This is a genomic window from Vermiculatibacterium agrestimuris (genome assembly GCF_943193085.1).
GTDB classification, from domain to species: domain Bacteria; phylum Bacillota; class Clostridia; order Oscillospirales; family Oscillospiraceae; genus Vermiculatibacterium; species Vermiculatibacterium agrestimuris.
Window position 1 is genome coordinate 1 of the sequence record NZ_CALPCU010000002.1, and the last position, 56,989, is coordinate 56,989.

Consider the following 56,989-nt stretch of genomic DNA (forward strand, 5'->3'; position numbering starts at 1 on the left):
CCGATCTGCTCCAGCCTAGCTGGAGCCCCGCTTTTTTCTATCCCGTTTCTCAGCAGACCTTCACGATCCAGCCGTGCTCATCGGGGATCTTCCCCCACTGGATGCCCGTCAGGGTGTCGTAGAGCCTCTGGGTCAGCTCGCCGATCTTGCCGCCGTTGACGGTGACGCTCTTGCCCTCCCAGCCCATCTCTCCGATGGGGGAGACCACGGCGGCGGTGCCGGTGCCCCAGGCCTCGTCCAGCTTGCCGGCCCCGGCGGCGTCAAAAAGCTCCTGGGCGGTGATGAGCCGCTCCTCCACCGGGATGCCCCAGCTCTTGATGAGCTCAATGCAGCTTTTCCGGGTGATGCCGGGGAGCACGGAGCCGGTGAGCTTGGGGGTGATGACCGTGCCGTCCACCTGGAACATCACGTTCATGGAGCCCACTTCCTCAATGTACTTGCGCTCCACGCCGTCCAGCCAGAGAACCTGGGCGTAGCCCTTCTCCTCGGCCCGCTCGCCGGCCCGGATGGAGGCGGCGTAGTTGCCGCCGCACTTGGTGAAGCCGGTGCCGCCCCGGACAGCCCGGACGTCCTCATCCTCCACATAGATGCGCACCGGGTTGATGCCCTCGGCGTAATAGGCGCCCACGGGGCAGCAGATGACGGCGAAAATATAGGTGTGGGAGGCGTGGACGCCCAGGGTGGGGTCGGTGGCGATGACGAAGGGGCGGATATAGAGGCTGGTGCCCGGCTCAGAGGGCACCCAGTCCGCCTCCAGCCTCACCAGCTGCTTGATGGCGTCCACCACGGTCTGGGGATCAATGGGAGGGATGCACAGCCGCTCACAGGAGGACTGGAGGCGCAGGGCGTTCTCCATGGGGCGGAACAGCTGCACGCCGCCGTCAGGGGCGCGGTAGGCCTTCATGCCCTCAAAGACCTCCTGGGCGTAGTGGAGCACCATGGCGCTGGGATCCAGCTCAAAGGGGCCGTAGGGGACGATGCGTCCATCGTGCCAACCCTTGCCGGTGTCATAATTCATCACAAACATATGGTCGGTAAAGGTTCTTCCGAAAACCAGGGTCTTGGGATCAGGCTTGGACTTCAGCGCAGCGGCCCGGGTGATGGGAAATTCCTGCATAATAACTGCCTCCTCTTTCACGTTCCGATCCTCTTTCCGGGGATGTTATCCGCATTATACGCCCATTGGATGAGCGATGCAAGAGGCAATTTACTCAATTGCGGCGCTAAAGCGCTCCCCGTCCCAATTCCCCCCTTGCTTTTTTCCCTGGGCTATGATACAGTACCCACATTGAAATGGAGTGTGATCTTTCCTCTATGGAACCTGACAGTATTGCCATGATCTGTGTGCTGGCTCTTTTGGTGCTCTGCTCCGCCTTTTTCTCGGCCACGGAGACCGCCTTTACCTCCCTCAACCGCATCCGCCTCCGGGCCAAGGTGGAGGGAGGCGACGCCCAGGCGGAGCGAACTCTGCGTCTGGCAGAGGACTACGACAACCTCATCTCCACCGTACTGGTGGGGAACAACATCGTCAACATTGTTGCCGCCACCCTCTCCACCGTCCTCTTTGTCCAGGGGCTGAAGCTCCAGAACGGGGCGGTGATCTCCACTGTGGTGATGACGGTGGTGGTGCTCATCTTCGGCGAGGTGGCCCCCAAGACCATGGCCAAGGAGACCGCCGAGTCCTTCGCCATGTTCTCCGCCCCCCTTCTGCGCCTTTTGATGATACTCCTCAAGCCGGTCACCGCCCTGCTGGCCTTCATTCAAAAGGGCCTCAAGCGCTTCCTCCGGCCCAAGGATGAGGGCATCACCGAAGAGGAGCTGGTGACTATGGTGGAGCAGGCCGAGACCGAGGGGGGCCTGGACCGCCACGAGAGCGAGCTCATCCGTTCCGCCATTGAGTTCGGCGACATGGAGGTGCAGGAGATCCTCACTCCCCGGGTGGACATTGTGGCGGTGGAGGACACCGACACCATGGAGGACGTGGCCCGCGCCTTCGCGGAGAGTGGCTATTCCCGTCTGCCCGTCTACCACGAGGACATCGACGACATTGTAGGCGTCATCCACGAAAAGGACTTCCATGCCGCCCGCTACCGGGGCCAGAGCGACCCGGCCCCTATCACCGCCCCGGTGCTCTACACCACGGGTAACACCAAGATCTCCGATCTGCTGCGCATCCTCCAGCGGAAGAAGGCCCATATGGTGGTGGTCGTGGACGAGTATGGCGGCACCGAGGGGCTGTGCACCCTGGAGGATATTGTGGAGGAGCTGGTGGGCGAGATCTGGGACGAACATGACGAGGTCATCGAGGAGTTCAAAAAGCAGCCCGACGGCAGCTACCTCATCGCCTGTCACGCCGCCCTCACCGATCTCTACGACCTCTTTGCCCTGAAAGGGGACTGCGAGGCCAACACCGTCTCCGGCTGGGTCATGGAACAGATCGGCCGCATCCCCGCCGAGGGGGATCGCTTTCAGTCCGATGGCCTGGATGTGACAGTGACCAAGGTAGACCACCGCCGGGTGCTGGAGATCCGGGTGGTGGTGCTCCCCAAAGAGGAGAGCGACGACTGAATCAGAAAAGGGCCGCCACAGAACTGTGGCGGCCCTTCTTTTACTCCATGGGTTCGAAATCGGAGGCGGGGTGCTTGCACAGGGGACAGATATAGTCTGCCGGGAGCGCGTCCCCCTCATAGATGAAGCCGCACACCTTACATACCCAGCGCTTTTTCCCCCGCTTCTCCGCCGGAGCCTGGGGCTTGGGCTTGATGTGGGCCTGGTAGTAGGCGTAAGTGGCGCTGGGCGCGTCCGAGAGCACGTCGCCGTCCGTCACCTCCGCCAGGAAAAGCGTATGGGTGCCCAGATCGGTGGCGGAGACCACCTTGCAGGTAAGATAGGCGTTGATCCCCTGGGTGACATACAGGATCCCGTTTTCTCCCCGCTTCGCCCCGGCAAAGCCGGCAAATTTGTCCACATCCCGGCCCGACTGGAAGCCGAAGCGCTGGAACAGGTCAAATTTCGCCTCCTCCGACAGGATGGAGACAGTGAATTCCCCCGTGGTCAGCACCATATCGTGGGTCAGGTTGGATTTGTCCACCGCCACGGTCACCCGGTTAGGGGTAATGGTGACCTGCCCCACCGTGTTGATGATGCAGCCGTTGTCCTTCTCTCCCTGGCGGGCGGTGAGGATAAACAGGCCGTAACTCAGCGCGTACATGGCCTTTTCATTTTTCATGGATAGATGCCTTCCTTTCTGTTCCGCTGTTCCCTCCCAGTTTTCCCCCTTCTTGCATAAAAAAACCGCCGGGAATATTCCCGGCGGTTTTTTCTTTTTTATTTGATCTCCATGGAGTCCACTTCCGCCCGCAGCAGGGCGGCGAACTGCTCCAGGCTCATGGCCCCCAGATCCTCGCCGCTGCGGTGACGGACGGAGACGGTCTTGTTCTCCACGTCCCGGTCGCCCATGACCAGCATATAGGGGGCCTTCTGGAGGGTGGCCTCCCGGATCTTCTTGCCGATCTTCTCATTCCGGTCGTCGATCTCCACCCGGAAGCCCAGCTCGTCCAGCTTGGCGGCGGTCTCCTTTGCGTACCCGTCGGCCCGGTCGGTGACGGTGAGCAGCTTCACCTGCACGGGGGAGAGCCAGGCGGGGAAGGCCCCGGCAAAGTGCTCGGTGATGACGCCGATGAACCGCTCGATGCTTCCCAGCACCACCCGGTGGATCATAACGGGGCGGTGCTTCTGGCCGTCCTCCCCCACATACTCCAGCTCAAACCGCTCGGGGAGCTGGCTGTCCAGCTGGATGGTGCCGCACTGCCAGGTACGGCCCAGGGAGTCGGCCAGATGGAAGTCCAGCTTGGGGCCGTAGAAGGCGCCGTCGCCCTCGTTGATAACAAAGTCCTTGCCCATGGCGGTGATGGCGGCCTTCAGGATGTCCTGGTTCTTCTCCCACTCCTCCACGGTGCCGATGTGATCCTCGGGCATGGTGGACAGCTCGATGGTGTAGGAAAGGCCAAAGACGGAGTAGACCTCGTCAAACAGGCGCACCGTCTCCTGGATCACGTCCTGCATCTGATCCCGGGTCATAAAGACGTGGGCGTCGTCCTGGTTGAAGCACCGCACCCGGAACAGGCCGTGGAGGGCGCCGGAGAGCTCATGGCGGTGGACAAGGCCGATCTCCCCTACCCGCAGGGGCAGCTCCTTGTAGGAGTGGGGCTCGCTGGCGTAGACCAGCATGCCGCCGGGACAGTTCATGGGCTTCACGGCGAAGTCCACCTCGTCGATAACGGTGGTGTACATATTGTTCTTATAGTGATCCCAGTGGCCCGACCGCTCCCAGAGCTGGCGGTTGAGCATGATGGGGGTGGAGATCTCCACATAGCCGTACTTCTTGTGGATCTTCCGCCAGTAGTCCAAAAGGGTGTTCTTCAGGGTCATGCCCTTGGGCAGGAAGAAGGGGAAACCGGGGCCCTCGTCCCGGAGCATAAACAGGCCCAGCTCCTTGCCCAGCCGGCGGTGATCCCGGCGCTTGGCCTCCTCAATGCGCTCCAGATAGGCGTCCAGCTCCTCCTTTTTGGGGAAGGCGATGCCGTAGATGCGCTGGAGGGTCTCCCGGTTGGAGTCCCCCCGCCAGTAGGCGGCGTTGCAGGCGGTGAGCTTCAGGGCGTTGCCCTTGATGCGCCCGGTGGAATCCAGGTGAGGCCCGGCGCACAGGTCGGTGAACTCCCCCTGCTTGTAGAAGGAGATGGTGGCGTCAGCGGGCAGGTCGTTGATGAGCTCCACCTTGAATGGCTCGCCCTTCTCCTCCATGAACTTCAAAGCCTCCGGCCGGGGCAGCTCGAACCGCTCCAGCTTCAGCTTCTCCTTGCAGATCTTCCGCATTTCCGCCTCGATCTGCTCCAGGTGCTCCGGGGTGAAGGCGAAGGGGGCGTCCATGTCGTAGTACCAGCCCTCGTCGATGGAGGGGCCGATGGCCAGCTTCACCTCGGGCCACAGCCGCTTCACGGCCTGGGCCATCACGTGGGAGCAGGTGTGCCAATAGGTTTTGCGGTAGGTCTCGTTTTCAAAGGTATACTGGTTGTTTTCTTCGCTCATTTTGATTTCCTCCTGTATTCGGGATGAAACAAAAAACGCCTCACCCCTGATGATGTTCAGGGGTGAGGCGCAGTATACGCTCCACGGTTCCACCCTGCTTGCAAGAAGCGCGGAGCCGTCGCGAGCAGCGCGGATGAACCGGAGCGAGGGCGAGGGTCAAGCCACGAAGTGGCTTGCAGACCAGCCCGAGTCGGAGGGAAGCCGCGCGTCGCGAGCAGGCGTAGCGTGACATCTTGCCGCTCGTGTTTGCTGTAACGGGCAAACCCGGCCCGGTTCTCCCGGGCGGCTCGGGAGCGGTCTCCCCGCCGCGTAGCGCAGGATGTTCTCAGCTTCCCATCCCTCTCTGAGCGCCGCAAACGGTTTGGTCTCCGTCAGTGCCGTTTTGACAGCCCCACTATATCACCCGCCGGGAAAATTGTCAAGGGGCGTCAATACCGGTTCACCCAGCCGGAGATGAGAGGGGCGGGCACCAGCCACATGAGCAGAAAGATCGTCAGATTTGCAGCGGTCAGAGAGTTGTAGGCCGCCACAAAGGTCAGGTAAAAGGCCAGCGCCGCGCCCACCATGGAGCCCAGGCAGGCCAACGCCGCGGACAGCCGCACCGCCACCCGCAGCCGCCGGGAGCCCACCACCGCCTCGGCATAGGGGCCCAGGCCCTCCCGGCACAGCACCGCCGTCAGGACATCCGAATGGGGCTGAGACTCCTCGGAGAGCTCCCGGCGGCGCTCCACCGGCGGGAACTCCAGCTTCTCCACCGGCAGCTTGAACCGCTGGCGGAGCATGGAGGGGATCAGATTGAAGTCACGGGTAGCCAGCACCGGGGTCACCCGGGAACGGATGAGGGTATCAATGGCCAATGGGGCCGCCCCGGAGAGGGTGTAGTTCAGCGCGAAGATGCCGGCCAGCTCCCCGTTGATGGCGCAGAACACGGCATTCTTTACATTGAGCCCCTGGGGCAGTGGCACGTCCATCAGCACCATAAAGGGGGCGGAGCCCACCAGCACCAGCTCTCCCCGAATGACCTCGGAGGCGCCGCCGCCCTCATAGGCGGTGAACTGCTCCCCCCGGCGGTAGAGGGTGCCCTGGCTGCGCAGCAGGTCGTAAAAGACCTTGTTGAGGCCGCTGCCGGAATCCCGGATCACCGTGGCGGTGACGGCGATGACCTTGTCGATGGACACATCTCCGAAGATCTTCACCCCGTTGAGCTTCACGGCCCCCGGCGGGAAGAGATCCATATCGGTGAGCAGCAGGTTGGCGCTGCCTGTGGTGTGGATCAATCCCTCCCAGCCCGCCAGGGCCGCCCCCGACTTGCTCAGCCGGGTAGAGAGCTTCCGCCAGGGAAGGGCAAAGCACAGTGTGGCGGACAGCGGCGTGGCGGCGCACAGGATGGCGCCCAGGCACCACAGGAAGTCCTCCGGCCGCTCCCGGCCCACAGAGGCCATGATGGAAAACAGAACGCCGGCAATGAGGATGAGGGGGGCAAGGTAGCGGTAGATGCGCTCGGCGCCGTCCAGGCCCTGGATCTGACTGCCGAAGCCCGCCGGGGAACCCGGCCACTTGGCATAGGTGCCTCTGTTGTTCCACTTGCCCTCGTCCCTCGTCACCAGGTAGGGCTCTGCCACCGCAGCCGCCGTGCGGCAGGCCAGCCGCTGGCCCCGCCGCTTTTGCAGGTTGCCCCACAGCACGCACCACAGGCACAGCCCCGCCACGGCGCACAGCGGCTGCCGCTGGAGGACGCCCTCCGACAGGGTGGGCAGGGTCAGGGCGTCCATCAGCACCGCCAGATTGGCCAGGGCGGCCACCGTGTCCATTCCAGTACGGCTCTGGAAGGGGCGGATGAGGGCCTGTAAAAATCCGTCGAACCCCAGAAGGATGGCCACAATCTGCAAGCCTGCCAGGACGTAGCACCGCCAGACGGCGCTGCCGGCCAGCGGGGCGGGAAGGGGCAGGGGCCTCACCTCCGCCAGAGTCATGTAAAACAGGGCCGCCACCAGTATAAACACCAGCGCACAGCGTCCCCGGGCCCCCTTCAGGCCCTTGCCGTAGCGCTTGGCCAGCTCCGCCGGGGGGATATCCGGGGCGGGGGGGCGCTTCTTTCGGGGCTTCCGCTCCCGGACGGGCGGCGGAGCCTTTTGCTCCTCCACATCCACGCCGGGAATGAGCTTTTCCGCCCTGCGCACCTCAGGGGCCACGGCGGCGGAGGCCTCCTCGTACATATGTCCCGCGAACTCATCCGCCCTGCGGCGGAGGCTGTCCAACCCCGCCGCCACCAGGTTTTCCGGTTCTGCCTCCGGCTCCGGCTGGGCCGTCTGGCCCGGAAACTCCAGGATCTTGGGGGTCTCTTTGGCCTCCGGCGGCAGCGCGGGCTCCGGCTCCGGCCCGGGGGCCTCCCCCTTGGGCTGGACGGGGAAGGGCACCGTGTTCTCCCGCCAGTCGCTCCCCTTCTCGTCCTCCGGGGTCTCTCCGGAAAGGGAGGCCGTCTCCTCCTCCGGCTCCTCAGGCTCCGGAGGCGCTCCGCTGCCAAACTCCTTCAAAATGGCGTCCAGGGAGAACTCGTCCTCCTGCCGCCGGTCATCGTCCCGGTCTTTTGCCACGGGGAGCTCCCCCCTTTCTCTTGGTTTATCTTACAGAGCGTTGTCAAGCTCTGAGCAGGTCAGGATGCAAGCTCCGCTCTTCTTACATTCTCTGTCTTACCGCTTCATAGAGCAGGATGGCCGCGGCGGCAGAGGCGTTGAGGGAGTTGAGCTTCCCCTTCATGGGAATGGACAGCAGCACGTCGCAGGTCTCCCGCACCAGGCGGCTCATGCCCGTGCCCTCGCTGCCGATGACGATGGCGGCGCTCCCCTTCAGGTCGGCCTGGTAGATGGTCTGCCTGGCGTCGGCGGCGGTGCCGTAGACCCAAACCCCCTGCTCCTTCAGCTCCTTGAGGCAGGCGGTGAGGTTGGCCACCCGGGCCACGGGAACGTGGCTCACCGCCCCGGCGGAGGTCTTGGCCACCACCGCCGTCAGCCCGGCGGAGCGGCGCTTGGGGATGATGACTCCGTGGGCTCCGGCACACTCGGCGGTACGGATCACCGCCCCCAGGTTGTGGGGGTCGGAGAGCTCGTCGCAGACCACCAGCAGAGGGGGCTCCCCCCTGTCCCGGGCGATCTGGAGAATGTCCGCCACGTCCACATATTCCCGGACGGCGGCCACGGCGATGACTCCCTGGTGGGAGTGGGTGACGCTCATGGCGTCCAGCTTCCGCCGGTCGCAGTCCACCACGGCGCAGCCGGCGGCGCGTGCCTTGGCGGCGATATGACCCAGGGCGGCGTCGGTCTCCCCCCTGGCAATGTAGATCTTGTCGATGCTCGTCCCGGCCCGGAGGGCCTCGATGACCGCGTTGCGGCCCTCGATGATCCCATCGGACTGCTCTTGACGCGCTTTCCAGTTTTCCCGGCGGTCGTCAGCCATGGCCTGTCCTCTCTTTCTCCCGTGCAATTATGGCAAGTATAACATATTTTTCCGCCGAGAAAAAGGGGGAAAGTTACATCTATCCTTTTTTCTCCCCATCTGTTATAATAAGGGTATTCTTTTCTCACTCTCCCTAAGAAGGTGTTTCCTTATGAAAAAAATACTGGCCCTCCTTCTCTCCCTCTCCCTGCTGCTGCCGGCCTGTCCGGCCCTGGCCGATGAGGCGCTCTACGCCCCCATCCCCGACTGGGCGGCGCAGCATTACGAATACCTGAGGCAGTCGGACATCTATCCCCTCTCCTCCGGGAGCATCACCCGGGGCGAGTTTCTGGATCTGCTGGTCAGCGCCCTGGCCGCGGCGGTGCCGGTGGATCAGCTGGACGCCATTACGCCCAAGCGGGCCGACTACTTTGCCGACAACTACGCCAACTCCTACTGGGCCGACGTGATGTGCCGGGCCGCCGCCTACGGCATCGCCGAGGGCTGGGTGGACTTGGACGACGGCAAGCGCTACGGCAATTTCCAGGCCGTCCTCACCCGCCAGGAGGCGGCCAAAATGATCTGTACCACGCTGGATTTCTTCTCCTCTATGGGCTACGCCGTCTCCGCGGACGACGATCCCGCCGTCTACACCGACGCCGGCCTCATTCCCGACTGGGCCGCCCCCTTCGCTGAGCGCATCGCCTCCTACGCCATCATGCGGGGGGATGAGTTCCTGAACTTCAACCCCACCGTCCAGCTGGATTGGCCCTCCACCGCCGTCATGGTCAGCCGGATTCTGGCCATGATGGAGACGGCGGTGGCCTCTGCCAAGCCCGGCGTCCCCCTTCAAAGCGAGTTGGACTGGGCCGGGGCCCTGCGGGTGCCCGACCCCTCCGCGGCCAAGGCCCTCACCGGCTATGCCAAGGGCTACTACGCCATCGACAACGGCGATGGCACCCTCTCCGCCCTGGTGGTGCCCCCCAGCGCCACTACCTATGAGGAGGGCCAGTTCGTCGCCACGGAGCCCACGGAGTTTTTTGTGGAGCGCTACGATGCCACGGGCAAGGCCGTCTCCACCCGGGCCCTGCCTATGGAGCTTCCCATCTTCGGCGGCTTCCTGGCCGGGGCGGACGGCAATTTTTACCTGGCCTTCGGGGCGGAAAATCCCGAAGAAGCGGATACCGCCGAGGTCTGGCGCATCGTCAAGTACGACAAGGACTGGAACCGGATCGCGGCCGCCTCAGTCACCGGGGGAGAGAGCGGCACCGTCATCCCCTTCCGCTCCACTGTGGCCCGCCTGGCCCTGTCCGCCGACGGCAGGGAGCTCACTCTCCACGCCGCCCGGCAGATGTACACCGACGCGGAGGACGGCAAGCGCCGCCAGTCCGACGTCACCATCACCGTGGACACGGCGGACATGAAGACCGTCTCGGTCACTGGCCAGTCCTCCCTCTCCCACTCCTTCGGACAGTTCGTCCAGTATGACGGGGACAAGGCGTTCACCGTGGATCACACCGACGGCGACCCCAGGGCCTTCCTCCTGCGCAGCGACAGCCGGGACGTGACCCTTCTGGAGCTGGCGGGGCCGGCGGGGCAGAATGTGACCCACGCCGTGGGCAGCGGCTTTGAGGTATCCCAGGACGGCTTTCTCTTCCTGGGCTGCTCCGCCCCCCAGAAGGACTTCGACCGGGAGATGGATGCGGCCTGGAACGTCTTCCTTACCTATACCGACAGCACCCTGAACAAGACCACCCTCACCTGGCTCACCGCCGTGGACGGGCAAAGCGTGACCCACGCCCGGTTGGTGAAGCTCAGCGGCAACGCCTTCCTGGCTATGTGGAGCGCGGACGGCAACATCCACTACCAGCTTCTCAGCGGCAAGGGGGCCAAGCGGGGGGACGAGGGCGTTCTCCGTGCCGCCGCCATGCCCACCACCCAGCCGGTGGTGGGACAGGACGGCACGGTGCGCTGGATCGGCGTCGAAGCGCCCCAGACCTATGCCCAGCGCTCCCAGGCTTACATCTACACCCTCCAGGTGGAATTCTGAAAGGAGAGTGCGACCCATGACAAAATACACGGAACGTTTGGGCACCCCGCTTCTGTTTCACAAGTTCATGAACTACGTCTTCCTGCCCCTGAGCTTCCTCTTCGCCATGGAGCGGCTCATTGTGGAACACGCCCTGCTTTTCTCCGGCAACTGGATCACCACCATCGACGCCTGTTCCGTCTTTGCCACGCTGCTGCTCACCGCCCTCGCCTTTGTGGGCCTTCTCCAGTGGAAGTCCTTTGGGTGGTACGGCCTTATGATCCTCCAGGCGGTGCAGTTCCTCTTTTCCCTTGTCACCCTGGTCATCTACGCCCTCTATCTCCCCGACCAGATCAACGCGGTCGCCGTCCAGGCGGCGGGCATCGCCCTGCGGGGCGTTCTGGTGGGGATCTACTACCTCAAGCGTAAGCCCCTGTTCTTCCCCGTCCGGGATACCGCCGGCGCGGGTTCCGGGCTTTGAGCCTTCTCCGCACAGAAAAGGACGGCGAGAGCCGTCCTTTTTTCTATTCATAGAAAGTTTACCACCCCTTTCCTTGTATTTTTTTATCCCTTGTGCTATGATATTTGCTGATATCTTTCACTTCAATTGTAAAGGGGAACCTTCCATGCCCGATCAGAATAATAACCGCAGGCCCGACCAGTCCGGCGGGCCCAAGCGGAAAAATACCATGATGCTCCTGTCCCTGGTTCTCTGGGCCCTGGCCATCACCGTATTTGTCAACTACGCCTCCTCCATGTACCGGCAGACCAACTCCGTGGAGATCGACTACGGCACCTTCCGGCAGATGGTGGTGGACGACAAGGTGGCCCGGGTGGTCATGGCCTCGGACAAATTCGTCATCTACCCCAAGATAGACGAAAAGGGGGTCTACGCCGCCCCTGACGTGGCCCCCTCCGGCTCCCTGTCCGTCCCCTCCCAGGACAACCTGCCCCCCATCGGCACCGAGGAGGTCACCTATTACTGCGTGCCCTGGGCTGACGACGAGCTCATCCCCCTGCTGGAGGAGCACGGGGTCACCCGGTTTGGCCCGGAGTATCAGGAGCCGCTGTCCCCCATCGTCTCCTTCCTGGCCTACTATATCCTGCCCACAGTTCTGATGGTGGGTCTGATGTACCTTCTGTTCCGCTCCATGTCCTCCAAGATGGGCGGTATGGGCGGCATCGGCGGCGTGGGCAAGGCCAACGCCAAGGTCTATGTGGAAAAGAAAACCGGGGTCACCTTCCGGGACGTGGCCGGCCAGGACGAGGCCAAGGAGTCTCTCCAGGAGATCATCGACATTCTCCACAACCCACAAAAGTACACCGAGATTGGCGCCAAACTGCCCAAAGGCGCGCTCCTGGTAGGCCCGCCGGGCACGGGCAAGACCCTGCTTGCCAAGGCCATCGCCGGCGAGGCCAACGTCCCCTTCTTCTCCATCTCCGGCTCCGACTTTGTGGAGATGTTCGTGGGCGTGGGCGCCAGCCGTGTCCGCGACCTCTTTAAGGAGGCCAGCAAGATGGCCCCCTGCATCATCTTCATCGACGAGATCGACACCATCGGCAAATCCCGCGACAGCCGCCTGGGCGGCAACGATGAGCGGGAGCAGACGTTGAACCAGCTGCTGGCCGAGCTGGACGGCTTCGACCCCACCAAGGGTGTCATCGTCCTGGCCGCCACCAACCGGCCCGAGGTGCTGGACAAGGCCCTTCTCCGGCCCGGACGGTTCGACCGGCGCATCACCATCGACCGTCCCAACCTGGCCGGACGGCTGGCCACCCTGCAGGTGCACACCCGGAACATCCGCCTGGCCGAGGACGTGGATCTCCACAAGATCGCCCTGGCCACCGCCGGGTGCGTGGGCAGCGACCTTGCCAACCTGGTCAACGAGGCCGCCCTCCGGGCGGTGCGCAAGGGCCGCAAGCTGGTCACCCAGGAGGATCTGCTCTCCTCCTTCGAGTTCGTCATCGCGGGCAGCGAGAAGAAAAACAGCGTCCTCACCGAGTTTGAAAAGAAGCTCGTCGCCTACCACGAGGTGGGCCACGCCATGGTGGCCTATAAGCAGAAGAACGCCGAACCGGTGCAGAAGATCACCATCGTCCCCCACACCGAGGGAAGCCTGGGCTACACCCTCCTCATGCCCGAGGAGGACAAGACCAACCTGCGCACCAAGGAGGAGCTGATGGCCAAGATCACCGTCTCCATGGGCGGCCGGGCCGCCGAGGAGGTCATCATGCACACCATGACCAACGGCGCCAGCCAGGACATTCAGGAGGCCACCAATATCGCCCGGAACATGGTGGCCATGTTCGGCATGAGCGAGGAGTTCGGCATGATGGCCCTGGGCAGCGTGCGCAACCAGTACCTGGACGGAGGCTACGGCCTGGACTGCGCCCAGGACACCGCCGCCGTCATGGACAACGCTGTGAAGGCCATCCTGGACGTGTGCTACGCCGATGCGGTGAAACTCATCGAGGAAAACCGGGACTTGATGGACAAGGTGGCGGCCTACCTGCTGGAGAAGGAAACCATCACCGGCGGCGAGATGGTGGCCATCATCGAGGGCCGGGATCCCGCCCTGGTGGAGGGGGCCTACACCTCTACCATGACCGAGCCCAAGCCCCTGCCGGGAGATATCGAGCCCCCGGCGAAGAACATCCACATTGTCAGCCAGCCGGTGGAAACCCCGGCCGAGCTTCCCGGGGAGACACCGGAGGAGCGCGCCGGCGAGGACGAGTCCAAAGACGAATAAGCGCCGAAAATAAGCAGGGCGGGGAAGAAATTCTTCCCCGCCCTCTTTTTATGCCCGGAGGGCGCCCTCCCGCCCCAGGCGGCAGCCCTGCTCGAAAAAGTGTCTGCACTCCAGCTCCATCTCGTCCCCCATCGCCTCGGTATACTCGTCCAAAAGGCGGTGGATGGCGGGGCAGAGCAGGCGCATATTGGTGTACAGCTCTCTCTGTCTTCTGGCAATGGCGTCGTATTCCTCGCTCTGGTAGATATCGCCCTCGTCAAAGCGTTTGGCCTTCTGGTAGAGCTCTTCTAAAGAATCTTTCATAGTGCCCTCCTTAAATTGACATTTAGTGAATGTCATTTATGGGTGTAATATAACATATACTTTACCCAACTGACAAGCAGTTCGTGTCGAGCTGTGTCGAATGGGTGGAGAATATGTTTAAAAACAAGGCTTCCGGCGGAAAACTGAATATTTCAGGAAAGAAAATCAGTGAACTACGGATGGCCCTGCCCGGAAAGATCTCCCAGAAGAAACTGGCAGATATGCTGCAATTGGAAGGTTTGGGAATAGAAAAGAACGCAATCCAGAAAATCGAAAGCGGAGAGCGGTTTGTCACTGACATTGAACTCAAGGCCTTCGCCAAGGTTTTCGGCGTTACCACAGACGACCTTCTGCCCACCGACCAAGAAGATGAAAAAGACCCTGCCGGCTGACCGGCAGGGTCTTTTTCATCTTGAGGAAAGTAGCGCGACAAGTGAAATGGCCATTGCAGAAAAGCTGGTCATTGCAGACAGAATTGCTACGACATAATTACGGTCTTTTTCATATGCGATCTCATTTGCCGCGCCAAACAACGCAAGCCCAAATACGGCACACAGCATTGTGATTATCAAAAATAGTATTACTGCAAAAATAGCAACTACTATATCTATCACATTCACCGAATTTCCGTTATTCAAAGCCGCTGTAACAATATCATAAAGATAGGAAAGAAATCCAAATACGCCGAAAAGCGTCATCATTGCAAATATGCAAGAAAATACTGTTAATATTACCTGTGCAAAACTAGCAAACGTCATTGCCGTCATTTGCCCTTTTGATTTTCGGCTGTCTACCACAGCTACCTTTAACGCCTTCCAAAAACCGACTTTTTCACGTTGAGGATCATTATCCGCACCTTTTACCATTTCCTGTGCCTTAACGATTGCCTTTGCCAGTTTGTCGTAATCTATTTCCATGCTCACGTTTTCTATATGATTATTTACTGTCCGCCCTCTTCCCATTGCTCTGCCCTTCTTTCTCTATATTTGCAGCTTCAAAAAGCGCTGATTTGCAGATAGGAAGTCCCCCGGCGGAATCTCCGCCGGGGGACTATTTCCATTCAAAAACTATCGTTTAGTACATCCCGCCCATGTCGGGGGCGGCGGGAGCGGGAGCGGGAGGCTCGGGCTTGTCGGCCACCAGAGCCTCGGTGGTCAGCAGCACGGCGGCGATGGAGGCGGCGTTCTCCAGGGCGGAGCGGGTCACCTTGGTGGGATCCACAATACCGGCCTTCATCATGTCGCAGTAGGTCTCGCTGTAGGCGTCGTAGCCGTAGCCCACCTTGCCCTCCTTGACCTTCTCCAGCACCACGCTGCCGTCCACGCCGGCGTTGACGGCGATCTGGCGCACAGGCTCGGCCAGGGCGGCGGCCACGATCTGCACGCCGGTCTTCTCGTCGCCCTCGGTGGTCTTCAAAAGCTTCTCCACAGCGGGGATGGCGTTGACATAGGCGGTGCCGCCGCCGGCCACGATGCCCTCCTCCACCGCGGCGCGGGTGGCGTTGAGGGCGTCCTCGATGCGCAGCTTCTTCTCCTTCATCTCGGTCTCGGTGGCAGCGCCCACGCGGACAACGGCCACGCCGCCGGCCAGCTTGGCCAGCCGCTCCTGGAGCTTCTCCTTGTCATAGTCGGAGGTGGTCACATCGATCTGGCTGCGGATCTGGGCCACACGGGCCTTGATGTCGGCGCTCTTGCCCGCGCCGCCCACGATGATGGTGTTCTCCTTGGTCACCTTCACCTGCTTGGCCTTGCCCAGCATGGCCATGGTGGCGTCCTTCAGCTCCAGGCCCACCTCTTCGCTGACCACGGTGCCGCCGGTGAGGATGGCGATATCCTGGAGCATCTCCTTACGCCGGTCGCCGTAACCGGGGGCCTTGACGCAGCAGACGTTCAGCGTGCCCCGCAGGCGGTTGACGATGAGGGTGTTGAGGGCCTCGCCCTCCACGTCCTCAGCCACGATGAGCAGCTTCTTGCCGGACTGCACCACCTGCTCCAGCAGGGGCAGCAGATCCTGCACGGCGGAGATCTTCTTGTCGGTGATGAGGATGATGGCGTCGTCCAAAACGGCCTCCATCTTCTCCATATCGGTGGCCATGTAGGGGGTCACATAGCCCCGGTCGAACTGCATGCCCTCCACCACCTCAGAATAGGTCTCGGCGGTCTTGGACTCCTCCACGGTGATGACGCCGTCGGCGCCCACCTTCTCCATGGCCTCGGCGATGAGCTTGCCGATGGTCTCGTCCCCGGAGGAGATGGCGCCTACCCGGGCGATGTCCTCGGTGCCCTTGACCTTCTTGGAGTTCTTCTTGATCTCCTCAATGGCGGCGTCGGCGGCGGCCTTGATGCCCTTCTTCATAATCATGGGGTTGGCGCCGGCGGCCAGGTTCTTCAGGCCCTCACGGACGATGGCCTGGGTGAGCAGGGTGGCGGTGGTGGTGCCGTCGCCGGCCACATCGTTGGTCTTGGTGGCGACCTCCTTGACCAGCTGGGCGCCCATGTTCTCCATGGGGTCGGGAAGTTCGATCTCCTTGGCGATGGTCACACCGTCGTTGGTGATGAGGGGAGAGCCGTACTTCTTATCCAGCACTACGTTACGGCCCTTGGGGCCCATGGTGATCTTCACGGTGTCGGCCAGCTGATCCACGCCCTTCTGCAGGGCCTTGCGGGCCTCCTCGCCGTAAGCAATGATCTTAGACATAATCCATTACCTCCTAAAATTACTCGACTACGGCGAGAATGTCGCCCTGACGCACGATGGTGTACTCCACGCCGTCCACCTTGACCTCGGTGCCGGAATACTTGCCGGTGATGACCTTCTGGCCCTTCTTCACGGTCATCTTGACCTCCTTGCCGTCCACCAGGCCGCCGGGGCCCACGGCCACGATCTCGGCCACCTCCGGCTTCTCCTTGGCGCTGCCGGTGAGGATGAGGCCGGACTTGGTCTTCTCCTCGGCCTCCACCATCTTGATGATGACCCGGTCTCCCAAAGGCTTCAGCTTCATAACTTGGTTCCTCCTTATATTATTTTTTCTTACTTAGCTTTTTCAGAGGATTAGCACTCAAATAATCAGAGTGCTAACCGCAAGTAAGATAATACCTCTCCTGTCATAAAAAATCAACCCCCTTTTTTGAAAAAAGAGGGCTGATTTCTAAAAAATTCAATTTTTGTTCACAAAGTGGCCAAGGGAGTGCTAATCCCGCAGGAGGGGCGGCTCACCGCCAGAACAGACCCGCCGGATAGAAGAAGTTCACCTTCTGCCGGGCCAGGCGCAGAGTAAAGTCCCTGCCCCGCATGACCTCTCCGTCCACTACCACCGTCAGCTCCTCCTCAGAAGAGAACCGGGCCTCCTGCCCGTGGTAGTCCCGCACCACCTCCGGGCACTCCCTGTAGCGGCCGGAGGCGTATTTCCCCACATAGCGGGCAAATTTCAAAAGGCCCAGGTCTCCCACCAGAAGCATATCCAGCACCCCGTCGTCGGGCATGGCCTCAGGGACGGGGCAGAACCCGCCGCCGTAATGCCTGCCGTTGCAGGCGCAGAAGATGGCGGTGGGGCCGCTGTAGCAGATGGAGCCCATTTCCACCGTCATGGGCCGGGCGATGCCCCTGCAGACCTCCACCACAAGAGAGAGGATATAGGCCAGCTTTTTGCCCACCAGGGGAAGCCCCTTAAAGCGGTGCACGCCGACGGCCACCCGGGCGTCCACCCCGGCGCAGACCACGTCCAGGCCCAGAAGGCCGTTGCACTCCATAAGATCCAGGGCCGTCTGGGGCCCATCCTTGAGCTGGGCGATGTCGAAAAAGCGGCGGCGCTCCTTCCTGCCGAAGATGCGCAGGAAATCGTTGCCCGTCCCCAGAGGCACATTGGTCACCGCCGCCTGGTCGTGGCCCGCGGCGGCGTTGACCACCTCATTGAGGGTACCGTCCCCGCCGCAGGCGTAGAGCCGCACCGGCCCGGCCTCCTGAAGGGCCTCCTCCGCCAGCCGGCGGGCGTCCCCCGCCCGGGCGGTGCAGGCCACCTGGCAGCCGCCCTGGGGAAAGGCCGCCAGGATGCGCTTTTTCAGCTCCTCCACCCTGCCGCTGCGCCCTGCGGCGGGGTTGATGATGAACAGGTGCCGCATCAGAACAGATCCATCCGCTGCTCGGGCCGGGCCAGCCGGGCGGCCAGGGCGGCGGCCTCCGCCCGGGTCACCAGGTCGCCGGGCCGGAAGGACAGGTTTGCGTCCACCCCGGTGAGGATGCCCTTGACATAGAGTCCGTAGATGGCCTGGGCGCCCTCGTCCCGGCCGGACACGTCCCCCACCGCGGCCATCACCCGCACCAGGCTGTTCCGGTCGGGCAGGCTCCGGGCCAGGCTGGTGGCCCCAAAGACCTGGGCCAGCTCCCGGCGGGTGATCTGCCGCTCATAGTCGTCAAACTGTCCGGCCGTGATGGTGCCGCTGGCCAGGCAGTAGTCCACCGCCTCGATGTACCAGGGGGTGGAGACATGGGCGGTGGTGTGGAAGGTGTCCCCCTTGAACCGGCTGTCCATGTTGGCCGCCATCTGGAGGGCCTCCGCCACCGTCACCTCCCGGTTCGGCTCAAAGGCGTTGTTCCCTGTGCCCGACATGATGCCGGTATTATAGGCGATGTCCACCCACATGGAATACCAGTCCCGCCCCCGGACGTCGGTGAAGGCGGGCAGCCGGCCCCGGGTCAGGGGGAACTGGCTGCCCTCCACCCCCAGGCTCTGGAGAATACCGGGAAGGCGAAACAAGGGCACGATGGTGCGGCTGCCGCCCCCGGCGGTGAGGATCAGGGCGTCCAGGCCGCCGCTGGTGCCCAGCTCCACATTTTCATAGGTGATGGGGTAGACCTCGTTGGTCTTTTTCCCCTCCTCATTCAGGTAGGGCAGCACGCTCACCACCCCCCAGCGGTTTCCCTTCTGGGCGATGTAGAGGCCGAAGCCCGCGGGCATGAGGGTATCGTACTCCGGCGGGATCAGATACGCCCCGTCGGGCCGGATGACCCCCAGCCGCCCGTTCAGGTTCACCGCCGCCATCCCCAGGGAGAAGGAGACCACGGAGTCATACTGAAGGGGGATGGCCACACTGCCGTCGCCGCCTGCGAAGCCCCACTTTCCATTCTCCACCGCCTGGGCAAAGCCCTCCTGATAACCGTAGACAGTGACGGCAACGGCCCCCGGCGCCAACCCGGTCAGCGCCAGGCACAGAGCCAGGGTCAGCGCCGCCAGCCGCTTTTTCCGCTTCATTTCCCCTCTCCCCTCCTTCCCAGGTACTGGAACAGGTCGCATTTCAACATTCCGTTATAGAGCTTACGTTTTTTGTCCGCCGCTTTTCCGAAGGTGCGCTCAAACTCGGTGTGGGAACTCATCAGGTAGAGGCTCCAGCCGGCGGGCGCCCTCCGCCAGGCCCTGCCGAAGGCGGCGTAGAGCCCCTCGGCCTCGTGCTTATCGCTCAGCCGCTCCCCATAGGGGGGATTGGTCACCACCCGGCCCGCCGGCTCCGCGGGGGCAAAGTCGGCGGCGTCGGCCACCTCGAAGCGGACGGCCTCCTCCACTCCCGCTTTGACCGCGTTGCTCCGGGCCAGCTCCACCGCCTGGGGGTCGATGTCTCCGCCCCAGATATCATAGCTGCCGTGGTATTCCAGATCCATGGCCCGGTCGGCCTCCTCCATCCACAGCCGCGCCGGGGCCCAGGGCCACTTTTGGGCGGTGAAGGAGCGCTCCAGGCCGGGGGCCCGGTTTTTGGCGATGAGGGCGGCCTCGATGGGAATGGTGCCCGAACCGCAGAAGGGATCCCGGAAGGGATAGCGCCCCCGGTAGCGGGACAGGAGCACCATCCCCGCCGCCAGGGTCTCCCGCAGAGGGGCCGTCACGCTCATGGCCCGGTAGCCCCGCTTGTGGAGGCTGGGCCCCGTGGTATCCAGGAAAAGCTCCGCTTCGTCCTTCATGAGCATGATCCGGATCTGATAGACGCTCCCGCTCTCAGGCAGCCGTTCCAGGCCGTACTTTTCTCCCAGGCGGTCGCCCACCGCCGCCCGGAGCACCGCGCCGCAGCGCTGCTCTGAGGTGAGCCTGGAGTTCAGGCTCCGGCACCGGACGGGAAAGGCCCCCTCCCTGGGAATGAAATCCTCCCAGGGCAGCGCGCGGGCTCCGTCATAGAGGGCGTCGAAATCGGGGGCGGGAAAGGAGCCCAGGCGGAGAAGCACCCGCTCGCCGGTGCGCAGGTTCAGGTTGGCCCGGATCATGGCCTTTGCATCCCCCGTAAAGAACACCCGGCCATTTTCCGCCCGGACATTCTCCAGCTCCATGCGCCGCAACTCCTCGGCGCACACCCCTTCCAGTCCGAAGAGCGTGGGCACCGAAAAGGTCAGCTTTTCCATCTGTCTCCCCCCTCCGTTTTCACTAAGACCCCAGTTTAATTTAGGATAGATATATTATACCTGTTTTCGACGGTTTTGGCAACCTCTATCCACCTCCTCCGCCGGGCAAAAAAGTGTCCGCCTGCCCCCTTTCAAAATATTGTTAAAAAAATAACGTTAAATAATTGACAATATTGACGGGAGGGTGTATAATAAAATTGTACCAAGGGAACCCCTGGTCATATCCAATAAAGGAGCTGATGAAAATGCCCTGGCTTCCCAGCGTCGTCTGGCTCATCCTGCTCATCCTCTTCGCCCTGGTGGAGGCCGCCACTGTGGGCCTTGTGTCGGTGTGGTTTGCCGCCGGAGCCCTGGCCGCTCTGCTCGCCACCTTCTTCACCGCCAACATCTGGCTCCAGATCGGCCTGTTCGCCCTGGTCTCCGCCGTGGCGCTGGTGCTTCTGCGGCCGCTGTCCAAAAAGTACGTCAGCCCCAAGGCCGTGGCCACCAACGCCGACCGGGTCCTGGGCCGGGAGGCGGTAGTCACCGAGGAGATCGACAACCTCACCGCCGCCGGCGCGGTGAAAGTCCTGGGCACGGAGTGGACGGCCCGCTCCACCACAGGGCAGGCCATCCCCGCCGGCGAGACCGTGCTCGTTGACCGTATCGAGGGGGTCAAGCTCTTCGTCACCCCCGTCCAGACTGGAAAGGAGTAATCATCATGCCGCTTTACGCAAAGATCATTCTGGCCATCCTGGCCGTCCTGGTCGTCCTCCTGCTGGCGCTGAACTTTAAGATCGTCCAGCAGTCCCGGGCCTACGTCATCACCCGTCTGGGCGGGTTCCACACCATCTGGAACCAAGGCCCCCACTTCAAAGTCCCCTTCATCGACCGCATCGTGAAGGTGGTCTCCCTGAAGGAGCAGGTGGTGGACTTCGCCCCCCAGCCCGTCATCACCAAGGACAACGTCACCATGCAGATCGACACGGTGCTCTACTTCGCCATCACCGATCCCAAGCTCTACACCTACGGCGTGGAGCACCCCATGTCCGCCATTGAGAACCTGACCGCCACCACCCTGCGCAACATCATCGGCGAGCTGGAGCTGGATCAGACCCTCACCAGCCGGGACATCATCAACTCCAAGATGCGCTCCCTGCTGGATGAGGCCACCGACCCCTGGGGCATCAAGGTCAACCGGGTAGAGCTGAAGAACATCATCCCGCCCCGGGAGATCCAGGACGCCATGGAAAAGCAGATGAAAGCGGAACGGGAGCGCCGGGAGTCCATCCTTCAGGCCGAGGGCACCAAGCAGAGCCAGATCCTGGTGGCCGAGGGCGAGAAGCAGTCCGCCATTCTGAAGGCCGAGGCCGCCAAGGAGGCCGCCATCAAGCGGGCTGAGGGCGAGAAGGAGGCCCGCATCATGGCCGCCGAGGCGGAGGCCCAGGCCATCCTCCAGGTGCAGCAGGCCACCGCCCAGGCCCTGAAGCTGCTCAACGAGGCCGCCCCCACCGACCAGGTGGTGAAGCTCAAGGCCCTGGAGGCGTTCCAGAAGGCCGCCGACGGCAAGGCCACCAAGCTCATCATCCCCAGCGAGATCCAGGGCCTGGCCGGTCTGGCCGCCAGCGCCAAGGAGGTCTTCACCGAGGATCCCAAGGAAAAGCCATGACCCTATCGCCCCGCCCAGACAAAACTGGGCGGGGCTTTCTCTTAATTGAGCACAATTTAGATGAAGACGCCATTCATATGTTGACACCATATCATTTCCTTGTTATACTCGTAACAATATGGCCCCAAACTTTGGAGCCATATTTCCAACCCACTACCGTTTAAAAAGGAAGGTATGAAATGAGAAGTAAAAAGCTAATTTCCGTCGGCCTGGCGCTGGCAATGGTTCTCGGCCTGGCGTCCTGCGGAGGCAGCAAGGATCCCGCCCCCAACGCGCCCGACAGCCAGTGGGCTGACGGCACCTATACCAGCAGCGCCAACGGCATGAACGGCGCCGTAAAGGTCTCCGTCACCGTAGAGGGCGGCAAGATCACCAAGGTAGACGTGGTGGATCATCAGGAGACGGCGGGTATTTCCGATCCCGCTCTGGAGCAGATCCCCGCCGCCATTGTAGAGGCCCAGTCCACCGAGGTGGATGTGGTCTCCGGCGCCACTATGACCTCCAACGCCATTATTGAAGCCGCCAAGAAGGCTCTGAGCGGCGAGGGCGAGGATGAGGTCGGTGCTCTGGAGCTGACCGTGGAGCCAGACGTGATCGTGGTAGGCGCCGGCATGGCCGGCCTGACCGCCGCGGTGCGCGCCTCTGAGCTGGGCGCTAAGGTACTGGTTCTGGAGCAGAACTTCCGGGTGGGCGGCTCTGCCAACACCGCCGGCGGCTCTATCTCCGGCGCAGGCTACGAGATCCAGAAGGCCGCCGGCATCGAGGACAGCCCCGAGGCTTTTTATGACGATTTTGTCAATATGGGCGGCGGCGAGCAGAACTTGAACCCTGAGGTTGCTCACGTCCACGCCCAGAAGGCCGGTGAGGCCATCGACTGGCTGAAGGACTATGTGGGCGTGGAATTTGGCGACACCGTGGACAGCGGCGGATACCTGACCATGAACACCTTCCGCGTGACCTATACTGCCGGCGGCGCTTCCTCCGGCGGCGGCCTGTACTTTATCAACGCCCTGTCCGCCAAGCTGGACGAGGCCATTGCCGCGGGCAGCGCTCAGCTGTGCCTGAACACCATGGTAGACGATGTTGTCCTCAACGACAAGGGCGACATCTGCGGCGTAAAGGTGGGCGAGCAGGTCATCAACGCTCCCTCCGTGGTCATCGCCACCGGCGGCTACGGATACAGCGAGAAGTGGCTGAAGGAGTATAACTTCACCAACATCACCTCCAACGACCCTGTCACCGCCATCGGTAGCGGCTTTGACTTCGCCCGGACCGCTGGGGCCGCCTTTGACAACATGGACTACTGCTCCTGCTACGGTGGTTCTGTGCCCGTCAGCGGTTTCCAGGCTTCCCTGCGCTGCAACATCAACTATAACGGCGCCATCTGGGTCAACACCGCCGGCGACCGGGTCTTCAACGAGCCGGCGGCTACCTCCATGGATAAGCGGACCGTGTGGCGTACCACCGACCAGAACACCATCTATGTAGTCCTCACCAAGGATATGATCTCTGACGACGCCGCTCTGTTTACCGGTATGATGAGCAACTCCGCCGGATTCACCAACGAGGAGAAGATCGCCGAGCTCATCGAGCAGGGCTATATGTTCGAGGCCGACTCCATTGAGGCTCTGGCCGAAAAGATCGGCGCCGCCAACCTGCCCGCCACCGTGGCGCAGTACAACACCGACTGCGCCGCCGGCAAGGACAGCGTCTTTGGCCGCACCGATAACCTGCTGCCCCTGGAGGGTGATACCACCTACTACGCCGTTCTGACCTGGCCCTACCTGATGATGACCGCCGGCGGTCCCCGGATCAACGGCGACGCTCAGCTGGTTCGTGAGGACGGCTCCGTGGTGGGTGGCGCTTACCTGGCCGGCGAACTCATCGGCTCTGCCAACATTGCCGGTCACAACACCATCGGCGGCATTGGCCACGGCATGTGCGCCACCTGGGGCCGGATCGCTGCTGAGAACGCCTGCAAAAACGCCGGCGTAACCAAGTAAGTTCCCCCCTCTTAAAGTCCGACTGTAAACGAAGGATCCCGGTTTCCGGGATCCTTCCTTTTTCTGTCCCAGGGCGTGGAGCCCAGGCACCGGAAGCTCTTGTTTTTTCCCTTTCTTTGTGCTATCATGCTGTTATCTGTATCTATGCCGTTCTCCCTCTCATTAAGGAGGCGTCTGACTTGCATAAAAAGAGCCTGTCTCATCTGTTGGAGCCCAGCTTCCGGCTTTACTTCATCTGCCTGGCCGCCTTCGCCCTGGCCACCGCCCTGGCGGGCCATTACGGCCTGGCCATGGCCGAGGCCGCCATCGTGCTGGTGCTCCTCCTCTACTTCCGGGGCCGCAGCGACGCCCGGAGGAAGGAGATCCTGGGCTACATCGAGAATATCACCTACAACATGGACGTGGTCGCCAAGGACACCATGGTCAACGCCCCCCTGCCTATGGTCATCTTCCGGCCGGAGACCGAGGAAGTCATTTGGTCCAATGACCGCTTCCTCCAGATCACCGGGGAGCGGGATCACCTCTTCGACCGAAAGATCACCGAGGCGGCCCCCGGCTTTAACACCCGCTGGCTCATGGAGGGCAAGACCCAGTGTCCCAGCGAGGTCTTCCTGGATGGGCGGCGGTTCCTGGTCTTCGGCCACCTGGTGCGCACCGACGACAAAAACGCCCGCAGCTATCTGGCCACCACCTACTGGGTGGACGTCACTGACTTCTCCCAGATCCGCGACCAGTTTTACGAGACCCGGCCCGTGCTGGCCATCCTCAACCTGGACAACTACGAGGAGCTGTTCAAGGGGGTCAGCGACAATGTGAAGGCGGCAATGCTCTCCGACATCAACCGCTGTCTGGACGCTTGGTGCGCCCCCACCGAGGGCCTTCTGTGCCGGTACGACCGGGATCACTACCTGCTCATCTTCGACGAGCGGTTCCTCCCCAGCTTTGTCGAGAAGAAGTTCGACATTCTCGATCAAGTCCACGAGGTAGTCAACCCCAACGGGCTGCCCTCCACGCTCTCCATCGGCGTGGGACGGGACGCGGAAACTTACGCCGACCTGTTCCAGTTCGCCTCCCTTTCCCTGGAAATGGCTCTGAGCCGCGGCGGCGACCAGGCGGTGGTGAAAAACCGGTTTAATTTTGAGTTCTACGGCGGCAAGCGGGCCAGCGACACGGAAAAACACACCAAGGTGAAAAGCCGGGTCATGGCCAACGCCATCAGCGAGCTGGTGGGGGACGCCTCCCAGGTGTTCATCATGGGCCATAAGTTCCCCGACCTGGACTGCATCGGCCCCACCGCCGGCCTTATGGCCGTGGCCCGGAAGCGGGGCGTCACCGCCCACATCCTGCGGGACAGCGACGCCAATCCTGCCGAGCAGCTTGTGGAGGAGCTGTGCGCGCTGCCGGAATATGAGGGGGTCTTTCTCTCCCCCGCCGACGCCATGGTCATGGCCGACGCAAACTCCCTGCTTATCGTAGTGGACACCAACCGGCCTGAGCAGGTGCTCTCCCAGGAGTTTTTGGAGTCGGTGAACAAAGTGGCTGTCATCGACCACCACCGCCGGGCCGCCAGCTACATCGAGGGGGCCGCCCTCAATTTCCACGATCCCGCCGCCTCCTCCGCCTCGGAGCTGGTGGTGGAGCTTCTGCAGTACATCCTGGAGCCCCGGGATCTCCTCCAGCGGGAGGCCGAGGCCCTGATGGCGGGCATCGTGCTGGACAGCAAGAACTTCACCACCCGCACCGGCTCCCGCACCTTCGAGGCGGCGGCCTTCCTGCGCCGGGCGGGAGCAGACACCACCGAGGTGCGCCGCTTCTTCAAGTCCGATCTGAAGCAGACCACCGTCCGCTATGAGATCATGAAGGAGGCCCGGATGTACCGGGAGACCTTGGCCATCTCCGCCATGGATCACCCGGTAGACCGCATCGCCGCGGCCCAGGCCGCCGACGAGCTGCTCACCCTCTCCGGCGTCACCGCCTCCTTCGTCCTCTTCCCCGGCGCCGACGGCCGGGTGATCCTCTCAGCCCGGAGCGTGGGGGACTTCAATGTCCAGGTGATCCTGGAGGCCCTGGGCGGCGGCGGCAACGCCGCCGTGGCGGGGGCGCAGATCTCCGGCAAAACCCTGGACGCTGTCAGGGCCGAGCTTCTGGCGGCCATCGACAAATATTGTGAGGACAACGAGACATAAGGTCGACCACATACAGAAAGGATGTTTTGACATGAAAGTCATTCTTCAGCAGGACGTGAAGGGCCAGGGTAAGAAGGGCCAGATGGTGGAGGTCAGCGACGGCTATGCCCGCAACTTCCTTCTGCCCAAAAAGCTGGCGGTGGCCGCCACCGCCGAGAACGTGAACACCATGCGCCAGCAGGAGAAGGCCCGGCTGGCCCAGGAGGCCGCTGAGCGGGCCGCCGCCATGGAGATCGTGGAACAGCTCAAGGGCTGCATGGTCAAGATCTCCGCCAAGGCGGGCAATGGGGGCAAGCTCTTCGGCTCTGTGACCTCCAAGGAGGTCTCCGAGGCCCTGAAGGCCCAGTTCGGCGTGGACATCGCCAAGACCAAGATCGTCCTGCCGGAGCCTATCAAGTCCTTCGGCACCTATCAGCTCAAGTGCAAGCTGGGCTATGAGATCAGCGGCACGGTAAACGTAGTGGTGTCCGAAGCGTAAAGCAAAGGCCTGCGAGGGAGCTTGGACTGTAGCGAGGCCGAGCGGAAAGCCGCAAAGCGGCTTGCAGACCAGGCCGAGTCGGAGGGAAAGCGACCGAGCGGCCAGGCCTTTGCGGCACGTGACATGGCAACCTATCATTTTCAAGGAGGTGAACCCACATGGACGAGCTTCTCTCCCGCCAGGCGCCCCACTCCGTGGAGGCCGAGCAGGCGGTGCTGGGCTCTATGCTCATCGACGAGCGCTGTATCCCCACGGTGGTGGAGGCGCTGAAACCGGAGGACTTCTACCTGCGGCAGAATCGGGACATTTTCGAGTGTATCTGCTCCATGTTCAACTACTCCGAGACCATCGACCCGGTGACCGTGCTGGACAAGATGAAGCAGAACGGGGTCTATGACGAGGCCGCCTCCTACGAGTATGTCAAGCAGCTCATCCTCATCACCCCCACCGCCGCCAACGTAAAGGAGTACATCGGCATCGTCCGGGACAAGTCCCTGCTGCGGCGGGTGGCGGACACCGCCGGGGCCATCTCCGGCATGGTGCAGGAGGGCACCGCCACCGCCCAGGAGGCTCTGGAGGCCGCTGAGCAGCGCATCTACGCCATCCGCCAGGGCCGCTCCGCTCAGGGCCTGGAGCACATCTCCAGCGTCATCTACTCGGTCTATGACCGGCTCAATGAACTGGCGGCCAGCGGCTCCGCTGTGCCGGGGCTGTCCACCGGCCTGACCGACGTGGACGCCGCCATCTCGGGCCTCAATAAGTCCGACCTCATCCTTCTGGCGGCCCGGCCCGGCATGGGCAAGACCTCCATGGCGCTGAATATTTTGCTCTACACGGGCAAATTCTCCGGCAAGAGCGTGGTCTACTTCTCCCTGGAAATGAGCCGGGAGCAGCTGGCCACGCGACTGATCTCCGGGGAATCCTTTGTGGACAACAAGCGGCTGGTCACCGGGCGGCTGAATGAGAACGACTGGGCCAAGATCGCCGCCGCCTCCGCCGCGCTGAACCAGACCCAGATCTACATCGACGACAACCCCATGCTGTCGGTGTCCGACATGAACGCCAAGTGCCGCCGGGTGGATAACCTGGGTCTGGTCGTCATAGACTACCTCCAGCTCATGACTTCCGCCGGCGGGCCCGGCCGCTCCGGGGACAGCCGCCAGCAGGTGGTCAGCGACATCTCCCGCTCGCTGAAGATCATGGCCAAGGACTTGAACGTGCCCATCCTGTGCCTTTCCCAGCTCTCCCGGGCCAACGAATCCCGGGCAGACAAGCGCCCCATGCTCTCCGACCTGCGGGAATCCGGCGCCATCGAGCAGGACGCCGACATCGTCATGTTCCTCTACCGGGAGGGCTATTACGACGCCGACACCGACGACCCCAACCTGGCCGAGTGCATCATCGCCAAGAACCGGCACGGCGAGACGGGCACCGTCCCCCTCCAGTGGCTGCCTGAGTACACCACCTTCACCTCCGTAGACCGGCGGCATGAAGAATACTGAGCACCGCCTCCCCCATGCGGAGGCTTTCGCGCGGGAGCACCATATGTTCCCCCCCGGCTCCAAGGTGCTCTGTGCCGTCTCCGGGGGAGCTGATTCCATGTGTCTGCTCCACTGGCTCTCCCGGCGGGAGGATATCACCGTGGTGGCCGCCCACTTTGACCACCAGCTCCGGGGCGAGGAGAGCGGCAGGGACGAGCGGTTCGTTCGCTCCTGGTGTGAGCAGCACGCCATTCCCTTCCACCTGGGCACCTGGGACGTGAGGGCCGAGGCTGGGCGCCGCAAGATGGGTATCGAGGAGACCGCCCGCGCCCTGCGCTACGGCTTTCTCTCCCAACTGGCCGTACAGCTCCAGGCCGACCGCATCGCCACCGCCCACAACGCCGGCGATAACGCCGAGACGGTGCTCATGCACCTGCTCCGGGGCAGCGCTCTTCCAGGCCTCACCGGTATTGAGCCCGTTCGATGGAAGTATGTCCGTCCCTTTCTCACCACCAGCCGGGAGGAGATCGAGACCTATCTGGCGCAGCACCGCGTCCCCCATGTGGAGGACAGCTCCAACGCCGACGACTCCTATACCCGCAACCGGGTGCGCCATCAGCTCGTCCCCCTTTTGGAGGAGATGAACCCCGGCTTCGTCCGCCGCCTGTGCGCCGCCATCCCCCGGCTGCGCGCCGACGAGGAATATCTGGGCGCTCTGGCCCAGGATCTCTTCCGGCTGGCACAGCGGCAGGGGGAGGACTTGACCATTCCCGCCGCCGCCATTGCCCAGGCCCCTCCTCCGGTGGCCGCCCGGACGGTGCGGCTGCTGCTGGCCGAGGCTGCCGAAGGAGACTGGGACTGTTCCGCCGCACACATCGGGGCGGTGCTCTCCCTGTGCCGGGGCGACAGCCCCTCCGCCCGGGTCTCCCTCCCCCATCAGCTCACCGCTCTGCGGGAATACGGCGACCTTGTCTTTACCCATTCGCCCCACCCTGAGCCCGTAGAGGAATTTGTCCCCCGGGAGGGAGACACCCCCCTTCCCGGCACGGACTGGCTGGTGAGGCTGGCCGTCCCCCCCTGGCCCGGGCTTGCGATCCGCTCCCGGCAGACGGGAGACGAGATCACCCTTTCCAACGGCCACAGGCGGAGCCTGAAAAAGCTCTTCATCGACCGGAAGATCCCCAAAGCGCTGCGGGACAGCTTTCCCGTGGCCGCCGACGGCGACGGCGTCATCTTCGCCGCCCCTTTCGGCCCCAATCCAGCCCACCCCCGTTACAGGGATATCCAAATTATAGAAACAAGGGAGAGAATGGAATGAACACCATGGAAGAGGACATTCAGAAGATACTCATTGACCAGGAGGCCCTCAAGGCCCGGGTGGCCGAGCTGGGCAAACAGATCAGCGCCGATTACGCCGGCAAGGAGCCTTTGCTGGTCAGCGTCCTGCGGGGCTCGTACATCTTCATGGCCGACCTGACCCGGAGCATCGACTGCTTCTGCCGGGTGGATTTTATGGCCGTATCCTCCTACGGCGCGGGCACCGTGTCCTCCGGTCAGGTGAACATCATCAAGGATCTCAGCGACTCCATCGAGGGCAAGGACGTCATCGTGGTGGAGGACATTCTCGACAGCGGCAACACCCTGAGCTATCTCATCCAGGTCCTGAAGGCCCGGCACCCCGCCTCCATCCGCCTGGCCACCCTTCTGGATAAGCCCTCCCGCCGCACCAAGCCCATCACCGCCGACTATGTGGGCTTCGAGGTGCCCGACGAGTTCGTGGTGGGCTACGGCCTGGACTATGACGAGCTCTACCGCAACCTGCCCTACATAGGTGTTTTGAAGCCCTGTGTGTATGAGAAAAACTGACCTTGCACTTCGCGCTTCCTTTAGAAAGGATGTGGTTCTCCTTTGAATAAGAAGATGGACGGAAGAGACCTGGGCTTTCTGGGCCTTGTCGTGCTGATCCTGCTGGTCACCGTCTTCGCCCTCCGTGGGCTGGACGCCTCTGAGTCTCCCTCCTGGGCGGACATCCGCTCCCTCATCGAGACCCAGCAGGTCAGCGAGGTGCGCATCAAGAACAACGTGCTGACCATGAAGCTCAAGCAGCCCTGGAAGGGCCAGGACACCGTCACCACCAAGCTCTATTCCACGGAGCTGTTCTATCTGGAGTTCAACGACACCCTGGCCGCCCAGGATCGGGCCGGCCTTCTCACCGACTACGACTATCCCTCCTCCACCACCGTCCCCTGGTGGGTCTCCTTCCTGCCCTGGGTGGCCATCATCGGCCTGTTCGGTCTTCTGTGGTACAACATGATGGCCCGGCAGGCGGGGGGCGGCAGCGGCGCAGGCGGCCCCAACCCGGGCCGGTTCAGCCGGGCCCGCACCCGCACCGCCGACGGCGAGGGGAAGAAGGTCACCTTTGCCGACGTGGCGGGGGCCGATGAGGAAAAGGCTGAGCTTCAGGAGGTGGTGGACTTCCTCAAGGATCCCCAGCGCTACCTGGAGTTAGGCGCCCGGATCCCCAAGGGCATCCTGCTGGTAGGCCCTCCGGGCACCGGCAAGACCCTCCTGGCCAAGGCCGTGGCCGGCGAGGCCGGGGTGGGCTTTCTGTCCATCTCCGGCTCCGACTTTGTGGAGCTCTATGTGGGCGTGGGCGCCTCCCGCGTCCGCGACCTCTTTGACCAGGCCAAGAAGGACTCCCCCGCTATCGTCTTCATCGACGAGATCGACGCCGTAGGCCGCCAGCGGGGCGCGGGCCTGGGCGGCGGCCACGACGAGCGGGAGCAGACCCTGAACCAGCTTCTGGTGGAGATGGACGGCTTTGCCGCCAACGAGGGCGTTGTTGTTCTGGCCGCCACCAACCGGGTGGACATTCTGGACCCCGCCCTTCTCCGTCCCGGCCGTTTTGACCGGCAGGTCTATGTGGGCGCCCCCGACGTGAAGGGCCGGGAGGAGATCCTGAAGGTTCACACCCGCAACAAGCCCCTCAGCGAGGACGTGGATCTGGCCATCCTGGCCAAGACCACCGCCGGCTTTACCGGCGCCGACCTGGAAAACCTCTGCAACGAGGCTGCCCTCCGGGCCGCCGGAGCGCGGCAGAAGTTCATCTCCATGGACGACTTCCAGCAGTCCGTCATCAAAGTCCTGGCCGGCCCCGAGAAGAAGAGCCGGGTGGTCATCGAGCGGGAGCGGAAGCTCACCGCTTACCACGAGGCGGGCCACGCTCTGGTCATCCACGCCCTGCCCACCCAGGATCCGGTGCATCAGATTACTATTGTCCCCCGGGGCATGGCCGGCGGCATGACCATCCACCTGCCCAAGGAGGATAAGTCCTTCCTGTCCAAGGCGGAGCTCACCGACCGCATCGCCGTCTGCCTGGGCGGCCGCTGCGCTGAGCAGCTGGTGCTGGGGGACATCTCCACCGGGGCGGGCAGCGACCTGCAGACCGCCAGCAACATCGCCCGGAACATGGTCATGCGCTACGGCATGAGCGATAAGCTGGGCAACGTGGTCTTCGACTCCGGCCACGACGAGGTCTTTATCGGCCGCAGCATGGCCCAGGCCAAGACCTACTCCGAGGAGGTCGCCGCCCTTATCGACGAGGAGGTCAAGGCCCTGCTGGACAGGGCCTATCAAACCTGCGAGACCATCCTCAAGCGGGACCGGGCCTACCTGGACAAGGTGGCCGGGTATCTGCTGGAGCACGAGACCATGGACGCAAAGACCTTTGAAGAGATGCTTCTTGCGGAAGAATAAGCTCCGGAGCGCATCCTCTCCCCCCACCGCCCACACTTCGGAAAGGAGGTATGCCCATGAAGCGGCGTTTTGGGACGCTTTTGTGCGCCGCGGCCCTGTTGTTGGCCCTGGCCATCCCCGCCAACTCCGTCTCCTCTGAGCCGGTGTACCTTCTGGCGGTGAACGACCGGATGTGCGATCTGCCCAACGGCACCCTGCCCATCTCCAACGGCGGCGTGATCTATGTGCCCTACACCGTCTTTGACAAGGACAGCTCGGGGGTGGATCTGGGGGTCTATTACGGCATCAGTCAGGATCGGGGCGCCGTCCTCACGCTTTACGCCCTCTCCGGCCGGCTCACTTTCACCATCAACAACAACACCTGTGTGGACGGCCAGGGCAACTCCCTGAACTGGCCGGCCATACTCCGTAACGGCATCCCCTACGTCCCCGCCGCCGCTGTGTGCGGCTTCTTCGGGCTCAATTACTCCTTCCTGCCCACCGCCGACCGGGGCACCCTCATCCGCATCACCAACTCGGCGGCCACCGCCTCGGACAGCAGCTTTTTAAGCTCTGTCACCCTCCATATGACCACCCGGTACAACAACATCATCCAAAGCCGGGAATCCCTCCCTGTCCCCGCCTCCAGCGTCTCCCCCACCCCCACGACCGCCCCCACGACCGCCCCTGGCGGGCAGGACAGCAAGGAGGATGTGCGGGTATACCTGGCCATTAACGCCTCTGACGCCGACAGCGACCTCACCGCTCTCTTCCCCTCAGGGGTGCACGCCCTCTTCCTCTTCACCCCCGACTCCCTCTCCGCCCAGAGCGCCCAGGTGCGCCGGGCGCTGGCCCTGGGCCACTCTGTGGGGCTTATCGTAGACGGGGATCTGGACGCCGCCCTGGCGCAGCTGGAGCGGGGCAACGAGCTTTTGACCCACATCGCCCGGGTGCGCACCCGCATCGTCTCCGCCCCGGCCGCCCTCACCGACAGCCTCACCGCCTCAGGCTGGGCCTGCTGGCAGAGCAACGTCACCGGCCAGAACGCCTATGCCCTTCTGGCCAATCTGGAGCTGCGGCAGGTGGTGGGCCGGGTGGATCTCATCCCCAACGCCACCGCGGTAAACCGGATCATGACACGGCTGCGGGAGGACCGGTACACCATCCGCCAGCCCCTGGAGACGGAGCTGTGACCTCCCCCTTAAGACAAAAGAGAGCGCAAAACCGCGGCATACGGTTTTGCGCTCTCTTTTTATTTTCTCTAGGCGCTCTTCCCGCCCTTCACAGCCCGCCAGGCCCCCAGGCAGGTACACAGGAAATAGCCGCCGTAAATGACCAGCAGGAACACCGCCGTCAGCAAACTGGCATGGACTGAGTCCACGTGACCCACTGAATAGATGATCTCGTTGGCCGCCCGCATACCCACAAAGGTGTGGATGACTCCCAGGGCCAGGGGAAGGAGGAAGGCCAGCGCCACCTGGGACACCAGCGCCTTCCGCCGCATCCCCTCCGGGGCGCCCAGCTTGCCCAGCAGCTCATAGCGCGCCGCGTTGTCCGCCGCCTGGCTCAGCTGCTGAAGGGCCAGCACCGCCGCCGCGGCGAGCAGGAACACCAGCCCCAGATAGAGGCCCATATAGAGCACCAGGATCTTGGCCCCCATCAGGTCGTAGTAGTTGTCCAGCTTGTAGTTCATCATGATGTCCAGCCCGGCGGGGAAGTCCTCCGCCTCGTCCAGGGACATGCGGACCAGGTCGTCCACTTGGGAGACGTTCCCGGCGTAATTGATATTCACCATCTGCCGCCGGGGCCGGAGCTGGGAGAGCATGGCGTCGGGGACCACCACGATCCCGTCGGCGGCGGGACCGTTGACGATGGCGTCGGGGGTCCGCCGGGGAAGGGCGTCCTCGGTCAGAAGGGGCAGCTTCCGCGCCTCCATCAGTTCGTTGTAGCGGCTCAGGCCGATGGCGGCGTAGACCCCCGCCTCCGGCCAGCCGGTGACGGTCTCGTCATTGTAGTAGACGGTGACGCTCTCCACCGAGGCAAAGCACGCCTGGGTGTCCAACCCGGCGGCCTGGAAAAGGGCGGGGATGTCCGCCTCCTCGTATTCTCCCTCCCGGCCGTAGTTGAGCACCGTCAGGTCGTAGGGGGTCTGGCCACCCACCGTGGCGGTGATGGTGTCGTTGAGCCCCACCGAGCAGGCGGTGACCCCCATGGCCAGCAGCAGGAGGATGGAGATGACCGTGTTGGAGGCGCAGTTGGTGTGCACCTTTCCGCTCCACTGCCGCAGCACGAACATATTGAGGCCCTTGTAATACCCCGCATGGCCCTTGGTCATCCGGAGCAGGAACCCGGACAGGGACCGGAAGATGAGAAAGGTCCCCAAGGTCCCCAGCCCCAGCATGATAAACCAGAGAAGGTCGATGCGCAGCAGTCCCCGGCTGAGAAGGATGGCGTAGGCCGTCCCCAAGGACACGACCCCCAATAGAAACAGGGCCACCGAAAGGGCCAGGGGCCGCTGGGCCACCTCCTCGTTGGTCCGCCCCGAGCGGATGAGGTCGATGAGCCTGGCCCGGGAGACAGAAACCCCGGTGAAGGCCATCACCAGCAGGAAGATGACCCCGAAGTAAAGGGCTGTTTTTCCCGCCGCCGCCCAGGAGATGGAGAAGGTGAAGATATCCCCGGGCGTGGCCAAAAACATGGCCACCGTCAGCTTATCCAGGGCCCAGGACCCCAAAATGCCCAAGGCGATACCCGAGAGGAGGGCGGCAAGGCCGATGAACAGGGTCTCCATGACCAGCAGCCGGGCCACGCGCCCCGTGGGCATTCCCAAAAGGGCATAGGTCCCCAGTTCCCTCTTGCGCCGCTTCATCAAAAACTGGTTGGCGTAGAGGATCAGCCCCGCCAGCACCACCGCCACAAAGGCGGAGAACACCCCCACCAGCACAAAGATGGCCTCCACATTGGGGTTGTTGTTCTTGGCCAGAAACTGCATCACGCTCTGGCCGTCCAAAGCGCTGAACACATAGAAAAGACATACCCCGAAGGTGAGGGTGATAAAGTAGACGGCGTAGTCCCGGATGCTCCGCCGCACATTGCGAAACGCCAGCTTACCGCTCATGGCCGCCCTCACCTCCCAACTGGCTTACCACGGACAAGATCTCCCGGAAGAAGCTCTGCCTGTCCTCCCCCTCCCCGCGGTGCAGCTCCTGGAACAGCTCCCCGTCCCGGAGGAAGAGGATGCGCGTGCACCAGGAGGCGGCAAAGGCGTCGTGGGTGACCATGAGGATGGTGGCGCCCTCCTCCCGGTTCAGCTGCTCCATCTGCTCCAGCAAAAGCCCCGCGGACTTGGAGTCCAGGGCGCCCGTGGGCTCGTCGGCCAGCACCAGGGCGGGGTGGGTCACCATGGCCCGGGCCGCCGCCAGGCGCTGCTGCTGCCCCCCGGACATCTGGTAGGGGAACTTGTCCAGCACCTCCTCCACTCCCAGCAGCCGGGCGGCCTGCCTGGAGCGGCTCTCCACCGTTCTGGGATCGGCCTTTCCTATGGTAAGCGCCAGGGCGATATTCTCCAGCCCCGTCAGGGTATCCAGCAGATTGCAGTCCTGAAAGATGAACCCCAGCCGCTCCCGGCGGAACTTACTGAGGGCCTTCCCCCGCAGCTTGGTCAGAGACACCCCGTCCACCGCGATGCGTCCGGAGGTGGGCGCGTCGATGGTGGACACGCAGTTGAGCAGGGTGGTCTTCCCGCTGCCCGAGGGGCCCATGATGCCCACAAACTCCCCCGGAGCCACCGCAAAGCTCAGGCCCCGCAGGGCATTGGTGCGGTTCCCTTTTCCGCCGTATGTCTTGGTCAGGGCTTCTACATTCAAAATGGGTTCCATCACTTGGCCTCCTTTTTTTCGGTGAAGCCATTTTAGCAGGGTCTGCTCAAGTTTTCTTTTCGATGGAGTGAAGAAAGGCTAAACATTTTCTGACAAAAAAGAGATCCCCGGACGCAAACCGCGTCCGGGGATCTCTTTTTCTCTCACACGCCCAGCCAGGCCTTCAGCTCCACAAGGTCTGGGGCGATATGTACATGGGGATAGGGCGCAAAGGCCGCGGCCGGAGTGACGCCGTTGAGCACCGCGGAAAAATCCACTCCCGCCGCCTGGCCCGTGGCCGCGTCGATGATGGTATCGCCGCAGTAGAGCGCCCCCGCCTTGTCCACACCCAGAAGCTCGACAGCCCGCTCCAGCCCCTCGGGATCCGGTTTTGGCCGTTTCACCATGTCGGGCCCCACCACCAGCTCCATCAGATCCATCAGGTGGTGGTACTCCAGGATCTCCCGCAGCGTGGAACTGCGCTTGCTGCTGATGATGCCCATCTTCACCCCGCTGTCCCGGAGGGCGTGGAGCAGCTCCGCCGCACCGGTGCAAAGCACCGTCTTCTCCGCCTGGCGGCCGCCCACCTTCTCTTGAAACAGCCGCCGGCACTCGGCGCGCCGGACGGGGTCTTTATCCCCGGTGAGCATGGTGTAGGAATCCTCCAGGATATAGCCCACCATCTCCCGCACCCGCTCCAGGCTGGGGACGGGAAGTCCCATCTCTCCAAAGCTGTAACAGTAGCCCTCGTAAATGGACTGCGTGGCGTCGGCCAGGGTATAGTCAAAGTCGAACAAAACCGCCTGATAATCCATGCTCTCCCACCTCATTTTATAGTGAGATGATTCTACCATACCTTCCCCGGTCTTGCAAGCCTCCTCACGCCGAGGCCTCGTCCAGCAGAAAGCGCTTGGCGCCGTAGCGCAGGCACCGCCGCAGGCGATCCTCTCCCCGCTTGATGGTGCGGGAGACGGTGGACTTGTCCACCCCCATCTGCGCGCCGATCTCGGACATCTTCATCCCCTCGGCGTAATAGAGCAGCAGGTACCGCCGCTGCTTTTCCGTAATGTCCTCGTGAAGGGCCCGCCACAGGGCGATCTTCACTCTGTCCAGCTCCTCGGTATTGGTGTTCTCCTCTGAGATCATCCGGGCGTACCGCGCCATGTCCGCCGCATAGATCCCGCCTCTTCTGTATCTGGTTCCCGCCATGTTCAACGTCCTCCTTTTCTCTTTTCCGTCTGCCCTTTTCAGAGGGTGTAGCGCTCATTTCTCCGGTAGCTTCGGTCGTAATACCGCTCGCAGATCACCGCCACATCCCGCACGTCCCGGCGCATGGCCTCCAAAAGCCGCAGGCGCTCGGTCTTCATCATCCGCTCCTCCGCCGTGCGTGCCGGCAGCTCGGACACCAGCTGGATCCGGTGCCGCAGCACGTCGGCCTGCTGGCGGTAGCTCACCGACAATTCCATTAACGTCATTCTCTCTCTCCTCTTTCCAAACTCATCAACTTTTTCTTGACAACCTCCTATGTATCTGGTAGAATAATTTCTGCTGTTGGACAGCCGCTTGACATGCTGGTTTAGCTCAGTTGGTAGAGCAGCTGATTTGTAATCAGCAGGTCGGGGGTTCAAGTCCGTCAACCAGCTCCAATGGAGGAGTTCCAGAGTGGCCAAATGGGGCAGACTGTAAATCTGTTGCGTATCGCTTCGGTGGTTCGAATCCACCCTCCTCCACCAAGTCGCCGTGGGCAATCGCCTGCGGCGACTTTTTTGCGTCTGCACCCCCGCCCCCGGGAGCGCCTTGCAAACGATTTCCAGATATGATAAACTGGGTACAACCTATCAGGAGGGGGTTCCGCCATGCCAGTTTTCATCTATTACATTGGAATGCTGCCAGTCATGGCCTTTGTGGTGTACATGTTTTACGCCAGAAGCAAATACAAAAACAAGGCCAACGCAGGCGCTTTTTTCTTTGAGGAGGGCAAGCTGGTGCTGAACACCGGCCTTCCCTACCCCATCCCCTTTGACGAGATCGACCGTGTGGAGCTGCACTACAATCCCTGGGAGCTGACGCACCAGATGTCTTTCAATTTGCGGATAAGGGTCGTAAAGACCACCGGAAAAACAAAGACCGTGTTTTACAAGGGGTACAAAACGGCAAAGCTGGCTACCCCGGCCGACATGAAGGCGGCACTGGAGGAACGAGGCATCCAGTGCGTGGAGGCGGTTAAATAGAACAGATGTTCTATTTAACGTAGATAGTATCACGGTTTTTCCTTGGAGGCAATACAACTAAAAAAATTTCCCGGAAAAATAAAAGAGGGGAAGTCCCATAACCGGGACTTCCCCTCCCCTTTTGAAAACAGAAAAAGACCGGTTGGACAATGTCCAGCCGGTCTTTTTTCTCGTCGTTTCTGTCCTGTCTCAGAAGTCCGCGCTGCCCACCGTGCGGGGATGGGGAAGCACATCCCGGATGTTGCTCACGCCGGTGAGATACATCACCAGCCGCTCGAAACCCAGGCCGAAGCCGGCGTGGCGGCAGGAGCCGTACCGGCGCAGGTCACAGTACCACCAGTAGCTCTCGGGATCCATCCCCAGCTCCTTGATGCGGCCCTCCAGCAGCTCCAGCCGCTCCTCGCGCTGGGAGCCGCCGATGATCTCCCCGATGCCGGGCACCAGGCAGTCGGCGGCGGCCACGGTCTTGCCGTCGTCGTTGGCGCGCATATAGAAGGCCTTGATCTCCTTGGGGTAGTCGGTGACGAACACCGGCTTTTTGAAATGCTGCTCGGTGAGATACCGCTCGTGTTCGGTCTGAAGGTCGCAGCCCCAGGACACGGGGTACTCAAACTTCGCCCCGGACTTTTCCAGGATCTCGATGGCCTCGGTGTAGGTCACCCGGCCGAAATCCGAGGCGGCCACGTGCTCCAGCCGCTCGATAAGGCCCTTGTCCACAAAGGAGTTAAAGAAGGCCATCTCATCGGGGCATCTTTCCATGACCTGGCGGATGACGGACTTGATCATGTCCTCGGCCACATCCATGTAGCCCTTGAGGTCACAGAAGGCCATCTCCGGCTCGATCATCCAGAACTCGGCGGCGTGGCGCTGGGTGTTGGACTTCTCCGCCCGGAAGGTGGGGCCGAAGGTGTACACATCCCCGAAAGCCATGGCAAAGTTCTCGGCGTTGAGCTGGCCGGAGACGGTGAGACTGGCCCCCTTGCCGAAGAAGTCCTGGGAAAAGTCCACCTTGCCCTCCTCGGTGCGGGGCAGATCCTCCATGTCCAGGGTGGTCACCCGGAACATCTCGCCGGCCCCCTCGGCGTCGGAGCAGGTGATAATGGGGGTATGAACATAGACAAAGCCCCGCTGCTGGAAGAAGTTATGGATGGCGTAGGCCGCCGCGGAGCGCACCCGGTAGGTGGCGGAAAAGAGATTGGTGCGGGGGCGCAGGTGCTGGATGGTGCGCAGGAACTCCACGCTGTGGCGCTTTTTCTGCAGGGGATAGTCGGGGGTGGAGGCCCCCTCCACCTCAATGACGTCCGCCTTCAGCTCCAGCGGCTGCTTGGCCTGGGGCGTGAGGGTCACCGTACCCTTCACAATGAGGGCGGCGCCCACGTTCTGGGCGGCGATCTCCTTATAATTGCTGAGCTTTTCCGCCTCCATGACCACCTGGAGGTTTTTGAAGCAGGAGCCGTCGTTGAGCTCCACAAAGCCGAAGTTCTTCATGTCCCGGATGGTGCGGGCCCAGCCGCAGACGGTGACCGTCTTCCCGCCGAAGGACTCCTGGTCGGCAAAAATTCGGGCGATGTGCGTACGTTCCATAGCAGTTACTTCCTCTCTACCTCTTTGTAGAATTATAAAGTAACCCTATTATAAGGAATTCCCCAACATTTTACAAGTCCTTTCTCATCCTTTCCCGCCGCCAAAGCCGCATCAGCGCACCCAGGGCGCTGCCCGCCAGCGGAAAGCAGAGGGCAATGAGGAGCAGCGCCCCGTCCGCCATATTGGAATAGAGCTTGGCCGTCAGGACAAAGAGGGAAACGGATATCACACAGGCCAGAGGATAGAGAGGACAAAAGCCCCGCCGCCTGCCCAGGGAATATCCGGAGCAGAACCCCACAACGGGCAGCAGCAGATGGGGATAGAGAAGGCCGGACAGGACGGGCACATCGTGGGCGCCGCACAGCCGCAGAACGGTGGGCACCGCAAAGCACAACACCGCGGCAAAGCCTATGTGGGGCAGGGTCTCCCGCCATTTCAGAGGGGAACGTCCGCCGGTGAGACCCAGCCTTTCCCGGCTCTGCCCCACTTCGGCATACCAGCCCACCCAGCGGCCCAGCCAGATGAGAATATAAATGAGGGTGAGGGGCAGCTGAAAGGAGAGGATCAGGCCGGGGAGAGGCTCATAGGTGAAGTTCAGCATCACCCAGGCCCACATGGTCAGAGTCATGGCTCCGAAATGGGCCAGGGAGCGGAGGAGAAGGGACTTTCCCCCATCGGCGAAGGGGAGGGTGGAAAGGCCGGCCTGGGCCCCAAAGAAGAACCAGAGGAGAAAGCCCAAGGCCGCCCCCAAAACCTCCGGCACGTTGGAGTTGAAGCAGAAGGTAAAGTCCAGACCCATAGGCCCGCCGAAAAGGGAGCCGGGCTGGGTCAGCCAGGACAGCAGTAGGTAAAAGGCCACCCCCAGAACGCCGCCGGTCATGGCGCGTATCACAGCGCCGTTTCTATCGTCAAACAGCAGGGCCTGCTTCATAGTCCCAACGCCTCCTTCCATTTCCTCACATTATAGGCTAAAAAGCGCCGGGCGTCCACCCTCTTTGGATATCCGGCAGTTTTGGCGGGATACTTGGATGGGATAAAATTTTCCATTCCCCCTTGACAAGGCGTATATATAAGCATATGATTATAACATAGGTAAACGCTTAGGAGGTGGCCCCATGACCCAGCGGGAGCGGGAAATACTCAACTGGATCGCGGAGAACCCCATGATCTCCCAGCAGGAGCTGGCGGACAAGGCGGGGATCACCCGCTCGTCCGTGGCGGTGCACATCTCCAACCTGACCAAGAAAGGCTACCTGGCGGGAAAGGGCTACGTGCTGCGCACCCCCAGCTACGCCGCGGTGGTGGGCGGGGTGAACATGGACATCGGCGGCCGCGCCGCCGCGCCGCTGGTCGCCGCCGACTCCAACCCCGGCAAGGTGCGTATGAGTCTGGGGGGCGTGGGGCGGAACATCGCCCACAACATGGCTCTGCTGGGTCTGGACGTGCGGCTGCTCACCGCCTTCGGCGACGACCTCTACGCCCAGAAGATCGCCGCCTCCTGCGGCGAACTGGGCATCGACATCTCCCAGGCCCTTCAGGTGCCGGGGGAGGCCACCTCCACCTACCTCTTCCTCTCCGGCCCCGACGGGGACATGGCGCTGGCGGTCAGCGACATGGACATCTACGCCCATGTGACGCCCGCCTATCTCCAAAGCCGCCGGGCCCTTCTGGACAACGCCCAGGTGGTGGTGGTGGATACCAATATCCCGGAAGCGTCCATCCGCTGGCTGTGTGAGAACGTGAAGGCTCCCATTTTTGCCGACCCGGTCTCCACCGCCAAGGCTGTGAAGCTCTCGCCGGTGCTGGGAAAGCTCCACACCCTCAAGCCCAACCGTCTGGAGGCGGAGCTTCTCTCCGGGGTGGCCATCACCGACGAGGCGAGCCTGGCACGGTGCGCCCAGGCCCTGCTGGATACGGGTCTCCACCGGGTGTTCATCTCCCTGGGCTCCGACGGGGTCTACGCCGCCGACCACAGCGGAGCCGTCCATCAAAGCTGCCTCAAGGCCAGCATGGTCAACGCCACCGGGGCGGGGGACGCCTTTATGGCCGCCCTGGCCTGGGCCTACCTGGAGGGCACCGGCCTTGCCGAGACCGCCCGCCTGGCCCAAGGGGCCGCCGCCATCGCCATTGAGGGCGCAGAGACCATCAACCCCGCCATGAGCGCCCAGGCCGTCCGTGCCCGGGCTGGGCTTTGAACCATTCCATTGTGATCCGATCAAATTATTATATATGGAGGTAATCCCAATGAATCTCAACAAGTATCTGGACGTTTCCCCCGAGGTGGCCGAGGCCGTCGCCCACGGCAAGCCCGTAGTGGCGCTGGAGTCCACCATCATCTCCCACGGCATGCCCTATCCCCAGAATGTGGAGACCGCCCTGAAGGTGGAGGAGATCATCCGGGAAAACGGCGCCGTCCCCGCCACCATCGCCATCATCGGCGGCCGGCTGAAGGCGGGCTGCACCAAGGAGGAGATCGAACACCTGGGCAAGAAGGGCCTGGAGGTCACCAAGGCCAGCCGCCGTGACCTGGCGGTGCTCCTGGCCCGGGGAGAGGACGGCGCCACCACCGTCACCACCACCATGATCATCGCCCACATGGCGGGCATCCGGATCTTCGCCACCGGCGGCATCGGCGGTGTCCACCGGGGGGCGGAGACCACCATGGACGTCTCCGCCGACCTGGAGGAGCTGGCCCACACCCCGGTGATGGTGGTGTGCGCCGGAGCCAAGTCCATTCTGGATCTGGGCCTCACCCTGGAGTATCTGGAGACCCACGGCGTGCCCGTCATCGGCTACGGCACGAAGGAGCTGCCCGCCTTCTATACCCGCAGCAGCGGCTTCGGCGTGGACTACGAGATCGACACCCCCGCCGAACTGGCGAAGGCCTTCCACGTCCAGAACGAGCTGGGCCTGGGCGGCGGCATGCTGGTGACCAACCCCATCCCCGAAGAATACTCCATGGATCCTACCGTCATCAACAAGGCCATCGACGACGCTGTGGCACAGGCCAAGGCCCAGGGCATCCACGGCAAGGAGACCACCCCCTTCCTGCTGGCCAAGATCAAGGACATTACCGGCGGGGACAGTCTGGACTCCAACATTCAGCTGGTGTTCAACAACGCCCGGCTGGCCGCTAAGACTGCGGCGGAACTGGCCAAGCTGTAAGAAAACAAAAAGAAGGCCGGAGCCTGTGAGGCTCCGGCCTTTTTTCATAGCTCTTGCTTTTCCATGTGCCTTCTGATGCGCTCCACCAGCATCTCCTGGGCCACCAGGTTGCGCCCGCCGGTGGGCACGATGATGTCCGCGTATTTCTTGGATGGCTCCACAAACGCCTCGTGCATGGGCTTTACCGTGTTCAAATACTGCTCTACCACCGAATCCAGCGTCCGCCCCCGCTCCTTCACGTCCCGGAGCAGCCGGCGCAGGATGCGCACATCGGCGTCGGTGTCCACAAAGATCTTAATGTCCATCAGCTCCCGGAGGGCCCGGTTTTCAAAGATGAGGATGCCCTCCACCACGATGACCCGGGCGGGTTTTACCTCCACCGTCACGGTGGAGCGGTCATGGATGGTGTAGTCGTAGGTGGGACACTGGATGCTCTCCCCCTGGCACAGGGTGCGCAAGTCCCGCACCAAAAGGCCGGTGTCAAAGGCGTCGGGGTGGTCATAGTTGAGCTTGCTGCGCTCCTCATAGGGCATATCCGAGTGGCTTTTGTAGTAATTGTCGTGGTAGAGCACCGAGATATCCGGCCCGAACCGATCCTTCAAGGTCTCCGTCAGGGTGGTCTTGCCTGAGCCGGTGCCCCCCGCAATGCCGATCACCATTGTCTTCATACCAGCGCCCCCATTTACCAGCATTTTTTATCATTATAGCATGCTCTTGTCAAAAAGGGTAGTATCACAGCGGCAAAATCAAAAAAAGAGGCTATTTATAATTCGTGCTTGCATTTTCCATCGGGGTGTGCTACACTATAATTCCTATCATATGAAATCACTTCGCCTTCGGGCGGAAAGGAACGATGAACCAATGAATATTCCTCAGCTGCTTCTCTCCATTGTCCTGTTTTTGCTCTCTTTGTTCCTCATCGCCGTCGTCCTGCTCCAGGAGGGCAAGACCGCCGGCCTCAACGGCGCCATCTCCGGCGGCGCGGACACCTTCCTGTCCAAGAACAAAGCCAAGAGCCTGGACGCCAAGCTGGCCCGCTGGACAAAGTGGGTGGCCATCGTCTTCATGGTGGTCTGTCTGGTACTGGCGCTGGTGTAAGCAATCCCCCAAAAGCCCTCCCACACGGGAGGGCTTTTTCTTTGGTCAAACCGCCCTCTCCCGCAGAAAAACTGTGGCCGGCTTTTAAAGCCTCCCAAAATTGATTACAATGAGCGGGAGAAGATCATGAGAAATGAGGTCTCTTTTTTATGGATAACAGCTCTCCCATCACCGGCCGCTTCCAAGGCTCGGGCAAGGGCTTCGGCTTCTTTATCCCCGAGGGCAGCGCCGCCAAAGCCGGCGACTACTTCGTCCCACCCGGAGACACCGCCGGGGCCTGGGACGGAGATACGGTGGAGGCCGTGCCCACCGGAGAGGATCCCCGCCGTCCCGGCCGGCCCTGCGCCAAGGTCAAGCGCATCCTCCAGCGGGGCAACGAGCTGGTTACCGGCGTGATCCTCAAGGCCGACCGCGCACTGTGGCTGCGCCCGGACAACGAACGGCTCCCCGGCCTGATCAAGCTCAGCCGGGGCGCCCATGTCCAGGCCGGGGAAAAGGCCGCCGTGACCGTCACCAGCTACGGTTCCTCCCTGCTCCCGCCCCTGGGCACACTGAAAAAGACCTTTGGCCCTGCGGGCAGCCGCCAGGCCTCCACCGAGGCCATTCTCTGTCAGCAGGGCATTGAGCGCGCCTTTCCCGACCCGGTGCTCGCTGAGGCCGCCGCCGTCCGCCAGCAGGTCTCTGCCGCTGCCCTCCAGGACCGGCGGGATCTGCGGGAAAAGACCGTCATCACCATCGACGGCGCCTCCTCCAAGGATCTGGACGACGCCGTAAGCCTGGAAAGGGACGAGGCGGGCAACTGGGTGCTGGGGGTACACATTGCCGACGTCAGCCACTACGTCACCCCCGGCTCCGCTCTGGATGAGGAGGCCTTTGCCCGGGGCACCTCGGTCTACTTTGCCGACCAGGTCATCCCCATGCTCCCCGTGGAGCTCTCCAACGGCATCTGCTCCCTGAATCCCGGGGTGGATCGGCTCACCCTGTCCTGCTTCATGACCATGGACAAGACCGGGGCCATCCTGGGCCACGATATCGTCCCCAGCGTCATCCGCTCCACCGAGCGGATGACCTACTCTGACTGCAACGCCCTGCTCGCCCCCGGCTGTGACGAGGCCCTCACCCAGCGCTACCAGAACATCCTCCCCATGCTCCGGGATATGGCCCAACTGGCCAAGGCGCTGGAAAAACGCCGCCGAAACCGGGGCGGTCTGGAGCTGGAGAGCCGGGAGAGCTATATCCTCTGCGACGAAAACGGCTCCCCTGTGGAGGTCGTCTCCCGCAGTCAGGGGGTGAGCGAAAAGCTCATCGAGGATTTTATGCTCGCCGCCAATGAGACGGTGGCAAGGCATCTCTTTGATCTGAAATCGCCCGCGGTCTACCGGGTGCACGAGAAGCCCTCCCTGGAGAAGACAGAAAATTTGAAGGCCATGCTGGCTCCCCTGGGCCTCTCCCTGCGCCAGGCGGACAATTTCTCCCTCCAGAAGGTGCTGGATGCGGTGAAGGACAAGCCCCAGGCCCCGGCGGTGAGCATGATGGTGCTCCGCTCCCTGATGAAGGCCCGCTACGCCTCGGAGAACCTGGGCCACTTCGGCCTGGCGGCCCCCTATTACTGCCACTTCACCTCTCCCATCCGCCGTTATCCCGACCTGATGATCCACCGCTGCCTCCACGCGCTTTGGAGCAAGCAGGAGCACAGCGCCCCCCGGGCGCGCAGGCGCGCCGCCGCCTGTGACCGGGCCGCCGTCCAATCCTCCCAGCGGGAGATCGCCGCCCAGACCGCCGAGCGGGACATTGAAAAGCTCTACTTCGCCGAGTATATGCACGCTCACATTGGCGAACACTTCCCCGCCGCGGTGAGCGGGGTCACCCGGTTCGGCCTCTTCGCCGCCCTGGGTAACGGGGTGGAGGGCCTGATCCCGGTGGAGAGCCTGCCCGACGACCACTATCTCTATGACGAGACCCACATGACCCTCACCGGAGAGCGCACCGGAAGGGTCTACTCCTTCGGCATGGCGCTGGAGGCGGTCTGCGTCCACGCCGACCCCGGCACGGGCCGGGTGGACTTCCGCCTCCCCGGCCGGGAGAACGCCCCGGGCCGGGAGCCGCAGGGACTGCCCAAAGTCCCTGTACGGCGGAAAGGCGAGGGCAAAGCCACCGGGAAGGCCCCCGGCAAGAGCCGGGGGAACCACCGGGCCATGCACGTGCCCAAGGGGCGAAAAAAGGGGAAAAGATGATGACAAAACGTTATATTTCTCTTGCATTATTATCTTTTGTATTCATTTTTGCCGCCAGCTGCGGCCCGGCGGGGGATCCGGCCAGTACCCCGGAGCCCCTGTCCTCCGCCGGAGGGGCTGTCCTCCCCACGAGCACACCCATCCCTGCCGAGTCCCCCGGCTCCGACCCGCTCCAACCTCCTGACCCTCTTTACCAGGCCGTGCGGCAGCTCTCCACCGAGGAAAAGGTGGGACAGCTTTTGGTGGTGGGCATCACCGGGACTTCCCCCGCCAGGGACGCTCTGTGGGCCATTCAGGAGGCCAGGGTGGGTGGAATCGTCCTCTTTGGCCGGAACATCTCCGACGCCGCCCAGCTTTTGGAGCTGATCAACGGCTTAAAGGAGCTGAACCGCGCGGCGGAAAATACCCCCCTCTTCCTCTGTGTGGATGAGGAGGGCGGAATGGTCTCCCGGATGCCCGATGAGGTGGCGGACATCCCCTCCGCCTTTGAGGGGCCGGATCCCTGTACCCGGGGGGAGCTCCTGGCGGCCGAGTGCGCCGCCTTCGGCTTCAATCTGGACTTCGCCCCGGTGCTGGATACCTGGTCTAACCCCGACAACACCGTCATCGGTAAGCGGGCCTTCCACACCGACTTTTTAGAGACCACCATCGCCGGCACAGGCTGCGCCTACGCCATGATGGCCTCGGGGGTCATCCCGGTGGTGAAGCATTTCCCCGGCCATGGGGACACGGACACCGACTCCCATGTGGGCCTCCCCGTGGTGGATAAGACCCGGCAGGAGCTGGAGGACGCCGAGCTGATGCCCTTCCGCTTCGCCATCGACGGGGCGGAGTGGAAGCCCCCCGTAGAGCGGGAGCCCACCCCCGTCCCCGCCGTCATGGTGGCCCACATCCTCATGACCCAGCTGGACGCCGACCGCCCCGCCTCCCTGTCCCCGGCGGTGGTGGACGGCCTTCTCCGAGAGGAACTGGGCTTTGACGGGGTGGCGTTCACCGACGACCTGACCATGGGGGCCATCACCAACACCTACGGTGTGGGCGAGGCCGCCGTGCTGGCCATTGAGGCCGGCTGCGACGTGGCGCTGGTCTGCCACGGCCTGGAGCAGGCCCAAGACGCTTACGCCGCTCTTCTGGAGGCGGTGAACTCCGGCCGCATCTCCATGTCCCGGCTGGACGACAGCGTCACACGCATTTTGGCTCTGAAGCTCAATGGGGCCTACGCCGTCAACGATGCGCCCGTACCCGAGCCCGACCTGGACGCCCTCAACGCCCGCATAGAAAAGGCCCTCGCCTCATATTTCCCGACCTGATCGGGGAACTTTTCAGCGTCTGCGTCGTCAAAGGGAATATCACCTCAAACATAAAGGAGTTTTTCCCATGAAGTACATCCGTCTCTCCGCCCTGGCCCTGACCGGAGCTGTGCTCCTCTCCCTGGGCGCCTGCTCCCCCAAGGAGCCCGACTCCACCCCCGTTCCCGAGGCCACCGGCACCCCCGGCGCGGCGGTGAGCGCTTCCCCCACCGGAACACCCGAGGCCCAGCCCACCGAGTCCATCAACGTCATCACCCCTCCCGCCGAGACCGACGCGGTGGTGAGGCCCCTGGAGACCCAAAGTCCCGTCCAGACCCAGCCCATCCAGACCCAGCCCGTCCAGACCCCCGTGCCCACGGCTGAGCCCACCGAGACCCCCGCCCCCGACCTCACCGCCGCCGACGTCTACGCCAAGGTCTCCGCCGTGGCCGGAGGCAACCCCATGAGCGACGTGGGCTTTGCGCTGGAGGAGTTCTATAACCTCAGTGCTTCCGATCTGGAGGACTTTGTCTTCTACATGCCCGACATGAGCGCCACCACGGAGGAGATCTTCATTGCCAGGGTGAAAAGCGGCAAGCTGGACGCTGTGAAGTCCGCCTGCCAGAGCCGTCAGCAGGGGATGAAGGAGGACGCCGCCATTTACCCCTCCGCCGCCGCCTACGTGGAGAGCTCCCAGATCGTCACCAACGGGGACTGGATCCTGTTCGTGGTGGTGGCGGAGCCCGACAGTGCAGTCACCGCTTTTAACGGCTGCTTCTGACCGCCACTGTACAAAATAAGAAAAACAGGCTATACTGAAGGCGAAGGGGCGTCCGGTACGCCGGATGTCCCTTCGTCTTCTATCCTAATTCTGACCGCCGGGGGTGCTATATGGTCTTTTCCACGCCCTTTTTCCTCTTCACCTATTTTCCCATTGTCCTCATCCTCCACGCCGTAACGCCGTCCCGTTACCGCAACGCCGTACTGCTGCTGGTAAACCTGGTCTTCTACGGCTGGAAGAAGCCCGCCTACATCCTCATCATGTTCGCCTCCATCGGCATCGACTACGTCCACGGCCTGCTGGTGGAGAAGGCCAAAGGGGAGGGCCGGGACAGGCGGGCCCGGCGGTATGTGGTGCAGTCGGTGGTGTTCAACCTGGCCCTGCTGGGCTTTTTCAAGTACTGGGACTTCATCGCCCGCTCCCTTTCCGCCATAGGGCTGGGCTTCCTGCCCACCCTGGGCCTGGAGCTGCCCATCGGCATCTCCTTCTACACCTTCCAGACCATGAGCTACACCATCGACGTCTACCGGGGAGACGCCAAGGCCCAGAGAAACATCGTCAACTTCGGCACCTTCGTCACCCTCTTCCCCCAGCTCATTGCCGGCCCCATCCTGAAGTATAAGGACTTGGCCGACCAGATCGATGTGCGGGATTACCCGGTGGAGCGCTTCGCCGCCGGCGTGCAGATCTTCACCGTGGGCCTTGCCAAAAAGGTGCTCCTGGCCAACAACCTGGGTGCTTTGTGGGATGTGTATAAGGCCATGCCGCCGGAGCAGCTCACCACCGCGGGGGCCTGGCTGGGGGCCCTGGCCTTCGCCTTTCAGCTCTACTTCGACTTCTCCGGCTACTCCGACATGGCGGTGGGCCTGGGGCGGATGCTGGGCTTTACCTTCTCCGGCAACTTCAACTATCCCTATGCCGCCCGTTCCATCACCGACTTCTGGCGGCGGTGGCACATCTCTCTCAGCTCCTGGTTCCGGGAGTACCTCTATATCCCCCTGGGCGGCAGCCGGGTCGCCAAGGGCCGGCTGGTCTTCAACCTGATGGCGGTCTGGGCCGCCACCGGCATCTGGCACGGTGCCAACTGGAACTTCCTTCTGTGGGGGCTGTGCTACGGCGTTCTGCTGGTGCTGGAAAAGCTGGTGTGGGGAAAAGCCCTGCAAAAGCTCCCCATCCCTCTCCAGCGGCTCTACACCCTCTTTTTCGTTCTGGTGCTCTGGGTGGTCTTCGCTATTGAAGACTTCTCCCGGCTGCTGCCCTACCTGGGAACCATGTTCGCTCTGGGCGGCGCCGGAGCGGCAGACGGGGCCTTCCTCTACTATCTCAAGTCCTACCTGCCCATGCTCCTGCTGGCCGGCCTGGGCGCCACCCCCCTGGTGAGGTCTCTCTGGGCCAGGCTCCCGGAGACGGGGCGGAAGATTTTGTGCCCCCTGCTGATGCTCTCGGCTCTGCTTTTGTCCACCGCCTACCTGGTGGACGGCACCTACAATCCCTTCCTCTACTTCCAGTTTTAGGAGGTCATCCCATGAGTAAAAAATATGCCCGGTTCCTCTCCCTTCTCTTCTGCGGCGCCCTGTTCCTGGGCTTCTCCGCCAACGCCCTCACCCCGGACAAGACCTTTTCCGATGTGGAAAACCGCACCCTGGCCCAGCGGCCCCAGGCCACTGTCAGGAACGTTCTCTCCGGGGCGTTCATGGCCGATTACGAGACCTATACCATCGACCAGTTCCCCGGCCGGGACTACTGGGTGGCGGCCAAGGCGTGGAGTGAGCGGCTCATCGGCAAGCAGGAGAACAACGGGGTCTACTTCTGCGACGGCTCCACCCTTATCACCCGCTTTGACGCCCCTGATCAGAAGCGGCTGGAGAGCAACTTGAACTATATCAACACCTTCGCTCAGAAAAGCACCGCCCCGGTCACCGTGGGGCTCATCCCCACCGCCGCCAAGATCTGGGCGGATAAGCTGCCCCAGGGCGCTCCCAACTACGACCAGGCCCTGGTCATCTCCCAGGCCCAGCAGGGCCTCACCGTTCCGGTGCAGGACTTCACCGCCGCCCTCGCCCCACACAGCGGCGAGGCCATCTTCTACCGCACCGACCACCACTGGACCAGCCTGGGCGCCTACTACGCCTACGCCGCCCTGGGCCCCACCCTGGGCTACGAGCCCCTGCCCCTGGAGACCTACACCAGAACCACCGTCTCCACCGAGTTCTACGGCACCGTCTTCTCCTCCTCCGGCGTGCGGTGGGTAGAGCCGGACGAGATGGATATTTACGTCCCGGAGGAGGGCATCACCGTGGTGTCCCACACCTATGACGCCAGCGGCAATCCCGTGGCCGAGCCCCGGCAGCTCTACGACGAGAGCTACCTGGCCAAGAAGGACAAATACTCCATGTTCCTGGGGGGGCAGCAGGCCCTGGGGGTGGTCACCACGCCTAACACGGACAAGCCCAAGCTGCTCCTTATTCGGGACAGCTATTCCGACTCCCTGGTGCCCTTCCTCACCCCTCATTTCTCTGAGATCCACCTCATCGACCTGCGCTATTACAAGCTCTCCACCTCCCAGTATATCGCGGACAACGGGATCGACCAGGCCCTCGTTCTCTACTCGGTGCCCAACTTTGCCGAGTCCAGCCTGGTGTGGCTGGGCCGGTGACAGGCGGCCCGTTCCGGCCCTGAAAGGCAAAAAGAAAAAGCTCTGGATGAGATCATCCAGAGCTTTTTTACACGCCTATCTCCTTCCGGGGCGGGCCGCCCGGCGGGCGGCCCCCAGGCGCTTATTTTTCCTCCAGCTTCACCGGCCGCTTTGCCACGTTCATCGTCCGGGAGGAGCTCTTGCCCTCCGGCTTGATCTCCCCTGCCGCCATCAGCGACCGCTTGGTGAGGGCAGGCCCCACCAGCTCGTAGACCAGCACAGAGAAGAGCACCACGTTGCGCACCATGGCCCCATCCGCCAGGTTCTGGGCGGTGAGGGCCATTCCCAGGGCCACCCCCGCCTGGGGCAGGAGGGTGATGCCCAGGTGCCGCTTGATCTTGTCGCTGCATCCGGTGGCGGCGCAGCTGGCATAGGCGCCGCAGAACTTACCCAGGGAGCGGGACAGGATGTACACCACGCCCACCAGCAGAACCAGCGGCTTGGACAGCACGCCCAGATCCAGCTCCGCGCCCGACAGGACGAAAAACAGGATATTGAGGGGGGCCGTCCAGTGATCCACCCGCTCCATGATCTCCTGGGAGGTGTGGCAGATGTTGCAGAAGACGGTGCCCGCCATCATGCAGGTGAGCAGCAGGCTGAAGCCGATGTGGACGCCGCCCACCTCAAACTCCACCATGGAAAGTCCCACCGTCAGGAAGATAAAGCCGAGGGAAAGGCTGCGCCGCTTGCTCCTGGAGTGGAAAAACTGCTCCAGATGATGGAGCAGGAAGCCTGCCAGGCCGCCCAGCACCAGGGACAGGAGGATCTCAACGACCGGCTCCACCACCACGCTCACCACGCTGACCACGCCGCTTTCCATGGCAGTGGCCACCCCAAAGGAGGCGGAAAACAGCACCAGGCCCACCGCGTCGTCAATGGCCACCACCATCAGCAGAAGGTGGGTCAAAGGGCCGTCGGCCTTATACTGCCGCACCACCATCAGGGTGGCGGCGGGGGCGGTGGCGGCGGCGATGGCGCCCAGCGTGATGGCGGAGGGCAGGCTGATAAGCGCCGGGTTCAAATAGTGAAGCCCCACCAGGGCCAGATCCACAATGATGGTGGTGATCACGGCCTGGGCAATGCCCACGACCACTACCCGAAGGCCCATGCTGCGCAGCTGCTCCAGCCGGAACTCATCCCCGATGGCAAAGGCGATAAAGCCCAGGGCCGCCTGGGAGATGATATTGAACCCGGCCACCTGCTCGGCGGTGTTGAAGCCCAGGCCGGGAACGCCCAGAGCCCCCAGGCAGAAAGGCCCCAGCAAAAGTCCGGCCACCAGATAAGCGGTGACGGCGGGCAGGCCCAGCTTTTTGGCGGGCCGGGACATGAGAAGTCCGCCCACCAGAGCCACAGACAGGCAGATAAAAATTTGAGACATGAACATTCACTCCTTGCGAAACTCGTAAGTACCGGAGTGAAAGCATAGCACTTCTCACCAAAAAGTGCAAACAGTTTTTGGTGAAAAAGTCAACAAAAAAGGAAGGAAAGCCCGCCGCAAAATCGTGAGGTTTTGCGACACTCACCCCACCGCCAGATCCCAAAGGATGCGCGCCAGAAGGAGCGCCAGCACCACAAAGAACATGGGACGGATGATCCTGGCCCCGTCCTTCAAAGCCAGGGTGGAGCCCACGTAGTGCCCGGCGATGGAGCAGCAGGCCGCCGGCAGGCCAAGGGCCCAGATGATCTTCCCGGCAAAGGCGAAGGTGACGAAGGCGGCCACGTTGGAGCACAGGTTCACCACCTTGGCGTTGCCTGAAGCGGTGACCAGATCGAAGCCGGCGAAGGCGGTGAAGGCCAGGATCATGAAGGTGCCCGCCCCCGGCCCAAAAAAGCCGTCGTAGGCCCCCAGCACAAGGCCGATAGTTCCGGAGAGGAGCTGCACCTTCCTGGGGGAGAGCTCCTCCACCCGGCTGTCCAGGCCGAAGTCCCGGTGGAACAGAAGGAACAGGGCGATCACAGGGAGCAGGCCGATGAGGATGTAGTGCAGCGCCCGCTCGCTGAGCAGAAGGTTCAGCCGCGTCCCCAGGGCGGAGCCGATGAGGGCGGTGACGGCGGAGATCGCCGCCGCCTGCCGGTGGAACCGGCCCTCCTTCAAAAACCGCAGGGTGGATACGGCAGTGCCAAAAACCGAGCTGCACTTATTGGTGGCGGAGGCCATGTGGGGCGGAAGGCCGGCCACCAGATAGGCAGGCAGGGCAATGAGCCCGCCGCCCCCCGCCACCGCGTCCACCAGTCCCGCCAAAAACACCAGGGGACAGACGATGAGGAACATGCGCAGTGTAACTTCCATAGAAAATCCTCCAAACCGGGAAAATTGTGCTTTGTATCCCAGTGAAAATATGGTAGAATGGGAGCGATATTGAGAAATAGGGAGGCAGGGGGACATGAGCAGGCCCGGCTTTGACAACGAAAAATATCTGGAGACCCAGTCCGCCCGGATCCGGGAGCGCATCGCCCAGTTTGGCGGCAAGCTCTACCTGGAATTCGGCGGTAAGCTTTTTGACGACTACCACGCCGCCCGGGTGCTCCCCGGCTTCGCGCCTGACAGCAAGATCCGCATGCTCTCCCAGCTGAAGGATCAGGCGGAGGTGGTCATTGCCATCAACGCCGCCGACATCGAGAAGAACAAGGTGCGGGGCGACCTGGGCATCACCTACGATGTGGACGTGCTCCGGCTCATCGACGCCTTCCGGGCCATGGACTTCCTGGTGGGGGGCGTGGTCATCACCCGCTACGACCACCAGGCCGCGGCCAAAGCCTTCCAGCATCGTCTGGAGGAGCTGGGCGTCAAGGTCTGCCGCCACTATCCCATCGCCGGCTACCCCCACAACATCCCCCTCATCGTCAGCGACGAGGGCTACGGGAAAAACCAGTACATGGAGACCACCCGGCCCCTGGTGGTGGTCACCGCCCCCGGCCCGGGCAGCGGCAAGATGGCGGTGTGCCTCAGCCAGCTCTACCATGAGTACCGCCGGGGCATAAAGGCCGGCTATGCCAAGTTTGAGACCTTCCCCATCTGGAACCTGCCTCTGAATCACCCGGTCAATCTGGCCTATGAGGCCGCCACCGCCGACCTCAATGACGTGAACATGATCGACCCCTTCCACCTGGCGGCCTACGGCGAGACCACGGTGAACTATAACCGGGACGTGGAGGTCTTCCCCGTCCTGTCCAACATGTTCGAAACGATCACCGGCGAGAGCCCCTACAAATCCCCCACCGACATGGGGGTCAACATGGTGGGCAACTGCATCGTGGACGACGAGGCCGTCTGCGCCGCCGCCCGGCAGGAGATCCTCCGCCGCTATTACGACGCCCTGTGCGAGCGCCGCCAGGGCCGCTGCGGGGACGACGTGGTGTACAAGCTGGAGCTTCTTATGAAGCAGGCCGGGATCGACGCCTCTATCCGTCCGGTGGTCTCCGCCGCCCTGGCGGTGGCGGAGGACACGGGCCTGCCCGCCGTCACCATCGAGCTGCCCGACGGGCGCATCGTCCGGGGCCGCACCACCGACCTGATGGGCCCCTCGGCGGGCGCCCTCCTCAACGCCCTGAAGGCGCTGGCGGGCATCGACCGAAAGGTGCACCTCATCACCCGGGAGGCCATCATGCCCATCCAGCACCTGAAGGTGGAGCACCTGGGCAGCAAGAACCCCCGGCTCCACACCGATGAGGTGCTCATCGCCCTGGCCTCCAGCGCGGTGAGCAATCCCCTGGCGGATCAGGCCATGGATCAGCTGGCCAGCCTGAAGGACTGCCAGGCCCACGCCACCGTCATCCTGCCCGCCAATGACGCCAGCATCTACAAAAAGCTGGGCGTCCAGGTCACCTGCGAGCCTCAGTACGAGACCAACAAGCTCTACCACCGGTAAAAGAAGTCAAAGACCGAGGAACGCAAAGCATTCAAAACCGCCACCTGCCAGGGTGGCGGTTTTTTGCTTTTTACTCACTCTTCCAAAAACTCCTCCGGGCCGCCGGACATGGGCACCCGCACCCAGCCGGACCAGGCGCCGCTCCCGTCCTCCGCCATACCGCCGCGGGTATAGTAGAGATCGTTCCCGATGGCGGTCAGGTCGTTGATGTAGCTATAGCTGTCCCGATCCGGGATGTGGCACAGAAGGACAGGATGACCCCCGTCCAATCCCATTCGGTAGATGCTGTGGCCGTCCCGCACCTGGGCGGTGACAAAAATACTGTTCTCCGTGACCGCCAGAGCCTCCAGCACCCACTCCATGGGCAAAAGCTCCTGTTCCCCCGTCTCATAGTCCCAGATCAGAATACCTCGGGGCGCCAGATCTGCCCGCTCGGAGTAATAGGCGTTCACCGCCAGATAATACTTTCCGCCGGACACGGCGTGGCCGGAGAAAAAGTCGCTCCGGCCGGATACGCCGGTGGAGAGCCGGGCCACCGTCTCCCCCGTCTCCAGAGAGCGGACTTCTCCCCTGTCGCTGAAGGCCAGGCCGTCGGCCAGGATGGGATCGAACTTCAGCGGCTCCCGGCACAGGCGCACCACATTTGTCCCATCCAGGTCGGCCCGGTAGTAGCCCCGGTGCTCTCCCACCAGATCCAGGGCGTTGAAATAGAGCTGATCCTCCCAGATCCCGATACTGGAAACGCTCCAGTCCACCAGGCAGGTGGTCTCTCCGGTCTGTGGATCCCAGCAGTCCAGGGTCATACTGTCACTCCCCGCGCTCATACGGCCGTAAAACTTCCCCTTATAGTAGTGGAGGTCGTTGCACTGGGGCAGTTCTGGAAAGGGCTCCGCCGTCCCGTCCGGCGCGATGCGCACGCTGCCGTTATAGAGATAGCTGCCGTCGGTGCACAGTCCGGCGTAGCTGCGCTGAAACCCACTCTTCAGCTCGGCCCGGCGGTGATAGAGCAGGACGGTATCGTCTCCATCCCAAAATACGTCGCAGTCTGACGCCTCGGCCACTGCCCGGACAGGGATCAGGGTGCGGCCCTCCACCGCCACGGGCGCCACATCCAGGGGTTGGGTCTGCCCGTTCACCGTCATGGCCGCCTCTCCGATCTTCAGCTCCACCTGGCGCGCCGGGGAGCGGGCGGACACACCCAGGCCGCCGTCCCAGCTCACCTCGTAGCCCAAGGCCTCGAAGAGAACCCGGAAGGGGGCCAGGGTACGGCCCTCCGTCACCAGGATCTTTCCCGCTTGCTCCAGAGGCACGCCGTCCACCAGGATTTGAAGCTCTATCTCCTCCGCCCAGGCCGGAGCACACAGCAGCACCGACGCACCGACGGCGCAGAGCAGAGCCCTCCCAAATGCTTTCACAGCCTCGCCTCCTCGCTTTTTGCCCTTATTATAGTACAGCGGTATATTTACTGTCAAAATTTTTCTTGACGGATTTTGGGTCTTGGTCGTAAAATAGAGGCGATTTTTGCGGCGGGGCAAAGGGGTCCCACCCATCTTCGGGAGGGAATATCCATGGCTACAAAATACATCTTTGTCACCGGCGGCGTGGTCTCCGGCCTGGGCAAGGGCATCACCGCCGCCTCTCTGGGCCGGCTATTGAAGGCCCGGGGCTGCAAGGTCACCATCCAGAAATTCGACCCGTACCTGAACGTGGATCCCGGCACCATGAGCCCCTTTCAGCACGGGGAGGTCTTTGTCACCGAGGACGGCGCGGAGACCGACCTGGATCTGGGCCATTATGAGCGGTTCATCGACGAGAACCTCACCGTCCACTCCTCGGTGACCTCGGGCAAGGTCTATTGGAACGTCCTCAGCCGGGAGCGCAGCGGCGACTACCTGGGGGGCACCGTCCAGGTCATCCCCCATATCACCGACGAGATCAAGCGCCACATCGACCTGGCCGGCAGGGAGACCGGGGCCGACGTGGTCATCACCGAGATCGGCGGCACCGTGGGCGACATCGAGTCCCAGCCCTTTCTGGAGGCCATCCGCCAGTGGGCGGTGGAGCATGGACGGGAGAACTGTATGTTCATCCATGTGTCCCTCATCGTGTCCATCCCCGGCTCCGGGGAATTGAAGTCCAAGCCCACCCAGCACTCCGCCAAGGAGCTTTTGTCCATCGGCATCCAGCCCGATGTGATCATGTGCCGCTGCGACTACGACATCCCGGAGGATGTGCGGCGGAAGATCTCCCTGTTCTGCAACATCCCCCCGGAAAACGCCATTCCCAACCTCACCGCTCCCATCCTCTACGAGGTGCCCCTGATGCTGGAGGCGGAGGGGCTGGGCCACGTGGTATGCAAGCGCCTGGGCCTTCCCGACCCCCAGCCCGACCTTGGGCAGTGGCGAGCCATGGTGGAGCGGGCCAGGGGGGCCCAAAAGCATGTGAAGATCGCCATGGTGGGCAAATATATGGCCCTGCACGACGCCTACCTCTCCGTGGTGGAGGCCCTCCACCACGGCGGCATTGAAAACGATGTGGTGGTGGATGTGGACTGGGTGGACTCCCAGCAGGTCAGCGACGAAAACGCCGCCCGGATCCTGGGCGGCTGTGACGGCATCCTGGTGCCCGGCGGCTTTGGCCAGCGGGGCGTGGAGGGCATGATCTCCGCCGTC

General features: G+C 62.8%; 49 protein-coding genes and 2 tRNA genes (1 of these 51 cut by a window edge). 28 read left to right on the plus strand and 23 right to left on the minus strand.

All coding sequences use genetic code 11. The features are described from left to right. Positions 1-49: 49 nt before the first annotated feature. Positions 50-1,117 (minus strand): branched-chain amino acid aminotransferase, encoded by a 1,068-nt coding sequence (locus NFR87_RS01185; RefSeq protein ID WP_251445157.1) that lies wholly within the window; start codon positions 1,115-1,117, stop codon positions 50-52. 197 nt (positions 1,118-1,314) lie between these two features. Here NFR87_RS01185 and NFR87_RS01190 point away from each other — a divergent pair, with 197 nt between their 5' ends. Further along, positions 1,315-2,568, plus strand: a complete 1,254-nt coding sequence (locus NFR87_RS01190; RefSeq protein WP_251445160.1) for an HlyC/CorC family transporter — start codon at positions 1,315-1,317, stop codon at positions 2,566-2,568. A gap of 40 nt (positions 2,569-2,608) precedes the next feature. Here NFR87_RS01190 and NFR87_RS01195 read toward each other — a convergent pair whose 3' ends face one another. From NFR87_RS01195 to rlmB, 4 genes are all read right to left on the minus strand, one after another. Then, a complete protein-coding gene (locus NFR87_RS01195) occupies positions 2,609-3,229 on the minus strand; it encodes a flavin reductase (protein ID WP_251445163.1) in 621 nt (206 codons plus the stop codon). Between the two features lie 98 nt (positions 3,230-3,327). Continuing rightward, on the minus strand, positions 3,328-5,088 hold the full coding sequence (gene thrS, locus NFR87_RS01200; protein WP_251445166.1) for a threonine--tRNA ligase: 1,761 nt from the start codon (positions 5,086-5,088) through the stop codon (positions 3,328-3,330). A 428-nt stretch (positions 5,089-5,516) separates the two neighbouring features. Continuing rightward, a complete protein-coding gene (locus NFR87_RS01205) occupies positions 5,517-7,682 on the minus strand; it encodes an HAD family hydrolase (RefSeq protein ID WP_251445169.1) in 2,166 nt (721 codons plus the stop codon). 82 nt (positions 7,683-7,764) lie between these two features. Continuing rightward, positions 7,765-8,541 carry a 23S rRNA (guanosine(2251)-2'-O)-methyltransferase RlmB gene (gene rlmB, locus NFR87_RS01210; RefSeq protein WP_251445172.1) on the minus strand — a complete coding sequence of 259 codons (777 nt, stop codon included), beginning with the start codon at positions 8,539-8,541 and terminating at the stop codon, positions 7,765-7,767. 151 nt (positions 8,542-8,692) lie between these two features. On the opposite strand from rlmB, the gene NFR87_RS01215 reads away from it, so the two are divergent. From NFR87_RS01215 to ftsH (NFR87_RS01225), 3 genes are all read left to right on the plus strand, one after another. Then, positions 8,693-10,570 carry a hypothetical protein gene (locus tag NFR87_RS01215; protein ID WP_251445175.1) on the plus strand — a complete coding sequence of 626 codons (1,878 nt, stop codon included), beginning with the start codon at positions 8,693-8,695 and terminating at the stop codon, positions 10,568-10,570. Positions 10,571-10,586: 16 nt separating this feature from the next. Continuing rightward, positions 10,587-11,030: a hypothetical protein gene (locus NFR87_RS01220; protein WP_251445178.1), complete on the plus strand. Its 444-nt coding sequence runs from the start codon at positions 10,587-10,589 to the stop codon at positions 11,028-11,030. Between the two features lie 145 nt (positions 11,031-11,175). Further along, on the plus strand, positions 11,176-13,299 hold the full coding sequence (gene ftsH, locus NFR87_RS01225) for an ATP-dependent zinc metalloprotease FtsH (RefSeq protein ID WP_251445181.1): 2,124 nt from the start codon (positions 11,176-11,178) through the stop codon (positions 13,297-13,299). Positions 13,300-13,347: 48 nt separating this feature from the next. Here the strand turns inward: ftsH (NFR87_RS01225) and NFR87_RS01230 are convergent, their stop codons facing one another. Then, entirely contained in the window at positions 13,348-13,602 is a 255-nt protein-coding gene (locus NFR87_RS01230) for a DUF6809 family protein (RefSeq protein ID WP_251445183.1), read from the minus strand. 113 nt (positions 13,603-13,715) lie between these two features. Here NFR87_RS01230 and NFR87_RS01235 point away from each other — a divergent pair, with 113 nt between their 5' ends. After that, positions 13,716-13,994 (plus strand): helix-turn-helix domain-containing protein, encoded by a 279-nt coding sequence (locus NFR87_RS01235; protein WP_251445186.1) that lies wholly within the window; start codon positions 13,716-13,718, stop codon positions 13,992-13,994. A 15-nt stretch (positions 13,995-14,009) separates the two neighbouring features. On the opposite strand, the gene NFR87_RS01240 is transcribed toward NFR87_RS01235, so the two are convergent. From NFR87_RS01240 to NFR87_RS01265, 6 genes are all read right to left on the minus strand, one after another. After that, a complete protein-coding gene (locus tag NFR87_RS01240) occupies positions 14,010-14,564 on the minus strand; it encodes a hypothetical protein (protein ID WP_251445189.1) in 555 nt (184 codons plus the stop codon). A gap of 112 nt (positions 14,565-14,676) precedes the next feature. After that, entirely contained in the window at positions 14,677-16,299 is a 1,623-nt protein-coding gene (gene groL / locus NFR87_RS01245; protein WP_251445192.1) for a chaperonin GroEL, read from the minus strand. A 19-nt stretch (positions 16,300-16,318) separates the two neighbouring features. Next, the gene (locus NFR87_RS01250; protein ID WP_251445195.1) at positions 16,319-16,603 is read right to left on the minus strand and encodes a co-chaperone GroES; all 285 of its coding nucleotides are present in this window, start codon (positions 16,601-16,603) and stop codon (positions 16,319-16,321) included. Between the two features lie 211 nt (positions 16,604-16,814). After that, complete coding sequence (locus NFR87_RS01255; RefSeq protein WP_251445198.1) at positions 16,815-17,720, minus strand: diacylglycerol/lipid kinase family protein; 906 nt, start codon at positions 17,718-17,720, stop codon at positions 16,815-16,817. After that, positions 17,720-18,850, minus strand: a complete 1,131-nt coding sequence (locus tag NFR87_RS01260) for an S-layer homology domain-containing protein (RefSeq protein ID WP_251445201.1) — start codon at positions 18,848-18,850, stop codon at positions 17,720-17,722. The genes NFR87_RS01255 and NFR87_RS01260 overlap by 1 nt, the downstream gene beginning before the upstream one ends. Further along, the gene (locus tag NFR87_RS01265) at positions 18,847-19,983 is read right to left on the minus strand and encodes a THUMP domain-containing class I SAM-dependent RNA methyltransferase (RefSeq protein ID WP_251445204.1); all 1,137 of its coding nucleotides are present in this window, start codon (positions 19,981-19,983) and stop codon (positions 18,847-18,849) included. The genes NFR87_RS01260 and NFR87_RS01265 overlap by 4 nt, the downstream gene beginning before the upstream one ends. A 245-nt stretch (positions 19,984-20,228) precedes the next feature. Here NFR87_RS01265 and NFR87_RS01270 point away from each other — a divergent pair, with 245 nt between their 5' ends. The 10 genes from NFR87_RS01270 (at position 20,229) to NFR87_RS01315 (ending at position 32,707) form a co-directional block, all read left to right on the plus strand. Further along, positions 20,229-20,678, plus strand: a complete 450-nt coding sequence (locus NFR87_RS01270) for an NfeD family protein (protein ID WP_251445207.1) — start codon at positions 20,229-20,231, stop codon at positions 20,676-20,678. 5 nt (positions 20,679-20,683) lie between these two features. Further along, positions 20,684-21,631, plus strand: coding sequence for an SPFH domain-containing protein (locus NFR87_RS01275; RefSeq protein ID WP_251445210.1), 948 nt, complete (start codon positions 20,684-20,686; stop codon positions 21,629-21,631). A 179-nt stretch (positions 21,632-21,810) separates the two neighbouring features. Next, positions 21,811-23,634, plus strand: coding sequence for an FAD-dependent oxidoreductase (locus tag NFR87_RS01280; RefSeq protein ID WP_251445213.1), 1,824 nt, complete (start codon positions 21,811-21,813; stop codon positions 23,632-23,634). A 179-nt stretch (positions 23,635-23,813) separates the two neighbouring features. After that, a complete protein-coding gene (locus NFR87_RS01285) occupies positions 23,814-25,820 on the plus strand; it encodes a DHH family phosphoesterase (RefSeq protein ID WP_251445216.1) in 2,007 nt (668 codons plus the stop codon). Between the two features lie 31 nt (positions 25,821-25,851). Further along, positions 25,852-26,298 (plus strand): 50S ribosomal protein L9, encoded by a 447-nt coding sequence (gene rplI, locus NFR87_RS01290; RefSeq protein ID WP_251445219.1) that lies wholly within the window; start codon positions 25,852-25,854, stop codon positions 26,296-26,298. A 158-nt stretch (positions 26,299-26,456) separates the two neighbouring features. Beyond that, complete coding sequence (gene dnaB / locus NFR87_RS01295) at positions 26,457-27,800, plus strand: replicative DNA helicase (protein ID WP_251445222.1); 1,344 nt, start codon at positions 26,457-26,459, stop codon at positions 27,798-27,800. A gap of 43 nt (positions 27,801-27,843) precedes the next feature. Further along, on the plus strand, positions 27,844-29,097 hold the full coding sequence (tilS, locus tag NFR87_RS01300; RefSeq protein ID WP_251445225.1) for a tRNA lysidine(34) synthetase TilS: 1,254 nt from the start codon (positions 27,844-27,846) through the stop codon (positions 29,095-29,097). Between the two features lie 5 nt (positions 29,098-29,102). Further along, positions 29,103-29,645, plus strand: coding sequence for a hypoxanthine phosphoribosyltransferase (gene hpt, locus NFR87_RS01305; RefSeq protein ID WP_251445554.1), 543 nt, complete (start codon positions 29,103-29,105; stop codon positions 29,643-29,645). 54 nt (positions 29,646-29,699) lie between these two features. Beyond that, positions 29,700-31,535: an ATP-dependent zinc metalloprotease FtsH gene (ftsH, locus tag NFR87_RS01310; RefSeq protein ID WP_251445557.1), complete on the plus strand. Its 1,836-nt coding sequence runs from the start codon at positions 29,700-29,702 to the stop codon at positions 31,533-31,535. Positions 31,536-31,591: 56 nt separating this feature from the next. Further along, positions 31,592-32,707 carry a hypothetical protein gene (locus NFR87_RS01315; protein ID WP_251445229.1) on the plus strand — a complete coding sequence of 372 codons (1,116 nt, stop codon included), beginning with the start codon at positions 31,592-31,594 and terminating at the stop codon, positions 32,705-32,707. A 68-nt stretch (positions 32,708-32,775) separates the two neighbouring features. Here the strand turns inward: NFR87_RS01315 and NFR87_RS01320 are convergent, their stop codons facing one another. The 5 genes from NFR87_RS01320 to NFR87_RS01340 all read right to left on the minus strand — a co-directional run bounded on the left by NFR87_RS01320 (position 32,776) and on the right by NFR87_RS01340 (position 36,846). Next, on the minus strand, positions 32,776-34,632 hold the full coding sequence (locus tag NFR87_RS01320) for an FtsX-like permease family protein (protein ID WP_251445232.1): 1,857 nt from the start codon (positions 34,630-34,632) through the stop codon (positions 32,776-32,778). Next, positions 34,622-35,392, minus strand: coding sequence for an ABC transporter ATP-binding protein (locus NFR87_RS01325; protein WP_251445234.1), 771 nt, complete (start codon positions 35,390-35,392; stop codon positions 34,622-34,624). Before NFR87_RS01325 ends, NFR87_RS01320 begins: the two co-directional genes overlap by 11 nt. Positions 35,393-35,535: 143 nt before the next feature. Continuing rightward, positions 35,536-36,186: an HAD family hydrolase gene (locus tag NFR87_RS01330; RefSeq protein ID WP_251445237.1), complete on the minus strand. Its 651-nt coding sequence runs from the start codon at positions 36,184-36,186 to the stop codon at positions 35,536-35,538. 64 nt (positions 36,187-36,250) lie between these two features. Continuing rightward, on the minus strand, positions 36,251-36,580 hold the full coding sequence (locus NFR87_RS01335; protein ID WP_251445240.1) for a sigma-70 family RNA polymerase sigma factor: 330 nt from the start codon (positions 36,578-36,580) through the stop codon (positions 36,251-36,253). 38 nt (positions 36,581-36,618) lie between these two features. Further along, positions 36,619-36,846, minus strand: coding sequence for a hypothetical protein (locus NFR87_RS01340; RefSeq protein WP_251445243.1), 228 nt, complete (start codon positions 36,844-36,846; stop codon positions 36,619-36,621). Between the two features lie 95 nt (positions 36,847-36,941). Here NFR87_RS01340 and NFR87_RS01345 point away from each other — a divergent pair. From NFR87_RS01345 to NFR87_RS01355, 3 genes are all read left to right on the plus strand, one after another. Next, a tRNA-Thr gene (locus tag NFR87_RS01345) sits at positions 36,942-37,017 on the plus strand. Between the two features lie 2 nt (positions 37,018-37,019). Next, positions 37,020-37,104: transfer RNA gene (locus NFR87_RS01350), tRNA-Tyr, on the plus strand. 123 nt (positions 37,105-37,227) lie between these two features. After that, the gene (locus tag NFR87_RS01355) at positions 37,228-37,602 is read left to right on the plus strand and encodes a hypothetical protein (protein ID WP_251445246.1); all 375 of its coding nucleotides are present in this window, start codon (positions 37,228-37,230) and stop codon (positions 37,600-37,602) included. A gap of 189 nt (positions 37,603-37,791) precedes the next feature. Here the strand turns inward: NFR87_RS01355 and asnS are convergent, their stop codons facing one another. Together asnS and NFR87_RS01365 are read right to left on the minus strand one after the other, a co-directional pair. Then, positions 37,792-39,186, minus strand: coding sequence for an asparagine--tRNA ligase (gene asnS, locus NFR87_RS01360; protein ID WP_251445248.1), 1,395 nt, complete (start codon positions 39,184-39,186; stop codon positions 37,792-37,794). A 70-nt stretch (positions 39,187-39,256) separates the two neighbouring features. Beyond that, complete coding sequence (locus NFR87_RS01365) at positions 39,257-40,117, minus strand: DUF3021 family protein (protein WP_251445251.1); 861 nt, start codon at positions 40,115-40,117, stop codon at positions 39,257-39,259. Between the two features lie 184 nt (positions 40,118-40,301). Between NFR87_RS01365 and NFR87_RS01370 the strand changes: the two genes are divergently transcribed. Next, the gene (locus tag NFR87_RS01370; RefSeq protein ID WP_251445254.1) at positions 40,302-41,381 is read left to right on the plus strand and encodes a PfkB family carbohydrate kinase; all 1,080 of its coding nucleotides are present in this window, start codon (positions 40,302-40,304) and stop codon (positions 41,379-41,381) included. A gap of 49 nt (positions 41,382-41,430) precedes the next feature. Next, positions 41,431-42,351: a pseudouridine-5'-phosphate glycosidase gene (locus NFR87_RS01375; RefSeq protein ID WP_251445257.1), complete on the plus strand. Its 921-nt coding sequence runs from the start codon at positions 41,431-41,433 to the stop codon at positions 42,349-42,351. Between the two features lie 44 nt (positions 42,352-42,395). Here the strand turns inward: NFR87_RS01375 and udk are convergent, their stop codons facing one another. Beyond that, the gene (gene udk / locus NFR87_RS01380; RefSeq protein WP_251445260.1) at positions 42,396-43,019 is read right to left on the minus strand and encodes a uridine kinase; all 624 of its coding nucleotides are present in this window, start codon (positions 43,017-43,019) and stop codon (positions 42,396-42,398) included. A 193-nt stretch (positions 43,020-43,212) separates the two neighbouring features. On the opposite strand from udk, the gene secG reads away from it, so the two are divergent. The 6 genes from secG (at position 43,213) to NFR87_RS01410 (ending at position 50,409) form a co-directional block, all read left to right on the plus strand. Next, positions 43,213-43,449: a preprotein translocase subunit SecG gene (secG, locus tag NFR87_RS01385; RefSeq protein WP_251445263.1), complete on the plus strand. Its 237-nt coding sequence runs from the start codon at positions 43,213-43,215 to the stop codon at positions 43,447-43,449. Positions 43,450-43,598: 149 nt separating this feature from the next. After that, positions 43,599-45,683 carry a ribonuclease R gene (gene rnr / locus NFR87_RS01390; protein WP_251445267.1) on the plus strand — a complete coding sequence of 695 codons (2,085 nt, stop codon included), beginning with the start codon at positions 43,599-43,601 and terminating at the stop codon, positions 45,681-45,683. Next, complete coding sequence (locus tag NFR87_RS01395) at positions 45,683-46,993, plus strand: glycoside hydrolase family 3 N-terminal domain-containing protein (RefSeq protein WP_251445270.1); 1,311 nt, start codon at positions 45,683-45,685, stop codon at positions 46,991-46,993. Before rnr ends, NFR87_RS01395 begins: the two co-directional genes overlap by 1 nt. Before the next feature lie 67 nt (positions 46,994-47,060). Continuing rightward, on the plus strand, positions 47,061-47,753 hold the full coding sequence (locus tag NFR87_RS01400) for a DUF4358 domain-containing protein (RefSeq protein WP_251445272.1): 693 nt from the start codon (positions 47,061-47,063) through the stop codon (positions 47,751-47,753). 110 nt (positions 47,754-47,863) lie between these two features. Beyond that, entirely contained in the window at positions 47,864-49,267 is a 1,404-nt protein-coding gene (locus NFR87_RS01405) for an MBOAT family O-acyltransferase (protein ID WP_251445275.1), read from the plus strand. 11 nt (positions 49,268-49,278) lie between these two features. Beyond that, positions 49,279-50,409: a DHHW family protein gene (locus NFR87_RS01410; protein ID WP_251445277.1), complete on the plus strand. Its 1,131-nt coding sequence runs from the start codon at positions 49,279-49,281 to the stop codon at positions 50,407-50,409. A 121-nt stretch (positions 50,410-50,530) separates the two neighbouring features. On the opposite strand, the gene NFR87_RS01415 is transcribed toward NFR87_RS01410, so the two are convergent. Together NFR87_RS01415 and NFR87_RS01420 are read right to left on the minus strand one after the other, a co-directional pair. After that, on the minus strand, positions 50,531-51,826 hold the full coding sequence (locus NFR87_RS01415) for a cation:proton antiporter (RefSeq protein WP_251445279.1): 1,296 nt from the start codon (positions 51,824-51,826) through the stop codon (positions 50,531-50,533). A 141-nt stretch (positions 51,827-51,967) separates the two neighbouring features. Continuing rightward, complete coding sequence (locus tag NFR87_RS01420) at positions 51,968-52,738, minus strand: sulfite exporter TauE/SafE family protein (protein ID WP_251445282.1); 771 nt, start codon at positions 52,736-52,738, stop codon at positions 51,968-51,970. 94 nt (positions 52,739-52,832) lie between these two features. Between NFR87_RS01420 and NFR87_RS01425 the strand changes: the two genes are divergently transcribed. Next, on the plus strand, positions 52,833-54,317 hold the full coding sequence (locus NFR87_RS01425; protein ID WP_251445285.1) for a DUF1846 domain-containing protein: 1,485 nt from the start codon (positions 52,833-52,835) through the stop codon (positions 54,315-54,317). A 74-nt stretch (positions 54,318-54,391) separates the two neighbouring features. On the opposite strand, the gene NFR87_RS01430 is transcribed toward NFR87_RS01425, so the two are convergent. Further along, positions 54,392-55,732, minus strand: coding sequence for a stalk domain-containing protein (locus NFR87_RS01430; RefSeq protein WP_251445288.1), 1,341 nt, complete (start codon positions 55,730-55,732; stop codon positions 54,392-54,394). 153 nt (positions 55,733-55,885) lie between these two features. On the opposite strand from NFR87_RS01430, the gene NFR87_RS01435 reads away from it, so the two are divergent. Beyond that, positions 55,886-56,989: the 5' portion of a CTP synthase gene (locus tag NFR87_RS01435; RefSeq protein ID WP_251445292.1), read on the plus strand. It continues 513 nt past the right edge of the window; the window shows 1,104 of its 1,617 coding nt (coding positions 1-1,104); the start codon lies at positions 55,886-55,888; its stop codon lies off the right edge, out of view.

Excerpts from the sequence above, each read along its gene's own strand:
- rplI (WP_251445219.1), top strand. The coding sequence starts at position 25,852 with ATGAAAGTCATTCTTCAGCAGGACGTGAAGGGCCAGGGTAAGAAGGGC.
- NFR87_RS01395 (WP_251445270.1), top strand. The coding sequence starts at position 45,683 with ATGACAAAACGTTATATTTCTCTTGCATTATTATCTTTTGTATTCATT.
- NFR87_RS01425 (WP_251445285.1), top strand. The coding sequence starts at position 52,833 with ATGAGCAGGCCCGGCTTTGACAACGAAAAATATCTGGAGACCCAGTCC.
- NFR87_RS01400 (WP_251445272.1), top strand. The coding sequence starts at position 47,061 with ATGAAGTACATCCGTCTCTCCGCCCTGGCCCTGACCGGAGCTGTGCTC.
- dnaB (WP_251445222.1), top strand. The coding sequence starts at position 26,457 with ATGGACGAGCTTCTCTCCCGCCAGGCGCCCCACTCCGTGGAGGCCGAG.
- NFR87_RS01190 (WP_251445160.1), top strand. The coding sequence starts at position 1,315 with ATGGAACCTGACAGTATTGCCATGATCTGTGTGCTGGCTCTTTTGGTG.
- NFR87_RS01235 (WP_251445186.1), top strand. The coding sequence starts at position 13,716 with ATGTTTAAAAACAAGGCTTCCGGCGGAAAACTGAATATTTCAGGAAAG.
- hpt (WP_251445554.1), top strand. The coding sequence starts at position 29,103 with ATGGAAGAGGACATTCAGAAGATACTCATTGACCAGGAGGCCCTCAAG.
- NFR87_RS01260 (WP_251445201.1), bottom strand. The coding sequence starts at position 18,850 with ATGAAGCGGAAAAAGCGGCTGGCGGCGCTGACCCTGGCTCTGTGCCTG.
- NFR87_RS01240 (WP_251445189.1), bottom strand. The coding sequence starts at position 14,564 with ATGGGAAGAGGGCGGACAGTAAATAATCATATAGAAAACGTGAGCATG.
- rnr (WP_251445267.1), top strand. The coding sequence starts at position 43,599 with ATGGATAACAGCTCTCCCATCACCGGCCGCTTCCAAGGCTCGGGCAAG.
- NFR87_RS01250 (WP_251445195.1), bottom strand. The coding sequence starts at position 16,603 with ATGAAGCTGAAGCCTTTGGGAGACCGGGTCATCATCAAGATGGTGGAG.
- groL (WP_251445192.1), bottom strand. The coding sequence starts at position 16,299 with ATGTCTAAGATCATTGCTTACGGCGAGGAGGCCCGCAAGGCCCTGCAG.
- udk (WP_251445260.1), bottom strand. The coding sequence starts at position 43,019 with ATGAAGACAATGGTGATCGGCATTGCGGGGGGCACCGGCTCAGGCAAG.
- NFR87_RS01275 (WP_251445210.1), top strand. The coding sequence starts at position 20,684 with ATGCCGCTTTACGCAAAGATCATTCTGGCCATCCTGGCCGTCCTGGTC.
- NFR87_RS01365 (WP_251445251.1), bottom strand. The coding sequence starts at position 40,117 with ATGAAGCAGGCCCTGCTGTTTGACGATAGAAACGGCGCTGTGATACGC.
- NFR87_RS01330 (WP_251445237.1), bottom strand. The coding sequence starts at position 36,186 with ATGGATTATCAGGCGGTTTTGTTCGACTTTGACTATACCCTGGCCGAC.
- NFR87_RS01410 (WP_251445277.1), top strand. The coding sequence starts at position 49,279 with ATGAGTAAAAAATATGCCCGGTTCCTCTCCCTTCTCTTCTGCGGCGCC.
- NFR87_RS01185 (WP_251445157.1), bottom strand. The coding sequence starts at position 1,117 with ATGCAGGAATTTCCCATCACCCGGGCCGCTGCGCTGAAGTCCAAGCCT.
- NFR87_RS01195 (WP_251445163.1), bottom strand. The coding sequence starts at position 3,229 with ATGAAAAATGAAAAGGCCATGTACGCGCTGAGTTACGGCCTGTTTATC.
- NFR87_RS01325 (WP_251445234.1), bottom strand. The coding sequence starts at position 35,392 with ATGGAACCCATTTTGAATGTAGAAGCCCTGACCAAGACATACGGCGGA.
- asnS (WP_251445248.1), bottom strand. The coding sequence starts at position 39,186 with ATGGAACGTACGCACATCGCCCGAATTTTTGCCGACCAGGAGTCCTTC.
- NFR87_RS01315 (WP_251445229.1), top strand. The coding sequence starts at position 31,592 with ATGAAGCGGCGTTTTGGGACGCTTTTGTGCGCCGCGGCCCTGTTGTTG.
- NFR87_RS01220 (WP_251445178.1), top strand. The coding sequence starts at position 10,587 with ATGACAAAATACACGGAACGTTTGGGCACCCCGCTTCTGTTTCACAAG.
- NFR87_RS01355 (WP_251445246.1), top strand. The coding sequence starts at position 37,228 with ATGCCAGTTTTCATCTATTACATTGGAATGCTGCCAGTCATGGCCTTT.
- NFR87_RS01340 (WP_251445243.1), bottom strand. The coding sequence starts at position 36,846 with ATGACGTTAATGGAATTGTCGGTGAGCTACCGCCAGCAGGCCGACGTG.
- secG (WP_251445263.1), top strand. The coding sequence starts at position 43,213 with ATGAATATTCCTCAGCTGCTTCTCTCCATTGTCCTGTTTTTGCTCTCT.
- NFR87_RS01405 (WP_251445275.1), top strand. The coding sequence starts at position 47,864 with ATGGTCTTTTCCACGCCCTTTTTCCTCTTCACCTATTTTCCCATTGTC.
- NFR87_RS01370 (WP_251445254.1), top strand. The coding sequence starts at position 40,302 with ATGACCCAGCGGGAGCGGGAAATACTCAACTGGATCGCGGAGAACCCC.
- NFR87_RS01280 (WP_251445213.1), top strand. The coding sequence starts at position 21,811 with ATGAGAAGTAAAAAGCTAATTTCCGTCGGCCTGGCGCTGGCAATGGTT.
- ftsH (WP_251445181.1), top strand. The coding sequence starts at position 11,176 with ATGCCCGATCAGAATAATAACCGCAGGCCCGACCAGTCCGGCGGGCCC.
- NFR87_RS01270 (WP_251445207.1), top strand. The coding sequence starts at position 20,229 with ATGCCCTGGCTTCCCAGCGTCGTCTGGCTCATCCTGCTCATCCTCTTC.
- thrS (WP_251445166.1), bottom strand. The coding sequence starts at position 5,088 with ATGAGCGAAGAAAACAACCAGTATACCTTTGAAAACGAGACCTACCGC.
- ftsH (WP_251445557.1), top strand. The coding sequence starts at position 29,700 with ATGGACGGAAGAGACCTGGGCTTTCTGGGCCTTGTCGTGCTGATCCTG.
- NFR87_RS01230 (WP_251445183.1), bottom strand. The coding sequence starts at position 13,602 with ATGAAAGATTCTTTAGAAGAGCTCTACCAGAAGGCCAAACGCTTTGAC.
- NFR87_RS01415 (WP_251445279.1), bottom strand. The coding sequence starts at position 51,826 with ATGTCTCAAATTTTTATCTGCCTGTCTGTGGCTCTGGTGGGCGGACTT.
- NFR87_RS01255 (WP_251445198.1), bottom strand. The coding sequence starts at position 17,720 with ATGCGGCACCTGTTCATCATCAACCCCGCCGCAGGGCGCAGCGGCAGG.
- NFR87_RS01265 (WP_251445204.1), bottom strand. The coding sequence starts at position 19,983 with ATGGAAAAGCTGACCTTTTCGGTGCCCACGCTCTTCGGACTGGAAGGG.
- rlmB (WP_251445172.1), bottom strand. The coding sequence starts at position 8,541 with ATGGCTGACGACCGCCGGGAAAACTGGAAAGCGCGTCAAGAGCAGTCC.
- NFR87_RS01335 (WP_251445240.1), bottom strand. The coding sequence starts at position 36,580 with ATGGCGGGAACCAGATACAGAAGAGGCGGGATCTATGCGGCGGACATG.
- tilS (WP_251445225.1), top strand. The coding sequence starts at position 27,844 with ATGTTCCCCCCCGGCTCCAAGGTGCTCTGTGCCGTCTCCGGGGGAGCT.
- NFR87_RS01320 (WP_251445232.1), bottom strand. The coding sequence starts at position 34,632 with ATGAGCGGTAAGCTGGCGTTTCGCAATGTGCGGCGGAGCATCCGGGAC.
- NFR87_RS01215 (WP_251445175.1), top strand. The coding sequence starts at position 8,693 with ATGAAAAAAATACTGGCCCTCCTTCTCTCCCTCTCCCTGCTGCTGCCG.
- NFR87_RS01375 (WP_251445257.1), top strand. The coding sequence starts at position 41,431 with ATGAATCTCAACAAGTATCTGGACGTTTCCCCCGAGGTGGCCGAGGCC.
- NFR87_RS01420 (WP_251445282.1), bottom strand. The coding sequence starts at position 52,738 with ATGGAAGTTACACTGCGCATGTTCCTCATCGTCTGTCCCCTGGTGTTT.